This window comes from Serinibacter arcticus (assembly GCF_003121705.1).
GTDB lineage: Bacteria > Actinomycetota > Actinomycetes > Actinomycetales > Beutenbergiaceae > Litorihabitans.
The window spans coordinates 2,247,257-2,303,623 of record NZ_PYHR01000002.1; the positions used below are offsets into that span (position 1 = coordinate 2,247,257).

Here is a 56,367-nt window from a genome sequence, read left to right on the forward strand (position 1 = left end):
GCCCGACGAGGGTCGCGAGGGCGACCACGGCCAGCACGGCGAGGCCCGTGACGAGCCGCGGCTCGCGGTACCAGACGCGGCCCGGCCGGCGACGGCGCGACGTGGCGCCGCTCGGTCGGCCGGGGCCGGGCGGATCGGGGGTGCGACGCTGCGCGGCGCGGGCATCCGTCGTCGTCACGGCTACCTCACCACCCGGATGCGGGGGTCGACGGCCGCGTAGAGGACGTCGGCGAGCAGGTTGGCAATCAGGGTCACGACGGCCAGGAGGATCACGATTCCCATCAGGAGGCTGTAGTCGCGGTTGAGCACTGCCTCGTAGTTGAGCCGACCGAGTCCCGGCCAGCTGAAGACCGTCTCGGTGATCAGCGCGCCCGAGAGCAGCGCCGGGATCTCGAGGCTGAGGATGGTGACGAGCGGCTTGGCGGAGTTCCGTGCGAGGTGGCGCCAGACGACGGCGGAGCGCGGGAGCCCCTTGGCGAAGTGCGTCCGCACGAAGTCCGCGCCGATCAGCTCGTTCACGCTCGTGCGGAAGTACCGCGAGAACACGGCGAAGTTGATGCCCGCCAGGGTGACGGCCGGCAGCACCAGGTGTCTGGCGATGTCGGTGGCGAGCGCCGGTCCCGACAGGTCGGCGCCGACGGTGGTCATCCCGGAGGCGGGCAGCAGCGCCAGGTCGGCGGCGAACACCTTGATCAGGAGCATCCCGAAGAAGAAGGTCGGGATGCTCAGCAGCGCGAAGGCGAGGATCGTGAAGAGCCAGTCGCCGAGCGAGCCCTTCGCGAGGGCGCCGAACGCCCCGACGGGGACGGCGACCAGCAGCGAGAGCGCGAGCGCCGTGACCGTGAGGATGAGCGTGTTGCCCAGCCTGCTGCCGATGATCTCGGCAACGGGCGCGCCGTACTGGATGGAGTAGCCCAGGTCACCCGTGACGGCGCGGCCGGCCCACTTGAGGTACTTGAGCCAGATCGGGTCGTAGTAGCCGACCCGCTGCAGCAGCGCCTCCTTCACCTCGGGCGGCGCCTGCGGGTCGATCATGCTGACGTACGGGTCGCCCGGCTGCAGGTTGATCAGGGCGAAGACGAGGACGGAGATGCCGAGGAGGACCGGGAGGGCGATCAGCACCCGGCGCAGGATGTAGCGGGTCACGAGGCTCCTTGCGGTGCGTGGGCGCGGTGGCCCCGCTCCGGCCCGACGACGCGGACGCCGTCGGGCCGGAGGGCGGGGTCACTCGCCGACGTACCAGTTCTCGACGCCGAAGAACGGCTCGTAGGGGTAGGTCGCCACGCCCTGCACCTCGGGTCGCGACGCGTAGCCGCGGTTGGGGATGTAGAGCCAGACCCGGAACGCCAGCTCGTTGACCTCGCGGAACCACGCGCTGACGGCCTCGGCGTAGGGCTCCGGCTCGACGGTGGAGACCACCGTGTCGTGCAGCGCGGTCAGCTCCGGGTCCTCGAACCGCTCCCACCAGAAGTTGTTGTCGTAGTTGCCTGGACGGAAGGTGCCTCCCATGAGGACACCGTCGTAGGGCACGGCCGGATCCTGGAGGATCGCGAGGGTGGAGTTGAAGTCGCCCGAGACCAGCTCGACGTCGAGGCCGATCTCCTGCAGGTTCTGCTGGATGATCGGCGCCGACTGCTCGCGCGTCTTGTTGCCGGTCGGGAAGTTGAGCACGAAGGTGAACGGCTCGCCGTCCTTCTCCACGACGCCGTCGCCGTCGGTGTCCACCCAGCCGGCCTCGGCGAGCAGGGCCGCGGCGGCCTCGGGGTCGTGGTCGTAGGTGTCGAGGTCGTCCGGGTAGGCGGGGTCGAGCGGGCTGCCGATCGTGTTCGAGACCGCACCGTGGCCGTACAGCAAGGAGTCCACGATGCCGGTGCGGTTGATCGCGGTGACGATCGCCTGCCGGACGCGGACGTCCTGGAGTCGCTCGTCGTTCGCATCGAGCGTCAGGGACTGCAACGAGGTCCCCGCCTGCTCGTCGACCCTGATCCCGGCGTCCTCGTAGGCGGTCAGCTCGGTCGGGTTCCAGCTCGAGAGCTCGGCGATGTCGAGCTCGCCGTTGACCAGTTGTGTCTGAACCGTCTCCGGCGAGGTCACCGTGAAGATGAGCTTCGCGGCCTTCGGGGCACCGTGGAGATATTCCTCGTTGCGCTCCAGCTCGACGTACTGGTCGGGGAGGAAGGTCACGAACTTGAAGGGGCCCGTGCCGACGGGGGTGCCGGCCTGCGGTGAGGTGTCCCAGTCCGCCACGGGGACGGTCTCCCAGATGTGCTTGGCGAGCACCGGGCGGTCGGCGAAGTGCGAGAGCGCGGCCGAGTACGGCTGGGTGAAGGTGAAGGAGACGGTGGTCGGGTCGATCACCTGGATGCCGGACACGGTCGCGGCCGCGCCGGAGTGGTACTCCTCGAAGCCCTCGACCTCGGTGATGAAGGCCGGGGTGTCACGCGGCCAGTCCGCGCTGCCCTGGATGCTGTAGGTGAAGGCGACGTCCTCGGCGGTGAAGGGCTCGCCGTCGTGCCACGTGACGTCGCCGGGCAGCGTGAAAGTGAGCGTGCGCCCGTCCTCCGACCACTCGTAACCCTCTGCCAGCTGCGGCGTGAAGCCCTGGTTCTCGTCCACGATCACGAGCCGGCTGTAGACGTTGAAGACGATCGCGCGGTCGTAGTCGGTGAAGTAGGTCAACGGGTTGAACGTGCCGTTGGGGTTGCTCCACAGCGCGTAGCGGATGGTCGAGTCGCCCGGGTCGGCGACGTCGGTCGCCCCCTCGGCGGCGCTGGTGGACGACGACGTCTGCCCCGACGAGCCCACGGGCTCGGGGTTGGCGCACGCGGTCAGCAGCAGGGCTGCCGCGGCGAGGAGGGACGTGCCGGCAAGTGTTCGTCTCACGGGGTGCTCCTTGGTCTCCGACCGGGCGCGCGCAGGGCGGACCGCGGCCGGAGGGCCTGTGTCAGGGGTGGTCGTCGGGGTCAAGCCGTCGACCCGCTCGGGCACCGGTCACGGACGTGCGTCCACGCGATGAGCGGCAGTCGGGGTCGACGCGATCGACGGTAGCGACGGGCGCCGAGGGGCTCCCGGGCGTCGGGAGCGTCTCACCTGGCGAGCTTTCCATCTCGTGGGACGGATTTCAGATCTGGCTGGAGCGCCCGGTGGCGTCCGCGTGGCGGGATCGGCGGGAGCGGACTTGCCGACACCGCTGCCGCCGGCCGAGGCTTCGCCCACCGTCAGCCGGCCGGCCGCCGCGGCCGCGTTGCGCGCGCGGATGGCCGCATGGGCCCGGCCGAAGCGGCCACCGGTGCGCACAACGCCGCCCGCCGCGGGGAGCGGCGGGCGGCGTCGGCCGTGCAGAAGGGTGGGGGCGGGTGGGTCAGCCCCAGACGAGGGCGTGGGCCGGGTCCTCCAGCACGCGCGCGACGTCGGAGAGCACCCGGGCGCCGAGCTCGCCGTCGACCAGGCGGTGGTCGAACGACAGCGCCAGCTGGGTGACCCAGCGCGGCTTGATCTTGCCCTTGTGGACCCACGGCCGCTCGGCGATCGCCCCGAACGCGAGGATCGCGGACTCGCCCGGGTTGAGGATCGGGGTGCCGGTGTCGGTGCCGAAGACCCCGACGTTCGTGATGGTGACGGTGCCGTCGCTCATCTCCGACGGCTGCGTCTTGCCGGCGCGCGCCGTGCTGGTGAGGTGGGCGATCTCCTGCGCGAGCTGGAGCAGCGGCATGCTGTGGACGTTCTTGATGTTCGGCACCACGAGACCGCGAGGCGTCGCCGCGGCGATCCCGAGGTTCACGTAGTGCTTGAAGACGATCTCCTGCCGCTCCTCGTCCCACGCCGCGCTGATCTCGGGGTGGCGACGGATCGCCAGGATCAGCGCCTTGGCCGCGATCAGCAGGGGCGTCACGCGGACGTCGGCGAACTCGCGGTCCTCGCGGAGCGAGGCGACCAGCTTCATCGTGCGGCTGACGTCGACCGTCTGGAACACCGTCACGTGCGGCGCCGTGAACGCCGAGGCCACCATCGCCTCGGCCGTGCGACGGCGGACCGAGCGCACCGGCACCCGCGTCTGGCGGCCGTCGCCGGAGACGACGCCGTCCGTGAGCCACGGGGTGTCGTCACCCGGGTACGTGGCCAGCGTGCGGGCCTCGCCCTGACGCGAGCGCGCGATGACGTCGTCGCGCGTGATGATCCCGCCCGGGCCCGACGGCGTGACCGTCTCGAGCGCGATGCCGAGGTCCTTGGCGAGCTTGCGGACCGGGGGCTTGGCGAGCATCGGCGTGCCGTTGGCCGACGGCGTCGAGACCAGCGCGGCGGGCGAGGAGGCCGGGCGGGCGGCCACGGCGGCGGCAGCCGCCACGGGAGCCGGGGCGGTGCCGCGGGCCGGCGTCGCGCTCGGGGCGGGCTCCGCCGTCGTGCGCCGCGGGCGACGCGTGGTGGAGGCGTGCGACGTGCCGTAGCCGACGAGCACGCCGCCCGAGGTGCCGGCGGCGCCGTGCTCGGCGGCCGGCGGGGCGACGGCGTCCTCGGACGTTCCGCCGTCGTCCTCACCGTCGGGGTCCGTGTCGACGACGACGATCGGCGTGCCGACGTCGACCGTCTGGCCCTCGTCGACGAGCAGCTGCGTGACGACGCCGTCCCACGGCGAGGGCAGCTCGACCAGGGACTTCGCGGTCTCGATCTCGACGATGACCTGGTTCACGGTCACCGTGTCGCCGACGGCGACCCGCCACGAGACGATGTCGGCCTCGGTGAGGCCCTCACCCACGTCGGGGAGGGCGAAGTGCTGGAGCTGGGGCACGAGGGACGTCCTTCGGTTCTGGTGCGGGTTCAGTACGCGAGCGAGCGGTCGACGGCGTCGAGCACCCGGTCGAGCGACGGCAGGTACTCGGCCTCGATCGAGGAGGCGGGGTAGGGCGTGTGGAAACCGCCGACGCGGAGCACGGGCGCCTCGAGCGCGTGGAAGCAGCGCTCGGTGATCCGGGCGGCGATCTCGGCGCCCGACCCGAAGAAGACGGGGGCCTCGTGCACGACGACGAGGTGCCCGGTCCGCATCACGGACTCCGTCAGCGTGTCGAAGTCGATCGGTGAGACCGAGCGCAGGTCGATGACCTCGACGTCGCGCCCCTCCTGCTCGGCCACCTGGGCGGCCGCGAGCGCCGTCGCGACGGTCGGACCGTACGCGGCGATGGTGAGGTCGCTGCCGGCGCGGACCGTGCGGGCCACGTGGAGCGAACGCCAGCCGTCGGGGCCGAGCTCGGTGGCGCCCTCGCGGAGGTCGACCTCGCCCTTGTCCCAGTAGCGGGACTTCGGCTCGAGGAAGATGACGGGGTCGGGCGAGGCGATGGCCTGCTGGATCATCGTGTAGCCGTCGGCCGCGGTGGCCGGCGTGACGATCCGCAGGCCGGCGGTGTGCGCGAACAGGGCCTCCGGCGACTCGCTGTGGTGCTCGATCGCGCCGATGCTGCCGCCGTAGGGGATGCGGATGACGACGGGCATCTCGAGGCGCCCGCCGGTGCGGTAGCGCAGCTTCGCGAGCTGCGTGGTGATCTGGTCGAACGCCGGGAAGACGAAGCCGTCGAACTGGATCTCGACGACGGGCCGGTAGCCGGCCATCGCCAGACCGATCGCGGTGCCGAGGATGCCGGACTCGGCCAGCGGGGAGTCGACCACGCGCTGCGTGCCGAACTCTGCCTGCAGCCCGTCGGTGACCCGGAAGACGCCGCCGAGGCGACCGATGTCCTCGCCCATGAGCATGACGTGGTCGTCCGTGGCGAGGGCCCGGCGCAGGCCGGCGTTGATGGCGCGCGCGAGCGGGAGGCGCTGCTTGGTCTCGGCGGGCACGGTGGCGGCCGTCGTGGCGGCCGCGTCGGTGGGAGCCGCGTCGGCGGCGGTGTGCGTCGTGGTCATGGCGTCCTCCTTCAGGACCCGGCGGCGGCCTGCTCGAACGAGGACGCGTACTGGCCGTACCAGGCGCGCTCCTCGTCGACGAGCGTGTGCTGCGCGGCGTAGACGTGGTCGAACATCGACTCGGCGGGCGGGGGCGTGAGGCTCCGGCAGTAGGCGCGGACGCCGGCGGTGAGCTCGGTCGCATCCGCGTCGATCCCGGCGAAGAACGCGTCGTCGACGAGGCCCTCGGCGCGCAGGAGGGCGCCGAGCCGCTCGATGGGGTCGCGCTGCGACCAGGCGTCCTCCTCGGCCCGCTCGCGGTAGCGGGTCGGGTCGTCGGACGTCGTGTGCGCGCCCATCCGGTAGGTCACGGCCTCGATGAAGGTCGGGCCGCCGCCGGACCGGGCACGCTCGAGGGCTGCCTCGGTGACGGCCTTGACGGCGACGACGTCGTTCCCGTCGACCCTGATGCTCGGGACACCGAAGCCGGCGCCGCGCTCGACGAGCGGGACCGTCGTCTGGACGGTCGTGGGCGCCGAGATGGCCCAGTGGTTGTTCTGACAGAAGAAGACGACGGGAGCGTTGGTCGTGGCGGCGAACACGAGCGCCTCGTTGACGTCGCCCTGCGCGGTGGCACCGTCGCCGAAGTAGGCCACGACGGCGCGGTCGCGGTCGGTGCCCGTGCCGACGTCGCCGTCGCGCTGGATCCCCATCGCGTAGCCCGTGGCGTGCAGCGTGTGCGAGCCGATGACGAGCGTGTAGATGTGGAAGCCGTGGGCCGTCGGGTCCCAGCCACCGTGCTCCGTGCCGCGGAAGAGGTGGAGGATCTCGCGCAGGTCGAGTCCGCGCACGTGCGCCACCCCGTGCTCCCGGTAGGAGGGGAAGACGTGGTCTCGCGGCCGGAGCGCGTGGGCCGACCCGATCTGGGCGGCCTCCTGACCACGGCACTCCGGCCACAGGCCGAGCTCTCCCTGCCGCTGCAGGCTCGTGGCCTCGCGGTCGAAGGCACGCACCAGGACCATGTCGCGGTACATGGCGCGCAGCTCGTCGGGGGTGGTGCGGGCGGCGGCCGCCGCGTAGACGGCGTGACCGCTCAGGGCGACGGCGTCCTCGGACAGACGGCTGCCGTCCGGGGCCACCAGGCGGACGGTGCCGGCGATCTCGCACGGGTCGGGCCAGCTCAGCTCGTGATCGACGGGCGTTGCGGGGGTCTCGGTGCTGCTCACGCGGCTCCTCGGCGGGGTGTCGGTCGGGGTACGACAGACCTACGCCGTCGTAACCTACGGATGCGTAGCCTACGGTAGCGTAACTTGCGAGGAGGGGGTACCCCTCAGCGTCGCGGCCGCTCCGCGGCGTACTCCCCCGCGACGGCGATCACGACGTCGTTCGCCTCGCGGTCGCCCACAGAGATCCGCACGCCCTCACCCGCGAACGGGCGGACGAGCACGCCGGCGTCAGCGAACGCCCGGGCGAGCACGCCCGCCTGGTCGCCGACGGCGAGCCACACGAAGTTGCCCTGCGCGTCGGGCAGGTCCCAGCCCTGACGACGCAGCGCGGCGACCAGCCGCTCGCGCTCGACGACGAGGTCGTCGACCCGCGCCATCAGCTCGGGCCCGGCCTGCAGCGAGGCCACCGCAGCGACCTGCGCCAGCGCGTTCACCCCGAACGGGGTGGATGCCGCACGGATGCCGCCGACGAGCCGACCCCGACCCACCGCGTAGCCGACCCGGAGGCCGGCGAGACCGTAGGCCTTGGAGAACGTGCGCAGCACGACGAGGCGGGGGTGGGTCGCGAGCAGCGGACCCGACTCGACGGCGTCGGGCGAACGGACGAACTCGATGTAGGCCTCGTCGAGCAGCACCAGGACGTCGGTCGGCGCCTCCTGGAGCACCCGCTCGACCTCGGCCTGCGTCAGCGTCGGCCCGGTCGGGTTGTTGGGCGAGCACAGCAGGATCGCCTTCGTGCGCTCGGTGACGGCGGCCAGCATGGCGTCGACGTCGTGTCGTCCGTCCGCGGTCAGCGGGACCGGCACGCTCGTGGCCCCCGTCACCGCGACGGCGATCGGGTACGCCTCGAAGGAGCGCCACGGGAAGACGACCTCGTCGCCCGCCTCGCACAGGGCGCGCAGGATCGCCTCGAGCACCGCCGTCGACCCGTTGCCGACGACGATCTGCTCCGCCTCCACGCCGTGCAGCGCCGCCAGGTGATCGATCAGCTCGACCGAGGCCATGTCCGGGTAGCGGTTGAGGTCCGCCGCCGCGTCGGTGACCGCGGTCAGCACCCCGGGCAGCGGGGGAACGGGTTCTCGTTCGAGGAGAGCTTCTCGCTCATCGTGCCGCTCGGGCGAGCCCCGGGGACGTAGGCGGGAAGGGCGGTGACGCGGTCGCGGAGACGGACCTTGCGCGGGGTGGAGGCCATGGCACCAGCATGCCCGAGCCGGCCACGGGTGCGAGGATGGACCCATGAAGGAGTTCCTCTGGCGTTCCGTGGTCTCGGCCGGTGCCGTGTGGGTGGCCGACCTCCTCATCCGTGGCATCCAGGTCACCGACGTCGCCGAGTGGTGGCAGCAGGTGCTGGTGTACCTCGTGGTCGGGGCGGTGCTCGCCCTGGTCCAGGCGATCATCAAGCCGATCGTCGCCGCCCTGACCTTCCTCCTGTACATCCTGACCTTCGGCCTGTTCGGCATCGTGGTCAACGCCCTGATGCTCATGCTGGTCAGCTGGGTGACGGACAACTTCGCGTGGGGACTGAGCGTGGACGGCTTCTGGCCGTCGGCGGTGCTCGGTGCGATCGTCGTGTCCGTCGCGGGGATGATCCTCAGCGCGGTCCTGCCGCGCCCCAGCCGCTCCGAGCGCTGACGCGCCGCGGCGCCCGACGTCGCGCTCACCACCTCGACCCCCGGTAGGTGGTGGCGGTCACCGTGGCGCCCTCCTCCGCCAGCAGCGGGGTCACCGCCTCCTCCCAGTCGCCGAGCGCCGGGTGGTTCGACGCGTCGATGAGCTCCGCCGTCTCGACGTAGTGGTCCATCGAGTGCGACTCGGCCACGGGCAGGTCACCGACCTCCCGCGTGGCCCACACCTCCTCCGGCGCGGAGCCGCCCGGCCTCACACCGGTGTCGCCGCCGAGCGAGCCCACACCGTCCTCCGCGTGCTGGACGTTCATCGTGGGGACGCCCGCGGGAGGCAGCTGCCCGACCGGCGAGCCGAACGTCGCGACACCGGCCACGGTGAACCGTCGGCGCACGGACGGGTTCGACGCGAGGTTGATCAGCGCCATACCGCCCTGCGAGTGGGCCGCGAGCACCACCGGGTCACCCGGCGGGATCCCGGCCTCCTCCATGGCCGCGAGCACGACGTCCTCCCCCGCGCTCGCGAGTCCGGCGTAGGCGTCGACGTTTCCCACCACCGAGAACGGTTGCCTCAGCGCGAAGAGCCCGTCCTTCGTGCCGTGGGTGGCGACGACCCAGGAGACGGTGCCGTCGGTGTGCTCGATGCGCTGGATCTCGACCGTGGCGCTGCCGCCACCACCGTCGATGTTCGCCAGCCGCACCCGGTCCGCGAGATCGGCGAGCGACGACGCCGCCGGCGGGGCCAGCGGTGCGCCCGGAGGCTGCAGGGTGATCGACGCCCGCAACCGAGCGGCCGAGTACGGCGCCGCCGGCAGCATCTGCAGCACGCCGGCCGTCACATCGATCGGGACGGCCGACAGCACGGCCTGCACGCGAGATCCGGGAAGCAGCGGTGTGCCGTCGGCGAGCGACGTCACGGCCTCCCCCGCCGCCCCGCCCAGGATCGCGGCGGTCCGGGGAAGCACCGGCAGGGGGAGCCAGCTGAAGGCCGAGACGGGATCGGACTCGGCGCCGTCGTAGTCGCGCGACGCGAACCGCAGTGCGGCCGCCCTCGACGCGGCCCGGTCCCGCGCCTCGACCACGGCGGTGATCGCCGCCCCGACCGCGACGAGGGCGGTCGCCCGGGCCCCGTCGGGCGTCTCGGCCACCAGCACGAGCCGTCCGCGGGCGACGCGCAGCTCCAGGAGCGCGGCGTCCGCATGGGTCACCGCGTCGTCGAAGTCGGAGGCCAGGTCGTCGATCTCCGCGGTGTCGGTCGAGATCCAGAGGCCGCCGATCGCGGGCGTCCCCCGCGAGCCACCACTCATCAGCGGTTCCCGGCCGTCGGGGGAAGCACCGGTGCCGTCGGCGACCAGGTGCTGCCGGCCGGATCGGCGGGCAGCCAGGGCGAGCCCGGCGCCGGAGCGACCCCGACGGGCAACGGAGCGCCTCCCCCGTAGGCGAGCTGTGCCGTCATCCGCGAGACCTGCAGGGCGGTCAGCGCCACGACCGCCTCGGAGACGCGCGTGACGGCGCGATCAGCGGCCGCGCGGTCCTTCTCGCGCAGCGCGTCGAAGCGTCGCGAGGCTCCCGACACCCACGCCTCGGGGACGGCGCGGCCGATGGCGGCGCTGATCGCGGCGACGAGCGGGACGGCGTCGCCGACGGTGATCGGGATCGGTGGGACGGGGCACAGGGGCTGGCTCATGGCGCGACGCTAGGGAGGCCGCCCCACCTCCGGAAGGGGGTGCGGTCGCTCTGGGGGCACAGGTCACGCACCCATCGGCTGGGGACAGGCCCCGCGCCAGCAGTGCCCGAGACGGAACTGCACCCACGCACGGCATGCGGGAGAATCGGATCATGTCCTCGACCACCCAGCCCTGGGTCACCCTCGCCGCCGACACCTCCATCGCCCTCGGTCCCCTCGACGGCCGGTACCGAGCGGACGTCGCTCCGCTCGTCGACCACCTGTCCGAGGCCGCGCTCAACCGCGCCCGGCTGCACGTCGAGGTCGAGTGGCTCATCCACCTGACGGCGGTCGGCGCGATTCCCGGCGCCCCCGAGCTCACGGAGTCCGAGGTCGCCTACCTGCGCGACGTCGTCGCCACGTTCGGTCCCGCCGAGATCGCCGAGATGGCCGCGATCGAGGCCGAGACGCGGCATGACGTCAAGGCCGTGGAGTACTTCCTCAAGCGCCGCCTGGCGACGGCCGGCGACGTGCTCGGCGCGACGACGTCGCTCCCCGCCGCGAGCGAGCTCGTCCACATCTTCTGCACCAGCGAGGACATCAACAACCTCGCGTACGCGATCACGGTGCGCTCCGCCGTCCACGAGGTCTGGCTGCCCGCCGCCGCCGGGGTGGCCGACGCCGTCGCCGACCTCGCCCGCGACCAGGCCGCGACGCCGATGCTCGCGCGCACCCACGGCCAGCCGGCCACCCCCGTCACTCTGGGCAAGGAGCTCGCCGTCCTCGCGCACCGCCTGCGCCGCCAGCTCGCACGCATCGCGGCCGACGAGACGCTCGGGAAGATCAACGGCGCGACCGGCACGTTCGGCGCCCACGCCGTCTCGGTGCCCGGCACGGACTGGGAGCAGGTCGCGCGCACGTTCGTCGAGGGCCTCGGTCTCACGTGGAACCCGCTGACGACGCAGATCGAGAGCCACGACTGGCAGGCCGAGCTCTACTCCGACGTCGCCCGTTTCAACCGCGTCCTGCACAACCTGGCGACCGACGTGTGGACCTACATCTCGCTCGGCTACTTCGCGCAGCGACTGTCGGCCCAGGGCTCGACCGGGTCCTCGACCATGCCGCACAAGGTGAACCCGATCCGGTTCGAGAACGCCGAGGCGAACCTCGAGGTCTCGAACGCGCTGCTCGACAACCTCTCGACCACGCTCGTCACCTCGCGCCTGCAGCGCGACCTCACCGACTCCTCCAGCCAGCGCACGATCGGCATCGCGTTCGGCCACTCGCTGCTCGCGATCGCGAACGTCACGCGCGGCCTGGCCGGACTCGACGTCGACGCCGCGGCGATGGCCCGCGATCTCGACGGGAACTGGGAGGTGCTCGGCGAGGCCGTGCAGTCCGCGATGCGGGCCGCAGGGATCGCCGGGGCGTCGGGGATGGCCGACCCCTACGAGCGCCTCAAGGACCTCACGCGCGGGCGTCGCGTCGACGGCGACGGCATGCGTGCCTTCATCTCCGACCTCGGCCTGCCGGCCGACGTCCAGGCGCGACTGCTCGACCTGACCCCGGCGGGCTACACGGGGTACGCCGAGAAGCTCGTCGGCCACCTGGCCTGACCCGAACGGCCTCGCCACCCGACCCGAAAGGCCTCGCCACCCGACCCGAAAGGCCTCGCCACCCGACCCGAAGGGCCTCGCGACCGCGCCCGAAAGGCCTCGCGACAGGTGGGTCAGGCGCGCTCGAGGACGAACAGCCGCGGGCGGTGGCCCTTGGCGAAGAACTGCGGCCGGGCGCGCAGGTGCCAGCGCGGATCGGCGGCCAGCACGGCCTCGAAGCGTCGGATGTCGTGCGTCAGCACACCTGCGCGCACGCGCGCCGAGCCCACGCGGTCGACGGCGTCGAGCAGCACGGCGTACAGGTCGGTGTTGGCGGCGTGCTCGCCGAGCAGCTCACCCCACGGCGGATTGACCACGACGGCGTCGAAGCGGCCCGCGACGTCGTCGTCCTCCATCAGGTCGCGCACGTCCGCGACCCGCGTCACCACCCGACCGCGCAGCCGTGCGGCGCGCAGGTGCGCGGCCGTCGTCGCGATCGCGTCCGGGCTGACGTCGACGGCGAGGATCTCCTCCACGCCACCGCGCGCCAGCCGCTCGACCACGAGCGTGCCCGAACCGCACATGAGGTCGACGAGACGCCCCGCGTCGGCGCCGTCCGGCGTCGCGCGGGCCAGCTCGCCCAGGACGGCGGCCGCGATGGTCGCGTTGAGCGCCCCCGGGTAGCGCTCCGTGCGCCAGGCGCGCGTGGCGAGCGGTCGCGCCGTCGTGCGCACGAGCAGCTCCCAGCCCGCACCGGAGCGGGCGCGCCGGGCGCGGACGACCAGGTCGCCGTCGTCGGGATCCACGGGGAGGCCGGCCACCTCGGCCAGCTCGGCCGCGACCCTCTGCATCTGGGGCGTGTGGGAGCCGGCGGCCTCGAACCGCAGGGCCGTGAACCGGACCCGGGGACGCTGCCGGGCGAGCAGCTCGAGGGTGGTGGCGAACGCGCGCAGCACCTCCGTCGCCGTCAGCCCGGTGGGGCGGGGCGCCGGGGAGTCGAGCACGATCCAGGCGGCGACGGCGGTCCGCAGGTCGGCCAGCGCCCGCAGCGAGGCGGGATCGGCCGCGACGGCGAGGGCGAGCTCCTCGTCGACGTCCGACGGGTCGCGGGGCCACGCATCGGGCAGTCCCGCCCGCTGCAGCTCACGTCCGAGCGCCGGCGCGACGCCGGGGAGGACCTGCAGGACGATCTCGAGCGTCGCGGCGGTCATCGGACCCGAACGCCGTCGGGACGGCTCAGACGTCGCGACATCAGTCCTCGTAGCCGCGGTTCATCAGCCGCGAGGCGATGACCCCCAGCACCGCCACGAGCACCATGCCGCCGGCGACGAGGACGAGGCCGGCGGGGATCCCGAAGATGATGCGTTCCACCCGGACGACCTCGGTGCCGGCGGAGATCGGCCCGTAGATCGAGGGGCCGAAACGGATGTCCTCGGTCATCTGACTGGTCTGGATGGTCGGCTGGTCCACCACCGTCATCACAGCCGTGCCGCCGTACGGCGCGAGCCAGTCGGTCAGGAGGGGGTCCGTCCCCGAGGTGATCGGACCCGAGTAGCGCACCGATGCGGAGGACGGCATGGAGGTGCGGTCGAGCCGCTCGGTGCCCAGCACGTAGGTGCTCAGGTCCAGCGGGAGCGCACCGCCCGCGTACAGCAGCATCGGGACGACCGCGTCCGGCGAGGCGAAGCTCAGGTCGAGAACCGGGGTGGAGCGGACGTCGGTCGACTCCTCACCCGGATCGATCCGCACCTCGGTGATGGCCCAGCCCCCGGCCGTGTAGGTCTGGAGCGCGAGCGTCGTCTCCTCGCCGACCGGGAAGCCCTGGCCCGCGTAGAAGCCGGCGATCTGCGCGCCCGACGCCGGCGCGTGCGTCGAGAGGCTGATCTCGGCCAGGGCCACCTCGGGCCGCAGCCAGGCGGGACGGTCGCCACCGCCGCCGAACGACTGCAGGTCCGGCCACCAGTGCTCCTCCTCGATCAGCTCGGGCGAGCCGGCGTCGACGAAGGACTGCATGACCGCGGGGTCCGCGACGGTGACCTGCGGGGGCGTCGGCGTCGCGAGGAGCAGCACCGCGCTCGCACCGGGGTCGGCGTTGCCCTCGAGGTCGAGCTCGATCAGCATCCGCTGCTGCCCGTCCACCCAGCTCACCACGGCACGCTGGGCGCTGATGTCCAGGTCGCCGGAGGACACCAGCACCGGACCGGCGGCCGAGGCCGGCGCGGCCATCCCGAGCGCGAGGCCCGTCATCGCGGCGGCGCTGCCGAGCATCGCGACGACGCGACGAGCGAGGTGGGTGCGGTGGGTGCGGGGTCCGTCGGTGGCGGATCGACCTGTCATGACTGACACCGTAGGCGGAGCGGAGCGTCGCTCCGGCATCCCGGGGCTGGTGATCACAAGATCGTCACGAACTCGTTATGCCCGGCCCTGGTCCGCGTCACGACGGCGGGGGCGCAGCAGGAGGTAGGTCCCCGTCCCGGCGCCGAGGAGGGCGGGTGCCCACCAGGGGAAGCCGGGGTCGGAGGCGTTGGCGTCGAACGAGCCGCCGCTCGGCTCGGCCCCTGCGGCCGGGGCGTCCACCCGGGTGCCGCGCACGAGGAGGCGGTGGGAGTTCACGCCGGTGGGCGTGCACGTGACGAGCGTGACGTGGTCCTCGCCCGCGATCTGGCGCAGGTCGTCGGCGACGTTCGGCTCGACCATGCGGATCTGGTCCACCTGGTAGTAGAGGTCCTCCCCCAGCACGGTGACCGAGAAGAGTTCGCCGACCTCGACGCGGTCGAGGTGGGTGAAGAGCGTCGCGCTCGGCAGCCCCGAGTGGGCCGTCAGGACGGCGTGGGTGCTCGGGCCGCCGATCGGCAGCCCGGTCCCGAAGAGGTGTCCGACGCCCTTGGTCAGGGTCGCCTCGTCGGTGCCGTGATAGATCGGCAGATCGACGTCGATCGTGGGGATCCGCACCCGCGCCATGACCTCGCCCGGGCTGCCGGCGAGCTGGCGGAGGTAGTCCTCCTCGCCGTCGCGCAGGTCCACGACCTCGCCGGAGTCGTTGAGGATGTAGGGATCGCGGAGCGGTCCGGCCGGAAGGTTCGCGTTGTAGTCCCGGGCATCCGCCAGCTGCCTCTCGCGCTCGGCGTCGGCCAGCGAACCCGCGTAGTCCACGTAGCCCGAGACCTCGGTCGCGTGGACGCGCGCCGCGAACCACTCGGACGCCGTCGGGTAGAGCAGGACGCCGACCCCTCCTACGAGCACCAGGCCGGTGACGGCCTGCTGCCAGGTCCACGCCGCACGCGCGGGACGACGGCGACGGCGGACGTCGCGTCCGGGTGCCGGCGCCGGTGCCGCGGTGCTGGTCATGGGGAACCTTTCCGTAGGAGGTGGCGTGCGGGCTGGAGCGGGAACGGCCGGCGGCCCCACCGCGGGGGGTGGGGCCGCCGACCGGTGGTGATCAGGCCTTGGCGCGGCGCGAACGCACGGCCAGGACGAGACCGCCGACGACGATGAGCGCGCCGGCGAGGTACATCACCGAGGTGCCCACGCCACCCGTGAGGGGCAGCTGGAAGCCGGAGTTGGACGGCACGTTCTCGACGGTCACCGTCTGGGCGGTGGCCTGCGAGTTCACGACGAACGAGATCGGCTCGGGCAGCAGCTCGAAGTCGGCCGGGGCCTCGACCTCGACCAGCCAGTAGTAGACGTAGCCCGGCTGACCCGGCGCGACCGCGGCGTTGTTCGCCCAGGTCGAGTAGCGCAGACCCTCGATGACGACCTGCCCGTTCGTGCCCGACGTCCAGACCGAGCCGGTGAAGGCCGGGTCGGTGGGGGCGTTCGGGACGGTGACGACAGTGGCCGTCGCGACGTCGTTCGTCGACGAGGCGAGCACCTGGAACTTGGCGCCCGCGAGCGCGGTGTCGTCGGCGGCGTTCGTCTTGTTCAGCGTGATGCCACCGAACTTCGTGACGACGGGCGGGGAGACGGGCGGCTCGCCCGGCGTGCCCGGCGTCCAGGTGAAGGACGGCAGGTTCGGGTAGAGCGTGGCCTGGTTGACGATCTCACCGACCGCGTTGACGGTCGTGGTGACGGTGACGACGACCTTCGCGTCGGCGTTCGCCTTGAGCTTGACTCGGCCGGCGTCGGTGAAGACGATCTCGACGAGCGGACCACCGACGGTGGCCGTGGCGGGGGTGACGGTGTAGTCGGTGCCGGCGACCAGCGCGGTGCCGTTGGACAGCGTGGCCGTCGCGGAGACGAAGTCGACCTTCGGGTCCAGGTCGTCCGTGATCTTGTAGCCGTCGATCGGCACGTCGGCCGCGAGGTCGGGGATGTCACCGGTGATGGTGAAGACGATCTCGTCGCCGAGCTTGACGTCGGCCGCGTCGTCGACGGTCTTGACCGGCGGGGTCACGACCGAGTTCTTCGGGTAGACGTGCACGTCGTACAGCCAGGACGTGTTGTCGGCGTCGGTCAGCGGGACCGAGACGAGGAACGGCGCGGCCGGCGTCGTTCCGGCCGGGAAGCCCGTCTCCGTCACGTAGTAGAGGCCGAACGCGAGGCCGGAGAACTGGGCCTCGGCACCCTGGGTGGCGGTGCCGCCGGCGGTCGTCGCCGTGGCGGCGCCCGACAGGGTGGCCCCGGCAGCGGCGAGCTGCGTCGCGGTCGGGTTGCTGGTGTCGAGCGTGTCGTACAGCGCCTGGGCGGCGGCCCAGCCGGCGTTGGTCGACAGGTCGATCGGGGCGCCGCCGACGGACACGCGCTCGAGCGTGAACGTGACGCCGTTCAGGCCGGGGAGCGCGGGCTCGGTGGCGAGCTCGGTGCCGTCGTTGGTGGCGTCGGTCGGCGCACCGTTGTACTTGTGGACCGTCAGGGTCGACGAGCCGTTGCGGGCGGCGTCGGGCGTCGCCGCCATGGACGGGGCCGCGATGCCGAACGACGCGATCAGCGTGGTTGCGACGGCGGCGAGCGCGATGCGGATGCCGCGCTTGCGAGTGGTGGTGGTCACTTCGGAAACTCCCTCATTGCTTCGTGTGGTCCTGCGCCGGACGGCCCCCCTCGGGCGTCCGGGTCGTGCTGCCCCCTTCAGACCACCTCCCGCGAGGTCGACCGAAGACGCCTGGCGATCGCCAGCGCAAGTCCGAGTGCCGCGAGGCCCGCACCGGCGGCGTGCCAGGGCGCGACGCCCGTGCCCCCGCCTCGGGCAGAGCCATCCGCGGGACGTCCTCGACGCGGATCGTGGGGACGCCGGGGTAGCCCGGGGCGTCCGTCACGACCGTGATGTTGGTGCTGCCGCCGGCGCCGAGCGTGATCGACCCCGTCGCGGTGACGGTGAATGCCACGCGCTGCGGCAGCAGCTGGAAGCCGGCGAGCGCACGCGACTCCTCGAGCCAGTAGGTGCCCGGCGCGAGCATCGTGGTGCGGAACAGTCCGGGCACGGGCGCGGCCGGGTACCCCGCCGTCGCACCGGGCACGGTCGCCAGGACGGCGGTCCCCCCGGTCGCGGCCGTCCAGATCGACCAGGCCGAGCCGTCCATCGGGACGACGGCGCCGGCGGCGTTCTCGCCGACCTTGAGGATCTGCAGCGGGCTGGGCGTGACGTTGGTGGTCGTGCACTCGTCGCCCACGGCGAACGGCGCGAACGACGCTGCCGACGGCGCCACCAGCCGTGACGTGCCCCCGGCGGGGGCGCAGGTGGCCGGGGGGTAGTCGCCGTGGCCGACCACGACGTTGCGCAGCTCGGCGCTCCACGCGTCGGCGTCCACCGTCACGCGGTAGCTGAGCACCGCCGTCGTCCCTGCAGGCAGGGTGAACACCGGGCTGGTCAGCGTGGCGCCGACCGGGGTCGCGACGGCGATCGGTGCCTGGGCACCGACGACCAGCTGGGCGGAGCCCGCGACGAACGTGGCGTCGTCGAGCACGCCGGACAGGTCGTCGACCAGCATGACGCCGGTGACGGGGTTGGCCGAGGCGTTGGTCGCCGTCACGCGGTAGGTCAGGACCTCGCCCGGCTGGACGGTCGCGCCGCGCGGGAGCTCGGCCGTGCCGCGCAGCGACGTCTTGACGACGCTCCACTGCGGCGGGACCGGGTTCGTCGTCGAGCACGTGGTGCAGGTGCCGACGCTCGAGGTGACGACGTTGCGGATCGAGGCGAGGCTCGGCTCCAGCGGCGAGGCGACGGTGACGGTGAACGTGCGCGTCGCCGTCGCACCGGCCACGACCGTGACGCTCTGCGTGCAGGACGTGCCGCCGACGGCGGGGGTGGCCGCGCAGGTCCAGCCCTGGCTCGCGGGACCCGTGTAGGTCGTCCCCGGAGGAACGGTCTCGGTCAGCAGGGTGGTGCCGGGCAGGCCACCGGTGTTGCTGACGGAGACCGTGTAGGCGAGCACGTCGGTGGGGGCGACGGTGTCGCCGACCTCGGGCGCCCAGGTCACGCCGCCGCGGGTGAGCTGCGTCAGGACCTTGCCCGTGGCGAGGCTCGCGGGCGGGGTGACGGGGTTGGTGACCTCGCACGTGGAGCACGTCCCGATCGAGCTGGTGACGACGTTGCGGATCTGCGTGAGCGTGGCGGGCAGCGGGGCGTCGGCCGTGACCGTGAAGGTCGAGGTGACCGTCGCGGCGGGGTTCACCGACACGGACCGCGTGCAGGTGGAGTTGGCGACGGCGGGCGTCGCGCAGACCCAGCCCTCGCCGGTGCCCGTGTATCGGGTCCCGGTCGGGACGGTCTCGGTGAGGACCGTGGTGCCGGCGACGCCGCCCGTGTTGGTGACGGCGACCGAGTAGCGCAGGACGTCGCCGGGCGTGATCGAGGTCGCCGACGTCGCGGTCGCGCCGTTCACCTGCGTGATCGTCTTCGTGGTGGCCAGCGCCGCGGGCGGCGGCACCTGGCGGTTGTAGACGGTGCACTCGATGGCGGTGTTCACGGCGACCGGGAGCGTGGCGCCCGGGGTCGCCGCGGTGCCGGCGCCCGCGATCGCGACGGGGAGGTTCGTGTTCGTGTTGAGGCAGACGGCGTTCTGACCGTTGACCGGCTGGAGCTCGTACCCGGCCTTCTGCGTCTCCGTGAACGTGATGGGGCCGACCGCCTGCGGTGTCGGGAACTTCAGCGGGACGGTCGCGTGGCCCTGGGCGTCCGTGGTCCACGGGCCGGCGGGCGTGCCGATGGACACCTGCGCCGGGTTGGCGCTGGTGGCGTTGAAGACCCACCCCGCGGCCGGGGCGGAGATCGCGTCGAGCTGCGCCTTCGTCGGGTTGGCCGGAACCTGGGCGGTGGCCGGGATGACGCGCTTGACAACGTCGATCGAGCCCTCGCAGTTGCCCTTCGCCAGGGCGGCGAGGTAGGAGGCGGCAGCGTTGTAGTCGCCCGCCTGGAAGTAGTCGGTGCCCTGCTGAGGCCCCGAGATCGCGATGAGGTTGCGGTTCGAGTCGCCGCCCGCCCCGCCGCCCACGCCCACCGCCACGATGCGTGTGCCGGACGCCTTGACGAGGTTGGCGGAGAAGACTCCGGCCTCGATGTCGCGCAGACGGTTGTCACCGTCCTGACTGGGGTTGTTCCCCGTTCCGAACGAGGTCGGGTTGCCGTCGGTCAGGACGACGAGCATGTCGTACCGGCGGTTCGTGGCGCCGCTCGCCTGCGCCTGCGCCACCTGGTAGAGGCCCGCGTCCCAGTTCGTCCCGGACCCCGTGCTCCACCCGGAGTACTGGTTCTTGAACGTCGTGGCCTCGGCGGTCGTCCGGACCGGAAGGAGGTTCGGGTGGTTCGCACCCCCGGAGGCCGGGCTCGTGAGGTCGAAGGAGAACACCGCCATCCTCGACGGCGTGCCGACGAAGGCGTTCGTGAACTGGTTCACCGCGGCCTTCGCCGTCGGGAGCGCGGAGCCGATCGAACCGGAGAGGTCGAAGAGGACGGCGACGTCGAGCCCGCACTGCTGGAGAGCCGACGGGTTGTCGCGACGCACGGGCCAGTAGCCGGCGGACGTGGCCTCGTCGCCCTCGCTGCTGCTCGTGATCATGAAGTCCGACCTGGTGGTCGAGAGGTACGTCGCCCCGGACGACATCGAGCCGTCGAACCGGTACACCAGCGGACGCAGGTCGTCGCTGCCTCCGCTGCCCGACCCCGTGCGCAGCTGTGGGACGAGGCTGTACCCGGTCGGCGCGGAGATCTGGTGCACGTACGGCCGGATGTTGCTCCGCATGGCCGCGGCATCCGACGTGCCCGAGGTCTTCAGCGGGATCACGAAGCTGCAGTCGCCGGCCGAGTCGGAGATGCAGGTCGCCCAGCCGAAGGAGGCCCAGCCCGACGGGTTGTTCGAGCCGTCGCTGAGCCGCAGCGTGACCCCGGCGACGCCGGTGGCGGAGATCCCGTTGCCGCCGATGCGGTCGCCACCGACCTTGACGTTGAGAACGGCCTGCCCTGAGCCGGGCGACGGCACGGCCATGGGAGAGACGAGGCTGTCCGCAGCCCGGGTGGCGTCCAGCTCCGGGGCGCGCTCCTGCGCTGCGACCTCCTCGACCTCGAGCGGCTCGACGACGGGCGCCTCGCTCGGGGCGACGGTGACCGCGGATGCGGGCTCCGACGTCGTCGGCGCTGTGGTCGGGTCGGGGACGACGGCGGTCGGCGCGCTCTCGGCCGAGCTCGCGGTCGCCTCGGCGGGGACGGGTGCGGCGGTGGCCGGAAGCGTCAGTCCGCCGGCGGCGACCAGGAGGCTGACGACTCCAGCCACGAGGCCGACGGATCGTCGACTCTCCTGGCGAGCTGCTCGGTGGCGCAAGTGATACACGTCGATGTCCCCCCTGTGGACGCGAGGGAGGCCCCGTCCCACCGCGATCAGCGAGGAGAGACGCGCGGCAGGAGTCCCTCAACTCCTGCAGCGGATCGACCATAGGCGGCACCACCGGACCGTTTCGACCAGAACGACCCTTCCCGAACGTTCCCGAACAGGCCGAGTGGCGCGGGTCACCCGTCGCCCTCACCTGATACCCCCTAGGGGTATAGTGGGGGCACGCGAAGGAGGTGGCCATGCCCGGCTACTCAGGAACGAAGGACGACTACGCCCGCCGCATGCGTCGGATCGAGGGTCAGGTGCGCGGCATCGCCCGCATGATCGACGAGGACGCCTACTGCATCGACGTCCTCACCCAGGTCGCTGCGGTGACCAAGGCGCTGCAGGCGGTGAGTCTCGGCCTCGTCGAGGACCATCTCGGCCACTGCGTCGTCGACGCCGCCCGCACCTCCGACGAGGACGGTCGGGCGAAGGTCCGCGAGGCCGCCGACGCCATCGCCCGCCTCGTCCGCAGCTGATCGACCCCCCACTCCCCGAAGTTCGACAGAAGGAGCAGCCATGACCACCCTCACCACCATCGACGTGACCGGGATGACCTGCGGCCACTGCGTGTCCGCCGTGACGACCGAGCTCGAGAAGGTCGCCGACGTCGAGCGCGTCTCCGTCGAGCTGCACGACGGCGGGACGTCGCACGTCACAGTCTTCTCCGACCACGAGCTGCCGGGCGACGCCCTCCGCGCCGCCGTCGACGAGGCCGGCTACGACGTCGTCGGGATCTCGAGCCACGGCGCGGCCGAGGAGTTCTCCAAGCTCGCCGAGGTGCGGGCCGAGGAGTACGGCACGGGCGGCGCGACCGGCGCCCCCGACGACGAGGGCGAGGGGGCGACCCCGCGGTCATGACCACCCCGCTGCAGGACCAGGCCCCCTCCCCCACCGAGCTCGACCTCGCCGTCGACGGGATGACGTGCGCGAGCTGCGTCGCCCGCGTCGAGCGCAAGCTCGGGCGGCTTCCGGGCGTCACCGCCGAGGTCAACCTCGCGCTCGAGCAGGCGCACGTCGTGCTCGCCGAGCCCACGACCGAGCAGGACCTCCTCGACGCCGTCGCGAGCGCGGGGTACACGGCGCGCGTCCTCGCGCGGCCCGGAGGTGGGGCGACCGCGGTTCCCCACGCGAACCACGACCCCGACGGCCACCCCGACGTCGACGCCGAGCACGCCCTCTCGGGCCACGGTCACCACCCCGGCCACACGGGCGACGCCGACACGTCCGCCCCGACGGCCGACCGCGGGGCGGTGCTGCGCCGTCGCCTCGTCGTCGCGAGCATCCTCACGGTGCCGGTCGTCGTGCTGTCGATGATCCCCGCCACCCAGTTCCCGGGCTGGCAGTGGGTCGTCGCGGCGCTCGCGACGCCCGTCGTGACGTGGGCCTCCTGGCCCTTCCACACGGCGGCCTTCCGCGCGGCCCGCCACGGCTCGTCCACGATGGACACGCTCGTCTCGCTCGGCGTGATCGCCGCGTCCCTGTGGTCGCTGTGGGCCCTGCTGCTGGGCGGCGCGGGCGAGATCGGGATGCGGATGCAGCCCACGCTGATCCCTCGCCTCGGCGAGGACGCGGGCATGGGCCACTCCCTGCCGGAGCTCTACTTCGAGGTCGCCGCCGTCGTCGTGACCTTCCTCCTCGCGGGCCGGTACGCCGAGCACCGCGCCCGCCGCTCGTCGGGCGACGCGCTGCGCAGCCTGCTCGAGCTCGGCGCGAAGGAGGCCGCGCTCGTCACGATCGACGACTCCGGGAGGCGCACCGAGCGTCGGGTCCCGGCCGCGGACCTGGCCGTCGGCGACCTGTTCGCCGTCCGTCCGGGCGAGAAGGTCGCCACGGACGGAGAGGTGGTCGAGGGCGTGTCCGCCGTCGACGCCTCGCTCCTGACGGGTGAGCCCGTGCCGGTCGACGTGGCCTTCGGCGACGCCGTCTCCGGCGCGACGATCAACACGTCCGGCGCGCTGCTCGTGCGCGCCACGCGCGTGGGCACCGACACCGCTCTGGCCCAGATCGCGCGGCTCGTCTCGCGCGCCCAGACCGGCAAGGCGCCGGTCCAGCGGCTGGCCGACCGGATCTCCGCCGTGTTCGTGCCGATCGTCATGGTGATCGCCGTCGCGACCCTCGGGGTCTGGCTCGCGATCGGCGCCTCGGGCGGCCTGACGACGGGTGAGGTGCAGGCGGCGTTCACGGCCGCCGTCGCCGTCCTCATCATCGCGTGCCCGTGCGCCCTCGGGCTGGCGACGCCGACCGCGCTCCTCGTCGGCACCGGCCGCGGTGCGCGGCTGGGCATCCTCATCAAGGGCCCGGAGGTCCTCGAGACCACGCGTCGCGTCGACGTCGCCGTGCTCGACAAGACCGGCACGATCACCGCCGGCCGGATGAGCGTGACCGAGGTCGTGGCGTCCGGCACCTCCCGCGAGGAGGTGCTCACCGTCGCGGGCGCGGTCGAGGGGCTCTCGGAGCACCCGATCGCCCGGGCCGTGACCGACGCCGCTGCGGCGGCGGGGCGCCCGCTGCCGGTCGTGACGAACTTCGTGAGCGCTGCCGGCTTCGGCGTGAGCGCGCGGGTGGTGCGCGACGGCGGGGCCGCCCGCGTCGTCGTCGGCCGCCCGTCCTGGGTGGGCGAGCAGGCGAGCGTCCCCGCCGAGGTGGCCGACGCCGTCGCGCGCCTCGAGGCCACCGGCGCCACGACCGTCGTGCTGGCGGTGGAGCGGGGCTCCGGCCTCGTCGCCGTCGGGGTCGTCGCGCTGGCCGACGAGCTCAAGCCGACCTCGCGCGACGCCGTCGCGCAGCTGAGGGCCCTCGGCATCACGCCGGTGCTGCTCACCGGCGACCAGGAGGCCACGGCCCGGACGGTCGCCGCGCAGGTGGGGATCGACCGCGTCATCGCGGGCGTCCTGCCCGAGGGGAAGGTCGCCGAGGTCGAGCGGCTGCAGCGCGAGGGTCACGTGGTGGCGATGGTGGGCGACGGCGTGAACGACGCCGCGGCCCTGGCCCAGGCGGATCTCGGGCTCGCGATGGGCACGGGGACCGACGTCGCCATCGAGGCGAGCGACCTCACGCTCGTGCGCGGCGATCTCGTCAGCGCCCCGACGGCGATCGCGCTGTCGCGGCGCACGCTCCGCGTCATCAAGCAGAACCTGTTCTGGGCGTTCGCCTACAACGTGGCGGCGATCCCGCTCGCCGCGCTGGGGCTGCTCAACCCGATGATCGCCGGGGCCGCGATGGCCGCCAGCTCGGTCATCGTGGTGACGAACTCACTGCGGCTGCGGAACGCGCCCTGACGCGGCTGGACCGTCGACGGTCCAGCCCGATCCACGTGGCGCCCGCGAGCGCCAGGCCGAGCACCACGAACGCCGGGCCCGCGTGGATCGGCCCGACCATCCGGTCCACCTCGACCCGGTAGGTGCGCCGGACGTCGGCCGCCCCGGAGGCCGCGAACGTGAAGTCCGCGACGACGTCGGTGGCCGGGTCGCCGAACCGCTGCTCGACCGCCGTGACGTAGGCGGCGTCGCCGAACGGCTGCGCCCAGTCGGCCAGCGCGGGCCACGCCCCGGCGTCGAGCGGGCCGGCGTACAGGGTCTCGGCGCCGCCGGCCTGGACGTCGGTGCGGTCCGTGCGCGAGTCGGCGACGACGTAGGTGCGGACGAGCTGCGCCGTCGTCGCGGCCGCGGACAGCCGCATCGGGTAGACGAGCGCGTCGGCGTCGAACGTCAGCTGGATCGGCGGGATCGCGCCGTCGAGCTCCTCCCCCTCGGGCGAGAGCTTGATCGCCACGAACGACCAGCCGTCGGTGACGTAGTCGGTCATCCCCGCCCGGAGCCCCGGCGACAGGGCGTACCCGCGCTCGTCCAGCCAGGTGAGCAGACCGTCGAGGTCGGCGGACGAGAGGCTGACGACCTCGAGCGGCCCCAGCACGACCTCCTGGTGGACGTCGACGGGGACCCCGGCGGGAGCTCCGCCGTCGCCCGCTCCCGAGCCCCACAGGCCCGGGAGGTCGGGCCACCACACCGACACCTCCTCCGCCTGCGGCGCGGAGACCTTCTGCAGCGCCTCGAACACCGCTGCCGAGCCGAGCTCCGCCGTCGCGGGCGTCGGCGTGGGGATGACGAGGGCGGCGTCGGGGGCGTCGGAGATCGCGTCGAGGGCGATCTGGACGCGCTCGGTGCCGTCGACCAGCGAGACGACCGCCTGCTCCCCGATGACGTCGAGGGACTGCGTGGACTCCTCCGCCGTCGCGAAGCCGCCGCACCCGCACGCCGCTGCGGGCGGCACGGTCACCAGACCGGCCGTGAGCACGAGGGCTGCGGCGGCGAGGGCGGCGGTGCGTCTGGTCATGCTGACTCCCTGGTCCGAGCCGGCGCGGTCCGGCAGGGCCCCCACGATGGCACCGGAGGTGCCTCGCGCGGGGATCGGGCACCGACGTGACCGCGGCGAGTCAGCGGAAGCGGCGACCCTGGTCGTTGCGGTAGGCGAGGAACGCCATCGCCGCGAAGACGGCAGTCCACACCAGGAACACGGGGATCGCGTAGGAGTAGCCGGGCGCGCCGGTGGTGGCGGCGACCATGAGCTCCCTCGCGGCGCGGCTGGGCAGGAAGGTCGAGAACGTGTCGAGCCACCCCGGGAACATCTCCGGCGGCAGGAACAGACCGCCGGCGAAGGCGAGCGGGAACAGCACGACCTGCACGACGGCGATCGCGGCCTTCGAGGACATCGAGTAGCCGATCGCGAACCCGAGCAGCGTGAACGGCACGGCGACCGCCAGCACCGCGCCGATCGCGAGCACCAGGCGGCCGACCGGGATCGTCGCCGAGGTGAAGACGACCCCGACCAGGGCCAGCGGGACGACCGCCAGCACGGTGAAGAACAGCCCGATCATGACGCGCCCGATCATGCGGGGCCCGGCACCGGCCGGAAGGGTGCGGACGTACCCGTCGAAGGGCTGCGAGCGGTCGTCGGCGACCCCCGTCCCGTGCGTGAACAGGCACGCCGACATCACTCCGAACACCCCGAGCTGGGCGAGTGCCTGCGTCGCCCCGACCGGGTCGCTGTTGACGGCCGGGTTCGGGACGACGAAGAAGAAGGCGGCGAGCGCCGGGAACATCGCCGAGCTGATGACGGCGATGGGGACGCGGATGTTCTCGAGGAACTGGGCGCGGACGTGGAGCGCGGTCAGCCGGAGGAACGGTGCCCGCGCGGGGCCGGGCCGGGCCGTGGAGTCGGTGGCTGCGGTGGCGGTCGAGGCGGACATCACATCGCTCCTTCGGTGAGGACGGGGGTGGTGCTGGGGCGGTGGCCGCGGTCGCCGCGGTCATCGCGAGGAACGCCTCCTCGAGGCTCGCTCCCCTGACCTCGAGGCCGGTGAAGGCGACGGCGCGACGGACGAGCTCGCGCACGGCGGCGTCGGAGTCCGTGGTGAGCACGGTGACGCGGTCGCCCTCGCGACTCACGTCGACGACGGCGGGCAGCCCTTGCAGGACGGACTCGTCGCCGTCGGGAAGCGTGAGCCGGACGTGACGAGCACCGACTCGCGCGAGGATCGTGGCCAGGTCGTCGTCCGCGAGGACGCGGCCGCCGTCGATCACCACGACGCGCTCGGCGAGCGCCTCGATCTCCTCGAGGTAGTGGCTCGTGACGACGATGCACGCACCGCTGGCGTGGTAGCCGCGGACCGCCTCCCACAGGATCCGGCGGGCGTCGACGTCGAGGCCGGTGGTGGGCTCGTCGAGCAGCACCAGGCGGGGGCGACCGACGATCGCGAGCGCGACGGCGAGGCGCCGCTTCTGCCCGCCGGACAGGCCGCCCGTCTGCCTCCTGGCGAGGTCCGTCAGCCCGAACATCTCCATCAGCTCGCCGGCGCCCATCGGATCGGGGTAGTGCCCGGCCACGAAGTCGACGACCTCGCGGACCTTGAGGGTGGGCGGCAGGCCGGTCTCCTGCGGGGTCGTGCCGAGCCGCGTGCGGTTCGCGGGGTCGCGGGGGTCACCGCCGAACAGCCGGACGACCCCCTTCGAGGGGCGGCGGAGCCCGCTGACGAGGCTGAGGAGCGTGGACTTGCCGGCCCCGTTCGGGCCGAGCATCCCGATGAGCTGCCCCTCGTCCAGGGTGAGGGTGACGTCGTCGAGCGCCGTGACGGCGTCGAACGTGCGGGTCACGCCGGTGAGCGTGACGGCGTGGGGTGCCGTCGTGCTGGCGGTGATCATGTGGTCCCTCCCAGGATCGAGGCGAGCGCGCTCCGGTAGCCCGTGAGTGCGGTTCGCCCGGTGTCGGACAGTGCGAGGTAGGTGACGGGGGTGCGCTTCTCGTGGGTCTTGGTGACGGCGACGTAGCCGGCATCCTCGAGCTTGCGCAGGTGGGTGGAGAGGTTTCCGGCGGTCATGTCGAGCTCCGATCGCAGCCGGGGGAAGGCGATCGCGTCGCCGCGGTCGAGCTGGGCGAGGACGACCATGATGCGGAGCCGCGCCGGCGCGTGGATGACGGTGTCCAGCTCGGTCATCGGCCGGCCCGCCTCCGGTGGCGCCCGACGACGTGGGCCGCGACCGCGCCGACTACCATCCCGCCGCCACCGGCGATCGCCATCACGAGGTAGGTGCGCGGCATCCCGACGGCGGAGGCGACCCCCGCGACGACGGCGATCCAGGCGCCCAGCACGAACCACGGCCAGTCGCGGTACATGGCCCCGCCTGCCATGTAGAGGACGCCGACGACGATGCACGGCAGCGCATTCGAGATCAGGCCCATCGTGGAGGGGGCGGCGTCGGTGGCGCCGATCGCGCCGATCACCACCCCGACGACGGTGAAGGAGACCGCCCAGGCCCAGCCGTACATCGCCCCGCTCGTCGCGCTGTCGCCGCGGAGGCCGCGCGAGCGGCGCAGGACGTGGACGATCGTGACGACGACGGCCACGGCCAGGAGGCCGTAGAAGAGCGCGAAGGCCCAGGGGGTGGGGAGGCCGGGGGTGGTGGCGGTGGTGGTCGCGGTCGCGGTGGTCCAGAGGGCGAGGTAGCCGATGAGCCAGGCGAGACCCCAGACGCCGTAGAGGAGTCGGGAGTCGGGGGCCAGGCGGACGCCGATCGAGGACGCCTCGCCGAGGATGCGGCGGGCGGTCTCGAGGTCGAGCTCGGAGGACTGGCTGTCGGTCATGCGTTGAGGTTTGCAGTTCAAACCTGTTGGCGTCAAGGGTCAGTTGGTGGTGGCCACGTCAGCCTCGGGCAGACGCCCTCACGCCCGTACCCGCGGCCGACGACGACCGCACCTCCGACCAGCGGCGCGCCGACGCCCTCGAGGCGCTGGCGGGCAACGCCCTGTCGTCGGGCGCCTTCCGGTCGGGCTCACAGATCCGACCGCACCTGTCGGTCCTGGTTCCTGCCGACACCTGGCTGCTGCTCACCGTCCGGCGCCGGACCTGTGCACCTCGGCGAGCGACGAGACCGCCGGTCGGTCGTCCTCGGCCTTCCGCGCCACGGGGCTGCCCGAGGAGCCGCCGCTGGCCGAGCTGCAGGACGGCACCCCGATCCCCTTCGCCGCGCTCGACGTCCTCGCCTGCGACGCTCTGATGCAGCGCGTCGTGCTCGACGCCGCGGGCTCACCCCTGGATGTCGGACGCACCGAGCGGACGTTCGAGGGTGCGCTGCGTCGGGCCATCCTCACGCGTGACCGCCACTGCCAGTTCCCCGGCTGCACCCTGCGCGCCACCTGGTGCGAGGTGCACCACCTGAGGTTCTGGGCTGCCGACGGACCGACCTCGCTCGCGAACGGCATCACCCTGTGCCGGCGCCACCACCACGCGGTCCACGACGACAACCTCACCGTCACGCCCGTCCCCGGCGGCTTCGCGTTCGCCGACGCCAGGGGTGAGCCACTCGGGACCACGTTCCGGCTGGCGGATCGGCTGCTGGTTCCACGGCGGCCGGATGCGGCGGGCGCAGCTCGACGCCCAGGTCAGGGGGCGGAACCAGTCGCGGGTCCCCCGACGGACGGAGGAGCCGACTCGGGCCCAGGCGGGGCGTCGGCGCGGGCGTCGGCGCGACGTCGACCTCGAGCGCCGCCTCGAGCCGGGCGGTGCGCAGCCTCGGCGTCGGGCGAGATCTGCGAGGGCAGGTCACTCGCGATGCCGAGGGTGTGGGTGGCTGGTCCCCGGTTCGCCCCACCGGGGACCAGCCAGGAGATTGTCTACCACACACCGCGTCATACGCGGGCGAACCTTCACAAGCGAGGCCAGTTGCGCCTTCAACTACCGATGCGCGACCCGGGTCGAGGAAGCTGTCAGGAGCCGCACGGGTGCCGTGCAGGTTGCGGTGGTAGAACCGAGCGATGACCGAGGGTTCTCCCGCTGCGGCGGGTCGCGATGCCGCCGACGAGCCGCGGGTGCCCGTGTCGGCGAGTGCGCGACGGCGACGGCTGACGTACGAGGTGTGGCTCGTCCTCGGGGTGACGGTGCTGGGGAGCGTGACGCTGGCCGTCCTCAACCTGGTCGACCGCTACACGATCGACGTCCCGCTCGCGCAGCAGTCGACCTCGCTCAACCCGTCCCAGAACGAGCGGCCCTGGCTGGATCTCCTCTACCAGCTGCGCCGCTACGCCTTCCTCGCGCTGCCGGCGCTGCTCGCGCTGTACCTGCTCTCGACCAACGGCCGCAGCGCGGTCCGGCGGATCGGGCTCGACCTGACCCGACCGGGTCGCGACCTGCTGCAGGGCCTCGGGCTGGCCGCCGCGGTGGGCATCCCCGGGCTGGGGGTGTACGCGCTCGGCCGGGCGCTCGGCGTCACGGTCGAGGTCCGCCCCGCCACGCTCGACGCCTTCTGGTGGACGATCCCGGTACTCATCCTCGGAGCGCTCGCGAACGGCTTCCTCGAGGAGGTCGTGGTGGTGGGGTACCTCGCCGAACGGCTGAAGGACCTGCGGTGGGGCGTGGCGGCGATCATCCTCGCGAGCGCGATCCTGCGGGGCAGCTACCACCTCTACCAGGGGCCGGGGATGGCGATCGGCAACGTCGCGATGGGCGTGCTGTTCGCGTGGTTCTACCTCGTGCCGTCGTGGGGACGGCGGGTGATGCCGCTCGTCGTCGCCCACACCGTCATCGACGTCGTGGCGTTCGTCGGATACTCCCTCCTGCCCGAGGCGCTGCTCACCGCCCTCGGCGTGGGGTGAGCCTCCCCCGTCCGCGGACCACGGCGACCTAGACTCGAGCGGTGACCGACAGCCAGGGACCGGGTCCGGACGGTGCCACGTCCGACGTGCCCGGCTACCAGGCCACCGAACGCCTCGACCGCGCCGCTCTCGCCAGGGCCGCCGAGGCCGGCGCGCCGACTGAGCCCGGGACAGAGATCCCGGCGGCCGCAGCTCCCGCTGCTCCCCCGTCGAGGCCGGCCGAGCCCGCCCTGCCCGCAGCAACGACCGAGCCCGCCGCGCCCGCCGAGCCCGCGACGCCTGCCACACCGGTGACCCACGACACCGCCGAGATCGCCGCCCGGCTCCCGACGCCCGCCCGTCGGAGCCTGTCGCCCACGCGTGAGGTCGAGATGGTCGACCTTCCCGTGTACCGGATCCGGCGGCCCGGTGACCTCGTCACCGCCGTCGTCGCGTTTCTCGGGATCGCGCTCGTGCTCCTGCTCGCGGTCTTCGCCCACGCGACGACCGAGGGCGTGACCGAGGACGTCCAGAACGCCATCCCCGGCACCCTGCAGAACATCCTGCTGGCGCCGGTGAACGTGCTCGAGGGCGTCGTGACGTTCCTGCTCCCGGTGATCATCGCCGTCGAGCGCCTGTTCCGCCGTCAGCCCCGGCTGGTGGGCGAGGCGATCCTCGCCTCGATCGCCGCCGCGGCCGTGACGTGGGGTGCGGTGTGGCTGCTGGACGCCGTCGGGCCCGACGTGCTGGTCGACGGGATCGCGACGATCGGCGGCACGACCCTGGTCCCGCTGATCGCCGGCCTCGCCGCCTTCCTCACGATCGTCGCCGCCACCGACCGTCGCGGACTGGTCGCCTGGACCTGGAACCTGCTGTGGATCACGCTCGTGCTGCTGGTGCTGCGCGGCGGGATCTCCCTCCCCGGCGCGCTCGCCTCCGTGCTGCTCGGCCGCGTCGTCGGGCTGCTCGTGCGGTACGTGACCGGCGTCCTCGGCGACCGCGCCTACGGCGAGTCCCTCCTGCGGGCGCTGCGGCGCGCCGGGATCGACCCCGTGAACGTCACCCGCGTCGTCGACGGCAAGCCGCTCTCCGGCGTCGAGCCCGCCGTCCTGGTGACCGACGCCCCCATCGGCTACCGCACCGAGTCCGACGCCGCGGCCGAGGCGGCCGACCCGACCGTGTGGCCCACGGCCGAGGACCCCGACCCGTCCGGCCCGACCGACCCACCCGCCCGGCCCACCCGGTCCGACGACCCGGTGGCTTTCCCGCACGCCACCTCCACCTCGCGCCTGACCACCCCGCGCCCGGCCGGGAAGGACGACTCTCGTCCCACCGCCACCTGGGAGTTCAGCGACGAGGACGCCCAGCGGCTGCGCCAGACGGCCGAGCGCCCCGCCGTGAAGCCCGAGAAGGCCGACCGGGCCGAGGGTCGCCCCGAGGTGCGCACCGCCTCCGCCGTCGTCGGTGAGGAGGAGGGCGAGAACCGTATCTACTCCGTGCGCGACGTCGAGGGCCGGGTGTGGGACGTCGGCGTGCTCGACGACGACCGCCAGGTGGTCGGCATGCTCGCCACCGCGTGGTCGGCGATCCGGCTCCGCGGCCTGCGACGCCGGACCGTCGTCTCCCTGCAGGCCTCCGTCGAGCGAGCGACGCTGCTGACCTACGCGGCCGAGGCCGCCGGCGTCCGCACCCCGCGACTGCGCGGACTCGCGACCGAGCAGGGCTCCGCCGTCCTCGTCTCGGAGCACGTGAGCGGCTCCCAGACGTTCGGCGACATCCAGACCCGACGCCTCACCGACCCCGTGCTCGACCGGATCTGGCGCCAGGTGCGGACGGCGCACGACGCCGGCCTGGCCCACCGCGACCTCGACGAGACCACGATCCTCATCGACGGCGAGGACCGCGTCTGGCTGACCGGCTGGGTCGACGGCGAGATCGCCTCGCCGTCGCTGGCGCGCCGCCTCGACCTGGCCCACGTTCTCGCGCTGCTGGCGCTGCGGGTCGGTTCCGAGCGCGCGATGGCCAGCGCGAACCGCAACCTCAACCAGTCGCAGCTGGCGTCGATCGCCCCGATCCTGCAGCCGGTCGCGCTCCCCTTCCGCACCCGCGCCGACGCGCGCCGCAACCGCACCGTGCTCAAGGAGGTGCAGGAGCTGCTCGTCCGGGTCATCCCGACGGCGGCCGACGTGCCCCCGATGCAGCTGCGGCGGTTCTCGGTCCGCACGATCATCACCGTCACCGTCGCGGCGGTCGCCGTCGTCGTGCTGGTCGGCTCGATCAACATCACCCAGATCGTCGACTACGTGCGCGACGCGAACCCCGTGTGGCTCGTGGCGGCCTTCCTGCTCGGGCTGTCGACCTACGTGGGCTCGGCGATGGGCCTCAAGGCCTTCTCCCCGTGACGCTCCCGCTGTGGCGGACCACGCTGGTCCAGATCGCCGCCTCCGTGGTCGCGCTGGTCGCCCCGGCCGGGGTCGGACCCGCCGCGCTGAACCTGCGGTTCCTGCAGAAGCAGCGCCTGGACACCCCGATGGCGCTGGCGACGGTCGCGCTCGTGCAGATCTCGCAGTTCGTCACGACGATCCTGCTTCTGCTCGGCATCGCGCTGGTCACGGGCTCGTCCGGTGCGCTCGACCAGCTGCCCTCCGGCGCGGTCATCATCGGCGTCGTCGTGCTGGTGGTGCTGGCCGGATCGGCTCTCGCGATCGGTCGCCTGCGCCGCTGGGTCTTCGCGAAGATCACGCCCACGCTCAAGCAGATCTGGCCCCGCCTGGTGTGGGTGGTCGGCCAGCCCGCCCGCCTGCTGATGGGCCTGCTCGGCAACGTCATCATGACCGTCGGCTACATCGCCGCGTTCGGACTCACGCTGCACGCCTTCGGCGCGAGCGTCCCGCTGACCACGCTCGCGATCGTCTACCTGGTGAGCAACACCGCCGGGTCGGCCGTCCCGACCCCGGGTGGCGTCGGCGCCGTCGAGGGTGCGCTCACGGCAGGCCTGACCGCCGCGGGCGTGGCCACCGCCGCCTCGCTCGCCACCGCCGTCGTCTTCCGTCTGCTGACGTTCTGGGGTCGGGTGCCCCTCGGCTGGTTCGCCCTCCGCTTCCTGCAGAAGCGCAATCTCGTCTAGCGCAGCCGCGTGTAGGACAATGATGCCCACCATGAACTCCTTCTCCTTCGCTGCGCTGACGGATGTCGGCACCGTGCGGACGAACAACGAGGACTCGGCGCTCGCCAGCGGCACGCTGCTGGCCCTGGCGGACGGGATGGGGGGCCACGCCGCCGGAGAGGTGGCCTCCGCCGTCGTCATGCACGCGCTCAGCCGCCTGCTCGCGCCGGGCGCGGAGATCACCACCGACGCCGTGCGCGACGCCGCGCGCGAAGCCCGTGGCGCGCTGCGCGGCATGTCGCTGGCCGACCACGAGATGGAGGGCATGGGGACCACGCTCGTCGGTCTCGGCGTCGGGCCCGACGGCATGGTGCTCACGCACGTCGGCGACTCGCGGCTCTACCGCGTGCGTGACGGCGAGGTCACGCAGATCACGACCGACCACACGCACGTGCAGCGGCTCGTGGACTCCGGCCGGCTGGACCCGAGCGAGGTGCGCACGCACCCGTACCGGTCGGTCATCCTGCGCTCCATCGACGACTCCAGCGACGACCTGCCCGACGTCGGCGTCACCGTCGACGTCCGGGCCGGCGACCGCGTGCTGCTGTGCAGCGACGGGCTGTCGGACTACGTGACGCACGAGTCGCTGGTCGCCTCGCTGCTCCGGGGTTCTCCCCTGGACGCGGCCCGGAGTCTGCTGCGGGGAGCGCTGGACGCCGGTACCCGGGACAACGTGACCGTGATCGTGGCCGACGTGCACGACCCCGAGGTCGAGGCGGACGCCTTCGTGCCCGAGCCGCCCGTCGTCGTCGGCGCCTCCCTCGGCCAGGCCCAGCTCACGCCGAGCGCCCGCGGCGTGCTCCTCGAGACCTTCCCGGACGCCGCCACCGTGCTCGACACGGTCCCGCGCACCCCGGTGGACGAGATCGACGAGGACACGCTGCCGCCGCGACGAGCCGCCGGCCCCGTGGAGGCTGCCGAGGTCGAGACGGTCGACGTGGACACGGTGCCCGTCGCGCCCGAGGAGAACGGGAGCGACATCGCCCCGGAACCCGACAGCGAGCCCGTCGCGCTTCCCGAGCCCGTCGAGCCCGCGGAACCCACCGAGCCCGACGACCTCGAGCAGCGCTTCGGGCCGGTCACGCCGGCCGACGACGGCACCACCTCGACCTCGATCACGTCGGACGACTCCGACGCCGCACCGACCTCCGACCGACCCGAACGCCGTCGCGCCACGGTTTCCGACGTCATCTGGCTCGGTCTCGTGGTCGCGTCCTTCACCGTCGTGACCCTGACGGTGTGGTTCACGCAGTCCTGACTTGCCGGAACCCGGGCGAGGGAGCACGCTAGACGTGGGGGCACGGAAGGACCACATGCACAAGCAATGGTCGGTTCGGGCAGGTGTTGACGGTGTGGCAGCCGCGCGGAGGCGCGCTGCCGACGCCTTCGCCGAGGCCGGACTGGGCAAGGAGGAGAGCCAGATCCTGGTTCTCCTGGTGAGCGAGCTCGTGACGAACGCGATCGTTCACGCTCGACCACCGGTCGAGCTGTCGATCGACGTCGACCGGTGGCGCACACGCGTCGAGGTGTCGGACGCCGTCGGTCGGGTTCCGCACGCCCGCAGCGCCGACAGAGGCGCCTCCGGGGGTCGCGGCCTCGCGCTCGTCGAGCAGCTCTCCACCCAGTGGGGCACCACGATCGGCAGCCGCGGCAAGTCCGTCTGGCTCGAGCTGGCGCGCAGCGCCGACACCGCCAGGGTCCCGATCACCGCCGCCTGAGCGCTAGACCGGCAGCAGCGTCGTCGCGGTGAGCACGACGACGTCGTCGTCGCGCAGCTCCTTCGGCGCGAGGTGGGCGAGCAGCTCCTTCGGCGTGAGCAGACCCTCGCGCACCGCCATCGCCAGCCGGTCGATCCCGTGCGCCAGCGACTCGGTCCGGCGCTCGATGAGACCGTCGGTGAACATCACGACCGTGTCGCCGGGGCCGAGGTCGAGCCAGCGGTCGGTCCGCGGGCACCCCGGGGTGAAGCCGAGCAGCGGGTCCGGTCGACCGCCCGGCACCTCGACCGTCCCGTCCGCCCGCGCGACCAGCGGGACGGGATGACCCGCCGAGGACCACAGCAGGCGCCGCGTGCCGGTGCCGCGATCCGGTTCGAGTCGCGCCAGCAGCGCCGTGCCCGAGGCCGCCAGGCCCGTCCCGATCGAGGCCTCGTCCAGCAGGCTGAGGATCAGCGACGGCGGCTTGTCGTGCTCCCACCACAGGGCCCGCAGCATCGACCGCATCTGCCCCATGATCGCGGCGGCCTGGATGTCGTGCCCCGTGATGTCACCGACGGCGAGCGCGATCCCGCCGTCCGCCAGCACCATCGCGTCGTACCAGTCACCGCCCACGTCCTCGGTGGCGACGGCGGGCGCGTAGACCGCGTCCAGCCGCACCCCGTCGGTGGCCGGCAGATCCGTGAGCATGGCCGCCTGCAGGGTGTGGGCGACCCCGCGCCGCTCCTCCAGCAGGGCCGAGGTGACGGCGTCGCTGCGCTCGGCGGCCTCGCGGGCCGCCTGGGCCTGCTCCTGCCGCTCGCGCAGCTGCACCTCGGTGGCGCACGCGGCCGCGAGGTCGCCGAGCACCTGGAGCGTCGCCTCGTCCCAGACGTGCGGGACGTAGTCGACGGCGCAGAGGGTGGCCACCAGCGTCCCCGACGAGCCGTGCACGGGGAAGCCCGCGTAGCTGACCAGCCCGTAGTCGCGGACGGCGGGGTGGTCGGCCAGGCTCGGGTCGAGGCGGGCGTCGGAGACGGCGAGCGGCGCGTCGATCGCGATGACGCGCGTGCACAGCGAGTGGTCGAGCGGGATCCAGCGCTGGTCCCTGAGGTTCGCCGGCAGGCCCACCGCCCCGGGGAAGACCTGGCGATCGCCCTCGACGAACCCGACCAGGGCGGTGGTCGCCCCCGTGAGCGCGCGGACGAGGCGGGCGTAGCGGTCGTACTCCGGCACCGGTCCGGCGGTGGCGACGTCCCCTGTCTGCATCTCAGCATGCTATCGGCGACCCCCGTCGGCGGGCCGACCCGCCTACGATCAGCAGGTGGACATCCATCCCGCCTACCGGGCCGACGACGACCGATACCAGCGCATGACCTACGCCCGTTCCGGGGCATCGGGGCTCAAGCTGCCCCGCATCTCCCTGGGCCTGTGGCACAACTTCGGTGACAGCAACGACCGCCGCACGCAGCGCGACCTGCTGCGCGCCGCCTTCGACAACGGCGTCACCCACTTCGACCTCGCCAACAACTACGGCCCGCCCTACGGCGCCGCGGAGGCGAGCTTCGGCCGCCACTTCGCCGCCGACTGGCGCCCCTACCGCGACGAGCTGCTCATCTCGAGCAAGGCCGGCTACGACATGTGGCCCGGCCCGTACGGCGACGGCGGCTCGCGCAAGTACCTCGTCTCCTCGCTCGACGCGTCCCTGCAGCGCCTCGGCCTGGACTACGTCGACATCTTCTACTCCCACCGCCGCGACCCCGAGACGCCGCTCGAGGAGACGATGGGCGCGCTCGACTCGATCGTCCGCGCGGGCAAGGCGCTCTACGTCGGCATCTCCAACTACAACGCGGCCGACACGGCCCGTGCGGCGGAGATCCTGCGCGACCTCGGGACCCCGCTGACGATCCACCAGCCGCGCTACTCGATGCTGGACCGCTGGATCGAGGAGCCGGGCGCCCACGAGAGCGGCGACGACCGCTCGCTCCAGGACGTGCTCGACGCCGGCGGCGTGGGCTCGATCGTCTTCTCCCCGCTCGAGCAGGGCCTCCTCACGGAGCGCTACCTCGACGGCGTGCCCGCGGACTCCCGCGCCGGCAAGGACGGCCGCTACCTCCGCAGCGAGCACATCACGCCCGACCGCATCGCCAAGGTGCGCGCCCTGCAGCCGATCGCGGCGGGCCGCGGTCAGACGATCGCGCAGCTCGCGCTGTCGTGGGTGCTGCGCGGGGGTCGCGTGACCTCGGCGATCGTCGGCGCCTCGTCCGTGGAGCAGCTGCTCGGCAACGTCTCGGCCGGGTCGGCGCCCGACCTGACGGCCGAGGAGGTCACCGCCGTCGAGCAGGCGCTGGCCGCGACGGCCTGACCCGGCGCCACCTGCAGCACCACGGACGCTCGTCCTCCGACCCGGAGGGCGGGCGTCCGTCGTCGCCGCCTGCGCGGTAGCGTGCACCCATGCCCGAGATCCCCGGAGTCGACCTCGGCGAGGTCATCGGCCGGGGCGGCAACGCCGTCGTGTACGCGGGGGTGCAGCGCGCCGTGCAGCGGCCCGTCGCCGTCAAGATCGACTCCCGGGCGGTGAGCCAGGAGCGCAACCAGCGCCGGTTCGTGCGCGAGGCGACGGCGGCCGGGCGGATCTCGAGCCACCCGCACGTGGTGTCGCTCATCGACGCCGGCACCACCTCCGACGACCACCCCTACCTCGTCATGGAGCTGTGCGAGCGCGGCTCCCTGGCCGACCTGCTGCGCCGCGACGGCGCGCTGCCCGCCGTCGACGCGCTCGACATCGGGATCGCCGTGACCGGGGCGCTCGCCGCCGCGCACGAGGCCGGCATCCTGCACCGCGACGTCAAGCCGGGCAACATCCTCATCGACGCCTACGGCACGCCCCGCCTGTCGGACTTCGGGCTCGCGGCCCGGCAGATCCTCGGCGACGAGGCCTTCTCCGCCACGCTCGAGGCCCTCACCCCGGCCTACGCGCCGCCCGAGGTCTTCACCGGAGGGGTGCCGACGACGCGGTCGGACGTCTGGTCGATGGGGGCGACCGTGTACGCGATGCTCGTCGGTGGAGCCCCGCGGCGGCGGCCCGACGGCGGATCCCTCCCCCTCACCGAGATCGTGGCCTCGCTCCCGGAGCGACTGCCCGCGCCCGACGTGCCCGGGGCCGACGTCGTGATGCCGGTCCTGTGGCGGGCGACCGCCTACGACGCCGCGAACCGCCACGCCTCGGCCGCCGAGCTGCGGTCCGACCTGCAGCGCGTGCGCGCCCTGCTCGGCCCGTCGACCGGACACGTCGGCGGTCCCGAGGTGACGGTCGTGACGGCGCCGCCCGCGGCGCTCGAGCTCTCGTTGCGCGGGTCGCCCGTCGCCGCGTCGACGGCGCACGGCGCGGTCGCGCCCGGCGCCGTGGCGTCGGGCGCCGTGGCGTCCGGTGCGGCGGCGTCCCGGCGACCCCGACGCTGGTTGCCGATCGCCCTGGCCGCGAGCGCCCTCGTGCTCGGCGGCACCGTCGGCTCGCTCGCCACCCGCGCCGGTCTCGACGGCGCGGCCGGGGCCGGTGCCGCCGAGTCGTCGTCGAGCGCGGAGCCCGGCGCGACGCCGGTGAGCGGGACGGCGTCGGACGCGACGCCCGACGCGACGCCCGTGGCCGAGACCCCCGAGGCCCCCGCCCCGCCCGTGGACGCCTGCTGGGGCGGCCTGGTCGTCATCGGCGGCAACGTGTCGGCCGATCCCCGCTCCTGCACGGAGCCGCACCGCTGGGAGAGCTACGCGACGGGCTACCTCGACGGGACCACCGAGTCGGCGCGGGTCGACGATGTCGCGGCCGATCCCGCCGTCGTCGCCGCCTGCACGCTCGAGGCGCTCGGGACCTACCTCGGGGCGCCCGCCGACCCCGCCGCCTGGCGGCTCGATGTCGTGCCGCCGTCGGAGGCCGCCTTCCTCGCGGGCGACCGCGGCTTCTCCTGCATCGTCGCGCCGGTCGACGGCGCCGAGCGCACCTCCTCGATCCTGGGCTAGCGGCTGGTTCAGCCGACGCCCAGGTCGCGGTGTGACGATGGGGGGATGACCGCACAGCTCGCCGACACCGTCACGACCTCGGGTGCGGGGCGGTGGCGCGGGCTGGCCGATCCCGCCGCCGGCGTCGTCCGGTACCGGAACCTGCGCTACGCGCGCGCCGACCGGTTCGCCGCCCCCGTCCTCGTCCCGCCCGGCGAGGAGGTCAACGACCCGTTCTCACCCGTGATCGCCTGCCCGCAGACGGCCGACCCCGTCGGGGACATGGCGACCGTGATGCGCGACGTGCGGCTGACCGAGGACTGCCAGGTCGCGACCGTCACCGTGCCGGACGACCTCGCGCCCGGGGAGCGCCTGCCCGTGATGGTGTGGATCCACGGCGGCTCGTACGTGTCCGGGGCGGGCGACCTGGCGATCTACGACGCCGCCGCCCTCGCGCGCGAGGGGCGCGTCGCCGTCGTGAACCTCACCTACCGGCTCGGGACGTTCGGTTTCCTCGGGGGCGACGGCCGGCCCGCGAATCTCGGGCTGCTCGACCTCGTGGTCGGGCTGCGGTGGGTGCAGGAGGCGATCGCCGAGCTCGGGGGCGACCCCGGCAACGTCACCGTCTTCGGGCAGTCCGCCGGCGCCGACGCCGCGGCGCACCTGATGGTGGCCGACGGGACGGAGGGCCTGTTCCGGCGGCTCGTGCTCCAGAGCGGACCGTTCGGCATCCGCGGGCGGCGGGAGAAGCTGCTCCGCGCCGCGCGCGGCGTCGTGGGCGAGGTTCCCGTCGGGGCCACGACGGCGGACGTCCTCGCGCTCAAGGGTTCCGTCCAGCGCGCGGCCCTGCGCTTCGGGCTGCGCGCGGGGATGCCGTTCGCGCCCGAGTACGGCGCGGCGCCGCTCCCCGCCGAGGCGGAGGCGGAGGCCGAGTGGCGCCGTCGGGCCGACGAGGTCGAGGTGATGATCGGCTGGACGAGCGACGAGGCGGCGTTCTTCCTGGGCGGGCTGCCCGCCCAGGTGAAGCAGCGCCTCACGGGGACGCGCACCGGGGCCGCCGCCCGCCGGGTCCTGGTGCGGAGCCTCACGGACGCCATCTACCGCCGCCCGGGCGCGCGGTTCGCGGACCTGCTCGGCTCCGCCGTCGTCGCCCGGTACGAGGTGCAGTGGGTCCCTCCGGGCAACCGGGCGGGATCGATGCACGCGATCGAGCTGCCCCTGCTGTTCCCGGCGGCGCGGGCGTGGCGCGGGATGACGATGCTCGGCACGCTCGACACGGCGCGGCTGGTCGAGATCGGGGCGCCGCTGCGCGCGGCGTGGACCGCGTTCGCCCGCGGCGAGGGCGCACCGACCGGCGACATCACGCTGCCCGGCGGGGGTCGCGTCACCGTGACGCGGTAGTCAGGCCGCCAGCGTGCTGTCGACGGACTGCTCGACGGCGCCGGCGTCCCGCCACAGGCGAGCGTAGGCGCCGCCGGCGGCGAGCAGCTCGGTGTGCGTGCCCTGCTCGAGCACCTCTCCGCCGTCGAGCACCGCGATGACGTCGGCGTCGCGCACCGTGGTGAGGCGGTGGGCGATGGTGATGGTCGTGCGGCCGCGGGCGACGACGTCGAGCGCCTCCTGCACGGCGCGCTCCGTCGTGTTGTCCAGGGCCGAGGTGGCCTCGTCCAGCACCAGCACGCGCGGGTCGCGCAGCAGCGTCCGGGCGATCGCCACGCGCTGACGCTCGCCGCCGGAGAACCGGTGGCCGCGGGCGCCCACCAGCGTGTCGTACCCCTCGGGGAGGGCCATCACGACGTCGTGCAGCCGGGCCGCGCGGGCCGCCGCCTCGATCTCGGCGTCGGTCGCGTCGGGCCGGGCGGCGCGCAGGTTGTCCGCGACGCTCGCGTGGAGGAGGTAGGACTCCTGCGACACGACGCCGACGGCCGCGGCGAGGTCGGCGAGCGCGACGTCGCGGACGTCGACGCCGTCGATCCGCACGGCGCCGCTCGTGACGTCGTGCAGACGCGGGACGAGCGAGGACAGGGTCGTCTTGCCGGAGCCGGTCGCGCCGACCAGGGCGAGGTGGCCGCCCGCCGGGACCCGGAGGGTGACGCCGCTGACGGCGTCCGTCTCGGCGCCCGGGTAGCGGAAGGTCACGTCGTCGAAGGCGACCTCGCCACGCACGTCGGCGAACGGGACGGGATCGGTCGGGTCGTCGATGAGCACGGGCAGGTCGAGATGCTCGAAGAGCCGGGAGAACAGGGCGGTCGAGGCGGTGAGCTGGACGCCGACGTCGAGCAGGCCCATCAGCGGGCGGAAGAGCCCGCCCTGGAGCGCGGTGAAGGCGACGAGCGTGCCGATCGTCATGCCGGCCGACGTGGCCGGGAGGCCGGCGGCGAGGTACAGGAGCGCGGGGATCGCGGCGAAGATGATCGACATCGTCGCCATCCGCCAGCGGCCGGCGAGCTGGGCGGCGACCTCGAGCGCGTACATGCCGCGCGACGTCGTCGTGAACCGGTCCGCGAGCGCCGGGCCGCTGCCGAGCGTCTTGGCCAGCGTGATGCCGCTGATCGAGAGCGACTCGTCGATCTGGCCGTGCAGGTCGGCGAGGGCGGTCTGCCGCCTGGCGGTCACCTCGCGGCGCATGTGGGCGACCTTGCGGCTGACCCAGATCGCGGGCGGGACGACGACGAGCGAGATGAGCGTGAGCCGCCAGCTGAGGGCGAGCATCGCCACGAGGGAGCCGACCACCGTGGTGACGTTGGCGGCGGCCGAGGTGGCCGAGCTGGTGACGACGCCCTGCACGCCGGCGATGTCGTTGGTCAGGCGCGAGGTCACCTCACCGGCGCGGGTCCGGGTGAAGAAACCGAGGTCCTGGCGCTGCAGGTGGGCGAACAGACGCGTGCGCAGGTCGTGCATGATCCGCTGGCCGACGCCGGTGGCGAGCCAGGTCTGCAGCACGCCGATCACGGCGGTGGCCGCGGCGACGGCGATCAGCAGCCCGACGCAGCGCAGCAGCAGCGCCACGTCCTGGTTCGGGAGCGCATGGTCGATGATCTCGCGGGTGAGGAACGGCGTCGCGAGCCCGATCGCGGACGAGGAGACGATGAGGGAGACGACGACGAACAGGCGCCGCACGTGGGGCGCGAAGAGACCGCCGATGCGGCGGTAGGAGACGGGGTGCTCGGCGAGCTGGGCGACGTCGGCCGGGTCGCGGCGAGCGGGTTCGCCACGGCCGCCGGCCGGGCGGGGGGAGCGGGAGGGGCCGCCGGTCGCGGCGGGGGCGCGACGCGCGCCCGAAGTCTGGGTGGATGTCATGGGTGACCTCTCTACTGGTTCATATGCTGAGGTTACCTCACAATGAGGCAGCAGCGCTAGTGCGCGCTACTGTGAGGTGCATGACAGAGCCCTCCCCCGCCGGGAATCGCGCCTTCGGTCGCACCGGCGTGCGCGAGGCCGACCTGATCCTCGAGGCCGCGCGAGGACTGCGCCGCACCTGGGGCGACGGCCTGGCGGCGCACGACCTGTCCCCGCACGAGTCGCGCGCCCTGCGGGTGGTGGTGCGCTCCTGCGGGGGCGACGGGTCCGCCCCCCGCCTGGCCGACATCGCGACGGCGCTGCGCATCGCCCCGCGCTCGGCGACCGAGGTCGTCGACCGGCTCGTCGCGCGCGGCCTGGTGGAGCGGCGGCCGAGCGCGGGCGACCGGCGGGCCGTCGAGGTGGTGCCGACCCCGACCGGGCTCGAGGAGCACACCGCGGTCGAGCGGTCGTGGGGCGAGGCGGCCGTGCGCTTCCTCGAACCGCTGGACGACGGCGAGCGCGCCGCGCTCGCCTCGCTGCTCCTCCGTCTCGTCCGGGACGAGAGGTGACCGGTCAGCCGAGGACGGGCTGACCCGACTCCGCGTCGAGGGAGACCGAGGTGTGCTCGTGGACGATGCGCCAGGCGTCACCGTCCCGCCGGAGCACCCAGGTGAGGCGGTTCCACATGCCGTAGCGCTCGGTGCCGTCCTGCCCGAGGATCCCGTAGCGGACGCGACCGAAGGCGGTGGCGAGGTCACCCGACGCGTGGATGGTGAGCGGCCCGATCCGGGCGACGTTGGTGTCCTCGGACGTCACGTCGCCGAACCAGTGGTCGACCTGGGCGCGCCACACGTCGATCCCGACGATCGGCTCGGGACTGAAGAGGTCGTGGACGACGATCCCGTCGTCGTACAGCGCGATGAAGGCCGCCGCGTCGAGCGCGGCGGCCCTCTCGCCGTAGCTGCGGGCGATGTCGGCGATCGCCTCGGTGGGGTCGGCGTGCGTGGTGCCGGTCATGGCACCGGACCCTACTCGCCGAGCATGCGGTAGAGCTCGCGGCGCAGGTCGTCCATCTTGGTGGCCGCCGTCGCGCGCTGCTCGTCGGTGCCGTGGGCGGCGACCTGTCGGAGCACGTCCATCAGCTTGCGGCCGGCGAGCATCATGTCGCCCACCTCGGCCCACGTCTCGCCTGCGGGCGCCCACACCTTGGCCAGCTCCTCGGCGTGCTCGGTGACGTAGGTGCCGCCGGCCTCCGTGAGCGTGTACTCGGTGCCTCCGCCCGTGCCGCCCTCGACGGGGGCGATGAGACCCTCGTCGGCGAGCTGCGCGAGCGTCGGGTAGACGGAGCCGGGGCTGGTGCGCCAGACGCCGCCCGTCTTCTCCTCGATCGCCTTGATCAGGCCGTAGCCGTTGGCGCTGCCCTCGGCGAGCAGCGCGAGGATGGCCTGGCGGACGTCACCGCGACGGGCGCGGCGTCCGCGACGGCCGGGGCCGCCGGGTCCGAAGCCCGGGCCGCCGGGGCCGAAGCCAGGACCGGGGCCGAAGCTCGCTCCGAATCCTGCGCCGAACCCTGCGCCGAACGGGCCGCGGTGACCTCGGCGGCCGGGGCCGGCCGGGGTGCTCGGGTCACCCGAGCGGTCATCCTCGCCGCGCCCCCAGGGGCCGCGGGGGCCCAGCGGGGCGAGAACCTGTCGTCGTCGTTCATGGATCGCATGTCAGTCTCCTTGGTTGGTCACGATCGTTACAGATATATCGTGATCCTCTTGCGGGAGAATGTCAACGACCTATCGTTATCTTCTTCGGGAACGGCCGAGCGAGCGGCGGTGTCGCCGTAGGCGCTCTCGTTCTCGAGCGTCGTCGGCTCGATCAGCTCGGCCGGCACGTCGGTGTGACAGGTCAGGGCGGACACCGTCAGGGTCGGGTCGGGTCGGGTCGGGCGGGCACGCTGCGCCCGTCCGGAGACACGGAGGCCGGGACGGAGACCGCTACCCCGGCCGGGCAGGGGGACCGACACGACGACCGGGGTGCCGTTGACCGGGAACGCACGCTGCGTGGCGGACCTCCGCTTCATGGCCCGCATGGTGAGGATCAGGGCGAAGCCCCTGGAGCCGTCCTGGCCGGCAAGCACGGGCCGGCGGCGCACGACCAGGGTTGCGGAATGGGCCGGGCCCAAGAACACGGGGGAGACGGACGCTCGTCCGGGGTCGACGACGCTGCTACCAGCCTCGCAGCTCCGGTGTCGCGTCCTGGTGGTGCAGGAAGTCGGCCCGCTCGGCGTCACCGAACGCCCGGGGCCGGCCGGTGGCGCGGTCGACCTGGACCATGCGCGATCGGGCGAGCAGGAGGGTGGCACCCTCGTGCGAGAGGACCTCGTAGCCGAAGTCGACCGATGACGCCCCGATCCGGGAGACCCAGACCTCCACGGTCACCGGCTCGGCCGTGAACGGAACTGCCGCGAGGTAGTCGATCTCGTGCTTCACGACGACGAGCACGGCGTCGGTGAGGCCGCCCGCGGCATCGACCCCCATCCGGGGGAACGTCGCGAACCGCGCGTCGTCGAGGAACCTGAGGAACGCGGCGTTGTTCACGTGCCCGAAGAGGTCGACGTCCGACCACCGCACCGGCATCTCGATCCTGGCCCTGCCCGCTCCGCTCATGGAGCCCATTCTCTCGCTACCGTCACCGGCATGAGCCTTCACGCAGCACCGACACCGCTCGACCGGCGCCCGGCCGGCCTCGTCGTCCTGCCCGGCGCCGGCGGCGGGCGGGACAACCGCACGCTGGTCGCCCTCGAGCGCGGGCTCGGGGACGCCCTCCCGATCGTCCGCGCCGAGTTCCCCAACCGCACCGCGGGCCGGTCGGGGCCCGAACGACCGGCGGTCGCCGTCGCGCACGTGCGCGAGCTCGTGGTCGGGCTCGCCGCCGAGCTGGGCGTCCCGACGTCGCGCATCGCCGTCGGCGGACGGTCGTTCGGCGGTCGGATGGCCTCGATCGCCGTGGCCGACGGCCTCGAGGTGGCCGGGCTCGCCCTGCTCTCCTACCCCCTGCACCCGCCGGGCAGGCCAGGGACGCTCCGCACGGAACACCTCCCCCGGATCACGGCGCCGACCCTCGCCGTCTCGGGCGAGCGCGACCCGTTCGGCAACCCGGCCGAGCTCGCCGAGCACCTGGCGGTCATCCCCGGCGGCTGCGGACTCGTGCTCGTCACGGGCAACCACTCGCCCGCCGACGGCCCCGTCGTCGCTGCGGTGCGCGACTGGCTCGGGTAGCGGAACGGGGGCGGGTGGCCGCTGCCACCCACCCCCGTCGGTCCGTCACCGGATCCGGCCGGTCACTCCCGCGTCAGTCCTGCACCCGACGACGGCGGACCAGCAGCGCCCCCGTCCCGGCGAGCACGAGCCCACCGGCGACGGCGAGGCCGAGACGCGCGCCGTCGGCGCCCGTCGTCGGCAGCGTCGGCCGCGTCGGCGGGTGGGTCACGGTCGGTGCGACGCTCGGCGTGGCCGTCGCCGTCGGCGTCACCGTCGCGGTGGGCGACGGCGACGCCTCGAGGGCGACGAACCCGAAGTCGAGCGTCAGGTCGGAGTCGCCGTCGTTCGGCAGCGACAGCGACGTGGCGGACGACGTCGAGGAGTCGGCGTCGCGCGTCGTGGTCCCCGGCGTCGTGGCGACGTACCCCGCGGGCGGGGTGACGGTCACGGTGTAGCCACCGACGGCGAGCACGGGCAGGTTCGCGAACAGGTACTTCCCGCCGGCGTCCGTCGTCGTGGGCGGTACGAGCACGCCGTTGACGTCCGTGACCGGCTTCCCGTCGGGACCCGTGAGCGTGAGAGTGACGCCCGGGATCGGGCGCTCGCCGGCGTCCTGGACACCGTCGCGATTCGTGTCGAACCAGACGTAGTCGCCGACCGAGACCTTCGCCGGGACGGCGGCCCGGGCGACGTTGGTCAGCGTGAGCACCGCGGTCGTGCCGCCGGCGGGCGTCAGCGACCACGTGCCGTCGCCGTTGTCGACGACCCCGTCACCTGCGACGGTGACCTCGCCCCAGGTGATGCCCGGAACGGCGGGAAGGTCGACCTCGCTCACCGTCAGGGTCGTGCCGACGGGGTAGTAGCCGGACTGCGCCAGGCCGCCGTTCACGACCGTGAGGGTGCGCGGATCGTGACCCGGGGCCGTGACCTCGACGGTGAACGTCGTGTCGTCGGGCACGGCCTCACCCGTCACCTGCTTGGTGATGCTGAAGTCCACGTAGCGCGAACCGTCACCGGCGCCACCGCCGTACGCCATCACGGTCGAGGTGGACGTGACGGCGTTACCGGCGATCTCCGCGTCGTTCTTGTACTTGTCGCCCGGGATGTAGACGCCGCCGATCGGGTCGGTGGTGTACTCGACGCGGTAGTAGTAGCCCGCCTCGAAGATGCTGCCCGTCGTCGAGATGGTGAAGCCGGTCGGCGCCGTCGCGGGCCCGCGGAAGCCGACCGTGAACAGGCTCGGGTCGACCTCCTGGGCGGTGCCCCAGGCGAAGCCGCCCCCGGCGTCGACCGCATAGCGCACGAACCGGAACGAGTCCGGGTCGATCGCGTGCGGCTTGAACTCCGGATCGTCGTTGACGAGGTCGTCGGAGATCGTGACGGTCGCCAGCCCACGCAGCTCGGCGGTCCGCGAGGACGGGATGGACAGGCCCCAGCTGATGTACTCGTAGGACGTGTGGATGCCCGAGCCCTTGTCGAAGTCGTCGGGCTCCGACGGCCCGGTCGGGCCGGTACCGATCGTGCCCGTGAACGGCACGATGACGGTGTCGTTGACCTTGAAGGTCAGGTCGACCTCGCCCGGCTGGTTCTCGACCGCCGCGGTGAACCAGATCTTGCCGGCCCAGTCCTGGATCGGCTCGGCGTTCGTGAACGTGCAGACCAGATTCTGCGGGTCCGTGTCCGCCTGGTAGACGCACGTGGCCACCGCGGCACCCGCGGTGTCGGTCATCGTGAACGGTGCCGCCGAGACCAGGCGCAGCGCGGCCGGCAGCGTGACCGAGAAGGTGTCCCCGGCGCGGACGATGCTGCCGGGCGGCGTGGCCAGGTCGGCGTCGAACCGGAGCCACTCACCGGGATCGAGCTCGCCGACGTCGTCGGACGAGCCGCGGAGCGTGGCGTTGGAGACCGCGATGGACACATCGGCTGCAGCCGCCGGACCGGCGATCGCGACCGATCCGATCAGCGCGGCGGCTGCGGCGGTCAGGGCCGCTGCGACGCGACGCCGGGCGCTCGTGGTTGTGGGCTGTCGTACTCGTGGTGCACTCATGAACTGCTCCCCCTGGGGCGGCGAGGGCGCCCCCTGTGTTGCTCTCTCGAGATGCGGAGGGACAGATCACGGATGCGACAGATGCACGCCGGCCCCCGACCCGGGCAACCTAACAGGTCTACGGACGGCCGTGGGTGATCGACGTCGAGCCTGTGGACAGCGCGCACGAGCCGTTCAGAACCGCGTCACCTCGTGCCGAACAGCGCCGTTCCCACCCTCACCGTGGTCGCGCCCTCGGCGATCGCCGCCTCGAGATCGCCCGACATCCCCATCGAGAGCTCATCCATCCCTACCCCGTCCACGGCCTCACCGCGCACGCGCTCCGCGAGGGTCGCGAGCTCCCGGAAGCATCGCCGCGCCGCGTCGAGGTCGCCCCCTCGCGGGGCGATGGTCATGAGCCCGCGGACCCGCAGCCGGTCCAGCGGGGCGACGGCCCGCACGAGCTCCGTCAGGTCCCCCGGGGCCACCCCCGACTTCTCCGCCTCGCCCGAGGTGTTGACCTGGACCAGCACGTCGAGGCTCCGGTCGACCATCTCGAGCCGGCGCTGCAGCGCGACGGCGAGCTCGAGCCGGTCGAGCGAGTGCAGCTCGTCGGCGTCCCTGGCGACGTCGCGCGCCTTGTTCGTCTGGACGGGTCCGAGGAAGACCCAGCGGGGCGACACGTCCGCGAGCTCGCGGACCTTGCCCGCGAGCTCCTGGGCCCGCGACTCCCCCAGGTCGTGGCAGCCCGCCTCGAACGCGAGGCGCACGACGGCGGCGGGCACCGTCTTGCTGACGGCGAGCAGCCGCACCGCGGCGGGATCGCGCCCGGCGGACCGGGCGGCGTCGTCGATCCGGCGCCGCACGGCGGCCAGCCGCTGCTCGAGCTCCTCGCGTCCCACCGTCCCAGCCTGCCACGCCGACGAGGCGCCGAGCCCGCCGAGGCCGTAGAGTTTGGTGACCCGAACTTTTCACATCGGCCAGCCTGGAGGATCGCGTGACCCGCCCCGTCCGACGCCCGCGCACCGCCGTCGCCCTGCTCACCCTCGGGGCCGGAGCGGCGCTGCTCGGCGGCTGCGGATCCGGCGCCCCGACGACCGCGGCGCCATCCGCCGTCGTCGACCGCGACGGGGACGGCGTCGACGACCGGCCCCTCGTGCTCTCCACGTTCACGGTGCTGGCCGACATCGCCGGGGCCGTCGCGGGCGACCACGTCCGCGTGGAGTCCCTCACCCGCGTCGGTGCCGAGATCCACGGCTACGAGCCCACGCCGCAGGACGTCGTCCGGGCGAGCGGCGCCGACCTCGTGCTGGACAACGGCCTCGGCCTCGAGGCGTGGTTCGCCGCCTTCCTGCTCGACTCCGACGCCCCGCACGTCACGCTCACCGATGCGGTCGAGGGCCTGCCGATCGCCGGGAGCGACGCGATCAACCCCCACGCCTGGATGTCCCCGACGCAGGTGCTGCACTACGTGGACGCCGTCGTCGTCGCGCTGAGCGACCTCGTGCCGGCGCACGCCGCCGACTTCGAGGCCAACGGCGCCGCCTACGCGGCCGAGATCGAGGAGGTGCGCACGGAGCTCGTGGCGGACCTGGCCGCCGTGCCACCCGCGCAGCGCGTGCTGGTGACCTGCGAGGGCGCGTTCTCCTACCTGGCCGCCGACGTCGGTCTGGCCGAGGTCTACCTCTGGCCCGTCAACGCCGAGCAGCAGTCGACCCCGCGGCAGGTCGCCGCCGTCATCGACGAGGTGGCCGCGCGGGAGGTGCCCGCCGTGTTCTGCGAGTCGACCGTGTCGGCGAGCGGCATGCGCCAGGTCGCGGCCGAGACGGGCGCGACCTTCGGCGGGATCCTCTATGTCGACTCGCTGTCGGAGCCCGACGGCCCCGTCCCCACCTACCTCGACCTGCTGCGCCACGACGCCGAGACCATCGCCGCGGGCCTGACCGGAGGCTCCCGATGACCACCTCCCCCGGCCTCGCCGTCGTCGACCTCACCGTGCGCTACGGGGACGTCGTCGCGCTCGCGGGCGCGAGCCTCACCGTCGACGGCGGCCGGGTGTGCGCGCTCATCGGCGTGAACGGGTCCGGCAAGTCGACCCTCCTCAAGGCCGCGCTCGGCCTGGTGCGGCCCGACGGCGGGAGCGTCGCCGTCCTCGGCGCCACCCCGACCGCGGCCCGACGGCGGGGCGGCGGCGGCATCGCGTCCGTCCCGCAGGCGGAGCTGATCGACGCCGCCTTCCCGATCGACGTGCGCACCGTCGTCGAGCAGGGGCGCTACGGGCGGCTCGGGCCCACCCGCCGGCTGCGCGCCGTCGACCACGACGCCGTCGCGCGCGCCCTGGAGCGGGTCGGCCTGACCGACCTCGCGCGACGCCCGATCGGCGCGCTGTCCGGCGGGCAGCGCAAGCGCGCGCTCGTCGCCCGCGCCCTCGCCCAGGAGGCCGACCTGCTGCTGCTCGACGAGCCGTTCGCCGGGGTCGACCTGCCCTCGCAGGCGACGATCGGCGCGGTGCTGCGCGAGGTGGCCGACGCCGGGGCGTGCGTCCTCCTCGCCACCCACGACCTCGCGGGCGTGCCCGCCCTGGCCGACGAGGCCGCGCTCGTGGTGCGCGGTCGCGTGGTCGCGCACGACGTGCCCGACGTCGTGCTCCGCCCCGAGACCCTCGCCCGCACGTTCGGACTCGGAGCAGCCTCGTGACCGACCTCCTCGCCGCCCCCGACCTGCTCGAACCCCTGCGCTACGCGTTCATGCAGCGCGCGTTCGCCGTCGCGATCATCGCCGCCGTGGTCTGCGCGCTGCTCTCGTGCTGGCTCGTGCTCGTGGGGTGGTCGCTGATGGGCGACGCCGTGTCCCACTCGGTGCTGCCCGGTGTCGTGCTGGCCTACGTGGTCGGCGCCCCGTTCGCGCTCGGTGCGGTGGTGTTCGGCCTCGGGGCGGTCGCGCTGATCGGCACGGTGGGGGGCGCGGGCGGATCCGGGAGGACGCCGCGATCGGCGTCGTCTTCACGTCGCTCTTCGCGCTCGGGCTGGTGCTCATCTCCGTGGTGCCGAGCCAGGTGGACCTCGGGCACATCGTGTTCGGGAACCTGCTCGGCGTGAGCGTGGCGGATCTGCTGCAGGTCGCCGTCGTCGGCGCCGTCGTGGCGACGGTGCTGCTCCTGCGCCGCCGCGACCTCACCCTGGTGGCCTTCGACCCGACGCACGCGCACGCCGTCGGGCTCTCGCCCCGCCGACTCGAGGCGCTGCTGCTCGGGCTCCTCGCGCTGACCAGCGTCGTCGCGCTGCAGGCGGTCGGCGTGGTCCTCGTGGTGGCGCTGCTCGTCATCCCGGGCGCGACGGCGCGGCTGCTCACCGACCGGTTCCCCACGATGCTCGTGGTGGCGCCGACGATCGCCGCCGTCAGCGCCGTCGTCGGGGTGTGGGCCAGCTACCTCCTGGACACCGCCAGCGGGCCGTCGATCGTGCTGACGCTCGGGATCGCGTTCGTGCTCGCGTTCCTGCTGGCGCCGCGCTACGGCGCGCTGCCGCAGACGTGGCGACGGCGGCGCGCCCGCCTCGCAGCACGCGACCTCACACCACGCGCGCCAGGCTCTCCAGCTGCTCCAGCCGCCCCTCGCCCACCGGGGTGAGCACGACGCACGTCGCCCCGGCCTCGTGGCGCGCGGCCATCTTCGACCGCACCTGCGCGGGGGTCCCGGCGAGGCTGAGCTCGTCGATCCACTCCAGGGGCAGCGCGGCGGCGAACTCCTCCGGGCCTGCGCTCGCGGCGCGCAGCGCCACCAGCTCGTCGGCGAACGGGAGCCCCACGAGGTGCGGCGCCCAGTCGGGCTCGCCGATCCACATCAGGCCGGGACGCACGGCCTCGAGGGCGCGCTCGGCGTCGTCGTCCACGGCGGCGACGTCGTAGGTGATGAGCTCGTGCGGGCCGGTCGCGGCGATGTGCCGGGCGGCGGCGCGCACGTAGCTGGGGGGCGAGGGCTCGGCGAGCAGCGTGCCGTCGGCGACCCGGCCGGACAGCGCGAGCGACCTCGGACCGCGGACGCCGAGCAGGACGGGCGGGATCGTCTCGGGCAGCTCGGTGAACTCGGTGTGCTCGAGCGTGACGTAGCGCCCCGGGGCGACGGGGCGGCCGCGCAGGACGGAACGGACCGCCGTCGTCGTCTCCTCCAGGAGCGTGAGCGGGCTGCTGGGCCAGACACCGAGGGTCCTCATCCAGGACGCCTGGCCGTGGCCGATCCCCGCGATCACGCGGCCGGGGAAGAGCTGGCCGAGCGTGGCGATCTCCATCGCGGCGAACGCGGGGTGGCGCGCGGCGGCCGGCATGATCCCGATCCCGACGGCGATGCGACTCGTGCCCGCGAGCACCGTGGCGGCCTGGGCGACGCCGCCGCGGAAGCCGAGGTCCTCCACGACCCAGAGCTCGTCGAAGCCGAGCTCGTCGGCGCGGCGGGCGAACGGCAGGACGTCGGCGAGCGGCAGGTCGCGCGGGAGCATGACGCCGGTGCGGACACGGGTGGCAGGGGTCGTGGTCACGTCATCATCCTGGCGCACGGCGACGGTGTGCGCACCGTCGCGCTCGCGCTCAGGCCGAGGCGCCCCGCACGTCGTGCAGGACCCGGGCGACGGCGGCGATCGCGCGCGCGACGTCGTCCGAGTCGGTCCGGGCGTTCGAGACGGACACCCGCAGGACGGCCCGACCGTGCCAGGTCGACGGCGTCATCCACGTGGTGCCCTCGCGCATGAGGGCGGCGGCGACGGCGTGCGTCTCGGCGTCGCTCGCGAACGCGACGCAGACCTGGGTGTAGACGACGTCGTTGGCGACGGCGACGCCCTCCAGCTCGTCCAGCTCGCGGGCGAAGGTGGCCGCGTGGTCGGCGAAGCCGTCGACCATCGCCGCGAGGCCCGAGCGGCCGAGCTGGCGCAGCGCCGCCCAGACGGTGAAGCCGCGGGCGCGGCGGGAGAACTCCGGCACGGTCGCGAGGGGGTCGGGGCGGTCGTCCTGGATGAGGTAGGCGGCCTTCTCCCCCATCGCGGCGTGCAGCGCGCCGCCGTCCGCGACGATCGCGAGCCCGGAGTCGTAGGGCACGTTGAGGGTCTTGTGGGCGTCGGTGCCCCAGGAGTCGGCCGCCTCCAGACCCGCGGTGAGGTGCTGGTGGCGGTCCGAGGCGGCGGCCCACAGGCCGAAGGCACCGTCGACGTGCACCCACGCGCCGTAGCGGTGCGCGAGGGCGACGGCCTCGCCGGGGTCGAAGGCGCCCGAGTGCACGTTGCCCGCCTGGAGCACGACGATCCGGGGGCGGTCGGGGTGGGACAGCTCGTCGGCCGCGAGCGCCGCCTCGAGGGCGTCGAGCCGGAGCCGGCCCTCGCCGTCGGCATCCACGACCACCGCGCGGGACTGGCCGAGGCCGAGGTAGCGCAGCGCGAGGTCGACCGTGACGTGGCGCTCGGCGCCCACGAACAGGCCGATCGACGGCGAGCCGACGAGCCCGTCGCGCTCGACGTCCCAGCCGGCGCGCGCCAGCACCGCGTGCCGGGCGGCGGCGAGGCAGGTGAAGTTGGCCATCTGGCCGCCGGTGACGAAGCCGACGGAGGCGTCCGCGGGCAGCCCGAGCGCGTCCAGGATCCACTCGGCCGCGACCCGCTCGACGGCGGCGCCGGCCGGGGAGCCCGCGAGGAGGCTCGCGTTCTGGTCCCACGCGGCCGTCAGCCAGTCGGCCGCGAGCGCCGAGTCGAGCACCCCGCCGCGCACCCAGCCGAAGTAGCGGCCCGACGGCGTCGCGATCAGTCCCGGCGTGACGGCGTCCACGAGCTCGCGCACGACGTCGGAGGCTCGGGCGCCCTCGACCGGGAACGGCCGGCGCAGCCGCTCGGCGACCTCGTCGACGTCGAGCTCGGCGTTGACCGGGCGGGTCTCCAGGGACTGCAGCCACTCGTGAGCGGCGGCGGTGGCCACGTGGAGGGCCTCTCCCATGGGTGAACCTTTCGGGCGGTGCAGCGGGCGAGAAGTGCCCGACGAGCCTACGTCCGCTCCGCCGTCACCCACGGCTCGGGACGGCGTGACGGAGGCGACATAGGGTCGGGACGTGACTCCCCGCGCGATCTTCCTCGACGTCGACGGCACGCTCGCGCAGCACGGTGTCGTGCCGCCGGGCAACCTCGGGGCCGTCCGCGCGGCCCGCGCCGCCGGGCACCGCGTGCTGCTGGCGACCGGCCGGCCGCGCTCGATGATCAGCGACCTCGTCGACCTCGGGTTCGACGGCGCCGTCGCGAGCGCGGGTGGCTACGTCGAGATCGACGGGGACGTGCTCGAGGACGGCACGCTGCCGCCCGAGCTCACCGCGCGGGCCGTGCGCGCGCTGCTGGCGCACGACGTCGCGTTCCTCCTCGAGGGCTCGCACGCCCTGGCCGGACCGGCCCACGGGATCGAGCGGCTCGTCGAGGCCCTGACCCACGTGGTGCCGCCCGGCGGCCTGCCGCCGATCGCGGCGCTGACCGAGGAGGTCGAGCTCGCCGCGTTCCCGACGTCGAAGATCAGCTACTTCGCCTCACCCGTCACGCCCGAGCAGCTCCTGGCGGAGATCGGGGCGGGGATCGCCGTCATCCCGAGCTCCATCCCCGAGCTGGGCGAGGGGGCCGGGGAGCTCTACCGGGCCGGGCTGTCCAAGGCCGACGGCCTCGCCCGAGCGGCTGGGGCCCTCGGGGTGGCGCAGGCCGACGTGATCGCCGTCGGCGACGGGCCCAACGACGTCGAGATGCTCGCGTGGGCGGGGCTCGGGGTCGGCGTCACCGGCTCGCACCCGGCGGTGCTCGCCGTCGCGGACGCGCTCGCCGGCGGCCCGGAGGTCTCGGGGCTCGCGGAGCTGTTCGCGCGTCTCGGGCTCCTCGACTGACGAGCCGCGGCGACCGGAGCTCCCGCCGGAGAAGCAGCGGACCGCCCGGAGCCTGGGCTCCGGACGGTCCGACGGTCCTGCGGACGCCGCGCGCTACGGCAGCGGAATCGTCCAGACCTGCTCGGGGATGGTCTCGTCCGAGCCGATGACCGACGCCGCCATGCGGGTGTAGGTCAGCTCGTACGGCGCGGAGGCGGTGTTGACCTGGAAGGCCACCCATCCGGAGCCGGACTCGCCGCTGCTGACGCCCTCGAACGGCGCCATGCCCGCGTTGACCAGGTCGTTGTTCAGGATGCTCGTGGCGGAGCCGGCGGTCTGGCCGCCGCTGAGCAGCTTGAATCCGCCCTGGACGCCGCCGCTGAACTGGTCGCCGGCCTCGACCTGGACCTCGACGACGACGAACTCGCCGCCGTCCTCGGCGATGTTGGACCACTCGACCGACGGGAAGCCGGTGATGACCTGGTTGACGGTGATGACGTCACCGAGCACGTCGTCGGTGATCGTCTCGCCGACGGCCACGGGCGCCGGGATCTCGCCGGACGGGGCGGCCGCGTCGGTCGACTCCTCCGACGTGGTCTCCTCCGCCTCCGGGCTCTCCGTCTCGGTGGCGGTCTCCTCCTCGGTGGTCGTCTCCTCCGCCTCGGGGCTCTGGCTGGTCGGGTCGGCGGCAGGCTCGTCGCCACCGCCGCACGCGGTCAGCGCACCGAGACCGATCACGGTGGCGGCGATGACTGCAGGGACTCGAACTCTCATGGGGGATTGCTCCTCGTCGCGACGGGCACGGACTCGCCCGCTCTCGTCCTCCCAGTCTCCGTGAAGGATCCGTTCAGGGTCCACTTGGTTCCGGGGGAGAACTCCCCATGGGGGGTGACTGGGAGGATGGGGGCCGTGACCGCCACCCCTGACATCCGGATGATCGCCATCGACCTCGACGGGACCCTGCTCGACTCCCGCAAGCTCCTGGACCCCGCCTTCCCCGCGGTGCTGGCCGCCCTCACGGAGCGCGGCATCGCCGTCGTCCCGGCCAGCGGCCGCCAGCACGAGAGCATCCGCCTCGCGATCGCGGGCAGCGAGGCCGACGGCACCGTCGGCACGGGTGACGAGGTCGCCGCGACGCTCGCGATCATCGCCGAGAACGGCGCGCTCGCGGCCAGGGGCGGGGTCGTGGTGGCGGTCGACGGCGTACCGCTCGCCGCCGTCGCGACCGTGCTGGCCGCCGTGGACCGCTACCGCGCCGCGGGCGGGACCGCCGCCGTCGTGCTGGCGGGGCGCCGCAGCGCCTACGTGAGCACCGAGGCCGTGGCGACGCTGCCCGACTTCGTCGCGACGTCGCGCCCCTACTACCCGCTGCTCGAGGTGGTCGAGGACCTCCACGCCGTCGAGGACGACGTGCTGAAGATCGCCGTCTGGGATCCGCACGGGACGGAGACGGGCGTCGCCGTCGAGATCGGGGAGGTGCCGGGCGCGCGGACGCTGATCTCGGCGCCGGTGTGGGTCGACGTCATGAGCCCGACGGCGGACAAGGGCCGCGCGCTGGCCGCCCTGCAGGAGGAGATGGGGATCGGCCCCGAGCACACGATGGCGTTCGGCGACTTCCCCAACGACCTCGGCATGCTGGCGCGGGCGGAGTGGTCCTACGCGATGGCCGGCGCCCACCCCGCGGTGACGGCCGCGGCGCGGTTCGTGGCGCCGTCGAACGACGAGGGCGGCGTGGTGCAGACGATCCGCGAGGTGCTGGGGCTCGAGGTCTAGCGCGATCCGCGCGGCCGGGCCAGCACGGCGTCGGTCGTGGCCATGAGCGCGACGCCCACGGCGCCGATCACGAGGTCGCTCACCACGAACGTCGTGCCGAGCACGAGCCGGGCCGGCGGGAACGCCTCGCCGATCGCGGCCGGGACGCCCGTGAGCTGGAGCAGCTCGACACCGAGCACGACGGCGAGCGCCACCAGCGCGATCCGGGTCCCCGACGCGCGGGGCACGACCATCGCGACGACGACGTAGACGAGCGCCGCGTACAGCAGCCCACCGGCGACGTCGCCCGCGGCGCCGGGGAGCGCGAACCGTCCGACCAGGCCGAGCGCGACGATCACGAGCCCGACCAGGGCGAGCCCGACGCGGGAGCGCCGCTCGGGGTCGGGGGCGCGCCGGACGCT

50 protein-coding genes and 3 pseudogenes (2 of these 53 only partly in view) are annotated in these 56,367 nt (G+C 73.6%); 20 read left to right on the forward strand and 33 right to left on the reverse strand.

Annotation, left to right across the window (positions count from 1 at the left end):
* From C8046_RS19755 to C8046_RS19990, 8 genes are all read right to left on the reverse strand, one after another.
* Window positions 1–178 carry the start of an ABC transporter permease gene (locus tag C8046_RS19755; RefSeq protein WP_268921366.1) on the reverse strand. Its footprint begins 497 nt before the window's first position, so only the first 178 of its 675 coding nucleotides appear in the window; its start codon is at window positions 176–178; its stop codon lies off the left edge, out of view.
* 2 nt (window positions 179–180) lie between these two features.
* Window positions 181–1,146: an ABC transporter permease gene (locus tag C8046_RS10140; RefSeq protein WP_109229340.1), complete on the reverse strand. Its 966-nt coding sequence runs from the start codon at window positions 1,144–1,146 to the stop codon at window positions 181–183.
* Between the two features lie 78 nt (window positions 1,147–1,224).
* Window positions 1,225–2,883, reverse strand: a complete 1,659-nt coding sequence (locus tag C8046_RS10145) for an ABC transporter substrate-binding protein (RefSeq protein ID WP_158277189.1) — start codon at window positions 2,881–2,883, stop codon at window positions 1,225–1,227.
* Window positions 2,884–3,361: 478 nt separating this feature from the next.
* Window positions 3,362–4,786, reverse strand: coding sequence for a dihydrolipoamide acetyltransferase family protein (locus tag C8046_RS10150; protein WP_109229342.1), 1,425 nt, complete (start codon window positions 4,784–4,786; stop codon window positions 3,362–3,364).
* A gap of 29 nt (window positions 4,787–4,815) precedes the next feature.
* Window positions 4,816–5,895 (reverse strand): alpha-ketoacid dehydrogenase subunit beta, encoded by a 1,080-nt coding sequence (locus C8046_RS10155; protein ID WP_109229343.1) that lies wholly within the window; start codon window positions 5,893–5,895, stop codon window positions 4,816–4,818.
* A gap of 11 nt (window positions 5,896–5,906) precedes the next feature.
* The gene (gene pdhA / locus C8046_RS10160; protein ID WP_419183554.1) at window positions 5,907–7,100 is read right to left on the reverse strand and encodes a pyruvate dehydrogenase (acetyl-transferring) E1 component subunit alpha; all 1,194 of its coding nucleotides are present in this window, start codon (window positions 7,098–7,100) and stop codon (window positions 5,907–5,909) included.
* 104 nt (window positions 7,101–7,204) lie between these two features.
* Window positions 7,205–8,155, reverse strand: a complete 951-nt coding sequence (locus C8046_RS10165) for a histidinol-phosphate transaminase (RefSeq protein ID WP_328587588.1) — start codon at window positions 8,153–8,155, stop codon at window positions 7,205–7,207.
* Window positions 8,149–8,292, reverse strand: a complete 144-nt coding sequence (locus C8046_RS19990; RefSeq protein ID WP_328587589.1) for a hypothetical protein — start codon at window positions 8,290–8,292, stop codon at window positions 8,149–8,151. The genes C8046_RS10165 and C8046_RS19990 overlap by 7 nt, the downstream gene beginning before the upstream one ends.
* A 44-nt stretch (window positions 8,293–8,336) precedes the next feature.
* On the opposite strand from C8046_RS19990, the gene C8046_RS10170 reads away from it, so the two are divergent.
* The gene (locus tag C8046_RS10170; RefSeq protein ID WP_109229344.1) at window positions 8,337–8,732 is read left to right on the forward strand and encodes a phage holin family protein; all 396 of its coding nucleotides are present in this window, start codon (window positions 8,337–8,339) and stop codon (window positions 8,730–8,732) included.
* A 25-nt stretch (window positions 8,733–8,757) separates the two neighbouring features.
* Here the strand turns inward: C8046_RS10170 and C8046_RS10175 are convergent, their stop codons facing one another.
* Window positions 8,758–10,029, reverse strand: a complete 1,272-nt coding sequence (locus tag C8046_RS10175) for a hypothetical protein (protein WP_109229345.1) — start codon at window positions 10,027–10,029, stop codon at window positions 8,758–8,760.
* A complete protein-coding gene (locus C8046_RS10180; RefSeq protein WP_109229346.1) occupies window positions 10,029–10,409 on the reverse strand; it encodes a hypothetical protein in 381 nt (126 codons plus the stop codon). Before C8046_RS10180 ends, C8046_RS10175 begins: the two co-directional genes overlap by 1 nt.
* 152 nt (window positions 10,410–10,561) lie before the next feature.
* Between C8046_RS10180 and purB the strand changes: the two genes are divergently transcribed.
* On the forward strand, window positions 10,562–12,004 hold the full coding sequence (gene purB / locus C8046_RS10185) for an adenylosuccinate lyase (RefSeq protein ID WP_109229347.1): 1,443 nt from the start codon (window positions 10,562–10,564) through the stop codon (window positions 12,002–12,004).
* Window positions 12,005–12,117: 113 nt separating this feature from the next.
* Here the strand turns inward: purB and C8046_RS10190 are convergent, their stop codons facing one another.
* From C8046_RS10190 to C8046_RS10215, 5 genes are all read right to left on the reverse strand, one after another.
* Complete coding sequence (locus C8046_RS10190) at window positions 12,118–13,194, reverse strand: RsmD family RNA methyltransferase (RefSeq protein WP_109229348.1); 1,077 nt, start codon at window positions 13,192–13,194, stop codon at window positions 12,118–12,120.
* Between the two features lie 40 nt (window positions 13,195–13,234).
* On the reverse strand, window positions 13,235–14,320 hold the full coding sequence (locus tag C8046_RS10195; protein WP_158277190.1) for a DUF2330 domain-containing protein: 1,086 nt from the start codon (window positions 14,318–14,320) through the stop codon (window positions 13,235–13,237).
* A 75-nt stretch (window positions 14,321–14,395) separates the two neighbouring features.
* The gene (locus tag C8046_RS10200) at window positions 14,396–15,331 is read right to left on the reverse strand and encodes a class C sortase (protein WP_109229350.1); all 936 of its coding nucleotides are present in this window, start codon (window positions 15,329–15,331) and stop codon (window positions 14,396–14,398) included.
* A 91-nt stretch (window positions 15,332–15,422) separates the two neighbouring features.
* Window positions 15,423–16,970: a SpaH/EbpB family LPXTG-anchored major pilin gene (locus C8046_RS10210; protein WP_158277191.1), complete on the reverse strand. Its 1,548-nt coding sequence runs from the start codon at window positions 16,968–16,970 to the stop codon at window positions 15,423–15,425.
* A 13-nt stretch (window positions 16,971–16,983) separates the two neighbouring features.
* Entirely contained in the window at window positions 16,984–20,685 is a 3,702-nt protein-coding gene (locus C8046_RS10215) for a VWA domain-containing protein (RefSeq protein ID WP_109229351.1), read from the reverse strand.
* Window positions 20,686–20,981: 296 nt separating this feature from the next.
* Here C8046_RS10215 and C8046_RS10220 point away from each other — a divergent pair, with 296 nt between their 5' ends.
* The 3 genes from C8046_RS10220 to C8046_RS10230 are packed head-to-tail and all read left to right on the forward strand — an operon-like array spanning window position 20,982 to window position 24,065.
* Window positions 20,982–21,263 (forward strand): metal-sensitive transcriptional regulator, encoded by a 282-nt coding sequence (locus tag C8046_RS10220; protein WP_109229352.1) that lies wholly within the window; start codon window positions 20,982–20,984, stop codon window positions 21,261–21,263.
* A 40-nt stretch (window positions 21,264–21,303) separates the two neighbouring features.
* Entirely contained in the window at window positions 21,304–21,645 is a 342-nt protein-coding gene (locus C8046_RS10225) for a heavy-metal-associated domain-containing protein (protein WP_109229353.1), read from the forward strand.
* Complete coding sequence (locus C8046_RS10230) at window positions 21,642–24,065, forward strand: heavy metal translocating P-type ATPase (RefSeq protein ID WP_109229354.1); 2,424 nt, start codon at window positions 21,642–21,644, stop codon at window positions 24,063–24,065. The genes C8046_RS10225 and C8046_RS10230 overlap by 4 nt, the downstream gene beginning before the upstream one ends.
* On the opposite strand, the gene C8046_RS10235 is transcribed toward C8046_RS10230, so the two are convergent.
* The 5 genes and pseudogenes from C8046_RS10235 to C8046_RS10255 form a co-directional block, all read right to left on the reverse strand.
* Entirely contained in the window at window positions 24,022–25,119 is a 1,098-nt protein-coding gene (locus C8046_RS10235) for a DUF2330 domain-containing protein (RefSeq protein ID WP_146197126.1), read from the reverse strand. The genes C8046_RS10230 and C8046_RS10235 overlap by 44 nt on opposite strands.
* 100 nt (window positions 25,120–25,219) lie before the next feature.
* Window positions 25,220–26,032, reverse strand: a complete 813-nt coding sequence (locus tag C8046_RS10240; protein WP_109229356.1) for an ABC transporter permease — start codon at window positions 26,030–26,032, stop codon at window positions 25,220–25,222.
* Window positions 26,033–26,552: 520 nt separating this feature from the next.
* Window positions 26,553–26,984, reverse strand: a pseudogene (locus C8046_RS20205) (ATP-binding cassette domain-containing protein); the annotation flags it as partial.
* Window positions 26,981–27,277: a transcriptional regulator gene (locus tag C8046_RS10250; protein WP_109229357.1), complete on the reverse strand. Its 297-nt coding sequence runs from the start codon at window positions 27,275–27,277 to the stop codon at window positions 26,981–26,983. The pseudogene C8046_RS20205 and the gene C8046_RS10250, both read right to left, overlap by 4 nt.
* Window positions 27,274–27,924, reverse strand: coding sequence for a hypothetical protein (locus C8046_RS10255; protein ID WP_109229358.1), 651 nt, complete (start codon window positions 27,922–27,924; stop codon window positions 27,274–27,276). Before C8046_RS10255 ends, C8046_RS10250 begins: the two co-directional genes overlap by 4 nt.
* 1,170 nt (window positions 27,925–29,094) lie before the next feature.
* On the opposite strand from C8046_RS10255, the gene C8046_RS10270 reads away from it, so the two are divergent.
* The 5 genes from C8046_RS10270 to C8046_RS10285 all read left to right on the forward strand — a co-directional run bounded on the left by C8046_RS10270 (window position 29,095) and on the right by C8046_RS10285 (window position 34,794).
* Window positions 29,095–29,931, forward strand: a complete 837-nt coding sequence (locus tag C8046_RS10270; protein WP_109229360.1) for a CPBP family intramembrane glutamic endopeptidase — start codon at window positions 29,095–29,097, stop codon at window positions 29,929–29,931.
* Window positions 29,932–29,972: 41 nt separating this feature from the next.
* Entirely contained in the window at window positions 29,973–32,312 is a 2,340-nt protein-coding gene (locus C8046_RS18455) for a hypothetical protein (RefSeq protein WP_158277192.1), read from the forward strand.
* Window positions 32,309–33,037, forward strand: a complete 729-nt coding sequence (locus C8046_RS18460; RefSeq protein ID WP_158277193.1) for a lysylphosphatidylglycerol synthase transmembrane domain-containing protein — start codon at window positions 32,309–32,311, stop codon at window positions 33,035–33,037. The genes C8046_RS18455 and C8046_RS18460 overlap by 4 nt, the downstream gene beginning before the upstream one ends.
* Before the next feature lie 31 nt (window positions 33,038–33,068).
* Window positions 33,069–34,334: a PP2C family protein-serine/threonine phosphatase gene (locus C8046_RS10280; protein ID WP_158277194.1), complete on the forward strand. Its 1,266-nt coding sequence runs from the start codon at window positions 33,069–33,071 to the stop codon at window positions 34,332–34,334.
* A 94-nt stretch (window positions 34,335–34,428) separates the two neighbouring features.
* The gene (locus C8046_RS10285) at window positions 34,429–34,794 is read left to right on the forward strand and encodes an ATP-binding protein (RefSeq protein ID WP_158277195.1); all 366 of its coding nucleotides are present in this window, start codon (window positions 34,429–34,431) and stop codon (window positions 34,792–34,794) included.
* A gap of 3 nt (window positions 34,795–34,797) precedes the next feature.
* On the opposite strand, the gene C8046_RS10290 is transcribed toward C8046_RS10285, so the two are convergent.
* Window positions 34,798–36,039 (reverse strand): PP2C family protein-serine/threonine phosphatase, encoded by a 1,242-nt coding sequence (locus C8046_RS10290; protein WP_109229363.1) that lies wholly within the window; start codon window positions 36,037–36,039, stop codon window positions 34,798–34,800.
* A gap of 103 nt (window positions 36,040–36,142) precedes the next feature.
* Here C8046_RS10290 and C8046_RS10295 point away from each other — a divergent pair, with 103 nt between their 5' ends.
* From C8046_RS10295 to C8046_RS10305, 3 genes are all read left to right on the forward strand, one after another.
* Entirely contained in the window at window positions 36,143–37,135 is a 993-nt protein-coding gene (locus C8046_RS10295; RefSeq protein ID WP_199224562.1) for an aldo/keto reductase, read from the forward strand.
* Between the two features lie 89 nt (window positions 37,136–37,224).
* Complete coding sequence (locus tag C8046_RS10300) at window positions 37,225–38,787, forward strand: serine/threonine-protein kinase (protein ID WP_109229364.1); 1,563 nt, start codon at window positions 37,225–37,227, stop codon at window positions 38,785–38,787.
* A 45-nt stretch (window positions 38,788–38,832) separates the two neighbouring features.
* Window positions 38,833–40,167, forward strand: a complete 1,335-nt coding sequence (locus C8046_RS10305) for a carboxylesterase family protein (RefSeq protein ID WP_109229365.1) — start codon at window positions 38,833–38,835, stop codon at window positions 40,165–40,167.
* On the opposite strand, the gene C8046_RS10310 is transcribed toward C8046_RS10305, so the two are convergent.
* Window positions 40,168–42,066: an ABC transporter ATP-binding protein gene (locus C8046_RS10310; RefSeq protein WP_109229366.1), complete on the reverse strand. Its 1,899-nt coding sequence runs from the start codon at window positions 42,064–42,066 to the stop codon at window positions 40,168–40,170.
* An 80-nt stretch (window positions 42,067–42,146) separates the two neighbouring features.
* Here C8046_RS10310 and C8046_RS10315 point away from each other — a divergent pair, with 80 nt between their 5' ends.
* A complete protein-coding gene (locus C8046_RS10315; protein WP_109229367.1) occupies window positions 42,147–42,617 on the forward strand; it encodes a MarR family winged helix-turn-helix transcriptional regulator in 471 nt (156 codons plus the stop codon).
* Window positions 42,618–42,621: 4 nt separating this feature from the next.
* Here the strand turns inward: C8046_RS10315 and C8046_RS10320 are convergent, their stop codons facing one another.
* From C8046_RS10320 to C8046_RS10335, 5 genes and pseudogenes are all read right to left on the reverse strand, one after another.
* Complete coding sequence (locus C8046_RS10320; protein ID WP_109229368.1) at window positions 42,622–43,065, reverse strand: YybH family protein; 444 nt, start codon at window positions 43,063–43,065, stop codon at window positions 42,622–42,624.
* Window positions 43,066–43,076: 11 nt separating this feature from the next.
* Window positions 43,077–43,253: a hypothetical protein gene (locus C8046_RS19425; RefSeq protein ID WP_235866277.1), complete on the reverse strand. Its 177-nt coding sequence runs from the start codon at window positions 43,251–43,253 to the stop codon at window positions 43,077–43,079.
* A gap of 39 nt (window positions 43,254–43,292) precedes the next feature.
* Window positions 43,293–43,757: pseudogene (locus tag C8046_RS19995) on the reverse strand (PadR family transcriptional regulator); the annotation flags it as partial.
* Window positions 43,758–43,789: 32 nt separating this feature from the next.
* Window positions 43,790–44,119 carry a hypothetical protein gene (locus tag C8046_RS10330; RefSeq protein ID WP_146197128.1) on the reverse strand — a complete coding sequence of 110 codons (330 nt, stop codon included), beginning with the start codon at window positions 44,117–44,119 and terminating at the stop codon, window positions 43,790–43,792.
* Between the two features lie 145 nt (window positions 44,120–44,264).
* A complete protein-coding gene (locus tag C8046_RS10335) occupies window positions 44,265–44,705 on the reverse strand; it encodes an acyl-CoA thioesterase (RefSeq protein WP_235866278.1) in 441 nt (146 codons plus the stop codon).
* Window positions 44,706–44,735: 30 nt separating this feature from the next.
* On the opposite strand from C8046_RS10335, the gene C8046_RS10340 reads away from it, so the two are divergent.
* A complete protein-coding gene (locus tag C8046_RS10340) occupies window positions 44,736–45,317 on the forward strand; it encodes an alpha/beta family hydrolase (RefSeq protein ID WP_109229372.1) in 582 nt (193 codons plus the stop codon).
* A gap of 73 nt (window positions 45,318–45,390) precedes the next feature.
* Here the strand turns inward: C8046_RS10340 and C8046_RS10345 are convergent, their stop codons facing one another.
* Entirely contained in the window at window positions 45,391–47,346 is a 1,956-nt protein-coding gene (locus tag C8046_RS10345; RefSeq protein ID WP_109230878.1) for an SdrD B-like domain-containing protein, read from the reverse strand.
* A 185-nt stretch (window positions 47,347–47,531) separates the two neighbouring features.
* Window positions 47,532–48,227: a YggS family pyridoxal phosphate-dependent enzyme gene (locus C8046_RS10350; RefSeq protein ID WP_109229373.1), complete on the reverse strand. Its 696-nt coding sequence runs from the start codon at window positions 48,225–48,227 to the stop codon at window positions 47,532–47,534.
* A 95-nt stretch (window positions 48,228–48,322) separates the two neighbouring features.
* On the opposite strand from C8046_RS10350, the gene C8046_RS10355 reads away from it, so the two are divergent.
* The 3 genes and pseudogenes from C8046_RS10355 (at window position 48,323) to C8046_RS10365 (ending at window position 50,953) form a co-directional block, all read left to right on the forward strand.
* Window positions 48,323–49,285, forward strand: a complete 963-nt coding sequence (locus tag C8046_RS10355) for a metal ABC transporter solute-binding protein, Zn/Mn family (RefSeq protein WP_235866279.1) — start codon at window positions 48,323–48,325, stop codon at window positions 49,283–49,285.
* Entirely contained in the window at window positions 49,282–50,022 is a 741-nt protein-coding gene (locus C8046_RS10360) for a metal ABC transporter ATP-binding protein (RefSeq protein ID WP_109229374.1), read from the forward strand. Before C8046_RS10355 ends, C8046_RS10360 begins: the two co-directional genes overlap by 4 nt.
* 50 nt (window positions 50,023–50,072) lie before the next feature.
* Window positions 50,073–50,953, forward strand: a pseudogene (locus tag C8046_RS10365) (metal ABC transporter permease).
* Here the strand turns inward: C8046_RS10365 and C8046_RS10370 are convergent.
* A complete protein-coding gene (locus C8046_RS10370; protein ID WP_235866280.1) occupies window positions 50,895–51,857 on the reverse strand; it encodes an LLM class flavin-dependent oxidoreductase in 963 nt (320 codons plus the stop codon). The pseudogene C8046_RS10365 and the gene C8046_RS10370 sit on opposite strands and share 59 nt — an antisense overlap.
* Window positions 51,858–51,906: 49 nt before the next feature.
* Window positions 51,907–53,295, reverse strand: a complete 1,389-nt coding sequence (locus C8046_RS10375; RefSeq protein WP_109229375.1) for a pyridoxal phosphate-dependent decarboxylase family protein — start codon at window positions 53,293–53,295, stop codon at window positions 51,907–51,909.
* Window positions 53,296–53,407: 112 nt separating this feature from the next.
* Between C8046_RS10375 and C8046_RS10380 the strand changes: the two genes are divergently transcribed.
* Window positions 53,408–54,214, forward strand: a complete 807-nt coding sequence (locus C8046_RS10380; RefSeq protein ID WP_109229376.1) for an HAD hydrolase family protein — start codon at window positions 53,408–53,410, stop codon at window positions 54,212–54,214.
* A gap of 93 nt (window positions 54,215–54,307) precedes the next feature.
* Here the strand turns inward: C8046_RS10380 and C8046_RS10385 are convergent, their stop codons facing one another.
* Window positions 54,308–54,967 carry a DUF4352 domain-containing protein gene (locus C8046_RS10385; RefSeq protein WP_146197129.1) on the reverse strand — a complete coding sequence of 220 codons (660 nt, stop codon included), beginning with the start codon at window positions 54,965–54,967 and terminating at the stop codon, window positions 54,308–54,310.
* A 126-nt stretch (window positions 54,968–55,093) separates the two neighbouring features.
* On the opposite strand from C8046_RS10385, the gene C8046_RS10390 reads away from it, so the two are divergent.
* The gene (locus C8046_RS10390) at window positions 55,094–55,966 is read left to right on the forward strand and encodes an HAD family hydrolase (protein ID WP_109229378.1); all 873 of its coding nucleotides are present in this window, start codon (window positions 55,094–55,096) and stop codon (window positions 55,964–55,966) included.
* On the opposite strand, the gene C8046_RS10395 is transcribed toward C8046_RS10390, so the two are convergent.
* Window positions 55,963–56,367: the 3' portion of a DUF2809 domain-containing protein gene (locus C8046_RS10395; RefSeq protein ID WP_158277196.1), read on the reverse strand. The gene runs 30 nt beyond the window's last position; the window shows 405 of its 435 coding nt (coding positions 31–435); its start codon lies beyond the right edge, outside the window; its stop codon occupies window positions 55,963–55,965. The two genes, C8046_RS10390 and C8046_RS10395, sit on opposite strands and share 4 nt — an antisense overlap.

Coding starts and splice junctions, on each gene's coding strand:
- C8046_RS10155 (WP_109229343.1), bottom strand. CDS start 5,895: ATGACCACGACGCACACCGCCGCCGACGCGGCTCCCACCGACGCGGCC.
- C8046_RS19990 (WP_328587589.1), bottom strand. CDS start 8,292: ATGGCCTCCACCCCGCGCAAGGTCCGTCTCCGCGACCGCGTCACCGCC.
- C8046_RS10170 (WP_109229344.1), top strand. CDS start 8,337: ATGAAGGAGTTCCTCTGGCGTTCCGTGGTCTCGGCCGGTGCCGTGTGG.
- C8046_RS10175 (WP_109229345.1), bottom strand. CDS start 10,029: ATGAGTGGTGGCTCGCGGGGGACGCCCGCGATCGGCGGCCTCTGGATC.
- C8046_RS10180 (WP_109229346.1), bottom strand. CDS start 10,409: ATGAGCCAGCCCCTGTGCCCCGTCCCACCGATCCCGATCACCGTCGGC.
- purB (WP_109229347.1), top strand. CDS start 10,562: ATGTCCTCGACCACCCAGCCCTGGGTCACCCTCGCCGCCGACACCTCC.
- C8046_RS10190 (WP_109229348.1), bottom strand. CDS start 13,194: ATGACCGCCGCGACGCTCGAGATCGTCCTGCAGGTCCTCCCCGGCGTC.
- C8046_RS10195 (WP_158277190.1), bottom strand. CDS start 14,320: ATGACAGGTCGATCCGCCACCGACGGACCCCGCACCCACCGCACCCAC.
- C8046_RS10200 (WP_109229350.1), bottom strand. CDS start 15,331: ATGACCAGCACCGCGGCACCGGCGCCGGCACCCGGACGCGACGTCCGC.
- C8046_RS10220 (WP_109229352.1), top strand. CDS start 20,982: ATGCCCGGCTACTCAGGAACGAAGGACGACTACGCCCGCCGCATGCGT.
- C8046_RS10225 (WP_109229353.1), top strand. CDS start 21,304: ATGACCACCCTCACCACCATCGACGTGACCGGGATGACCTGCGGCCAC.
- C8046_RS10230 (WP_109229354.1), top strand. CDS start 21,642: ATGACCACCCCGCTGCAGGACCAGGCCCCCTCCCCCACCGAGCTCGAC.
- C8046_RS10235 (WP_146197126.1), bottom strand. CDS start 25,119: ATGACCAGACGCACCGCCGCCCTCGCCGCCGCAGCCCTCGTGCTCACG.
- C8046_RS10240 (WP_109229356.1), bottom strand. CDS start 26,032: ATGTCCGCCTCGACCGCCACCGCAGCCACCGACTCCACGGCCCGGCCC.
- C8046_RS10250 (WP_109229357.1), bottom strand. CDS start 27,277: ATGACCGAGCTGGACACCGTCATCCACGCGCCGGCGCGGCTCCGCATC.
- C8046_RS10255 (WP_109229358.1), bottom strand. CDS start 27,924: ATGACCGACAGCCAGTCCTCCGAGCTCGACCTCGAGACCGCCCGCCGC.
- C8046_RS10270 (WP_109229360.1), top strand. CDS start 29,095: ATGACCGAGGGTTCTCCCGCTGCGGCGGGTCGCGATGCCGCCGACGAG.
- C8046_RS10280 (WP_158277194.1), top strand. CDS start 33,069: ATGAACTCCTTCTCCTTCGCTGCGCTGACGGATGTCGGCACCGTGCGG.
- C8046_RS10290 (WP_109229363.1), bottom strand. CDS start 36,039: ATGCAGACAGGGGACGTCGCCACCGCCGGACCGGTGCCGGAGTACGAC.
- C8046_RS10295 (WP_199224562.1), top strand. CDS start 36,143: ATGACCTACGCCCGTTCCGGGGCATCGGGGCTCAAGCTGCCCCGCATC.
- C8046_RS10300 (WP_109229364.1), top strand. CDS start 37,225: ATGCCCGAGATCCCCGGAGTCGACCTCGGCGAGGTCATCGGCCGGGGC.
- C8046_RS10305 (WP_109229365.1), top strand. CDS start 38,833: ATGACCGCACAGCTCGCCGACACCGTCACGACCTCGGGTGCGGGGCGG.
- C8046_RS10310 (WP_109229366.1), bottom strand. CDS start 42,066: ATGACATCCACCCAGACTTCGGGCGCGCGTCGCGCCCCCGCCGCGACC.
- C8046_RS10315 (WP_109229367.1), top strand. CDS start 42,147: ATGACAGAGCCCTCCCCCGCCGGGAATCGCGCCTTCGGTCGCACCGGC.
- C8046_RS10320 (WP_109229368.1), bottom strand. CDS start 43,065: ATGACCGGCACCACGCACGCCGACCCCACCGAGGCGATCGCCGACATC.
- C8046_RS10330 (WP_146197128.1), bottom strand. CDS start 44,119: ATGAAGCGGAGGTCCGCCACGCAGCGTGCGTTCCCGGTCAACGGCACC.
- C8046_RS10335 (WP_235866278.1), bottom strand. CDS start 44,705: ATGAGCGGAGCGGGCAGGGCCAGGATCGAGATGCCGGTGCGGTGGTCG.
- C8046_RS10340 (WP_109229372.1), top strand. CDS start 44,736: ATGAGCCTTCACGCAGCACCGACACCGCTCGACCGGCGCCCGGCCGGC.
- C8046_RS10345 (WP_109230878.1), bottom strand. CDS start 47,346: ATGAGTGCACCACGAGTACGACAGCCCACAACCACGAGCGCCCGGCGT.
- C8046_RS10360 (WP_109229374.1), top strand. CDS start 49,282: ATGACCACCTCCCCCGGCCTCGCCGTCGTCGACCTCACCGTGCGCTAC.
- C8046_RS10375 (WP_109229375.1), bottom strand. CDS start 53,295: ATGGGAGAGGCCCTCCACGTGGCCACCGCCGCCGCTCACGAGTGGCTG.
- C8046_RS10385 (WP_146197129.1), bottom strand. CDS start 54,967: ATGAGAGTTCGAGTCCCTGCAGTCATCGCCGCCACCGTGATCGGTCTC.
- C8046_RS10390 (WP_109229378.1), top strand. CDS start 55,094: ATGGGGGCCGTGACCGCCACCCCTGACATCCGGATGATCGCCATCGAC.